Raw genomic sequence first — 57,671 nt, 5'->3', positions numbered from 1 at the left:
ACATCCGCCTCTGGTGCTTTGCCCAATAAGCTCACGACAACGATACTGATCGCAGAGAAAATAAAGCCTGGAATGATTTCGTATAAACCAAGGTGGCCTAAGTAGTTTTTCCACACGATGACAGTCACAGCACCTACGATCATGCCAATGATTGCTCCGTTAAGCGTCATACGTTTCCACAGCAATGAAAGAATAATCAGCGGGCCAAATGCAGCACCGAAACCTGCCCATGCATAAGCCACTAAGCCTAAAACTTTACTTGCAGGGTTCATTGCAAAGGTGATTGCAAATACGGCAATTGCCAAAACCATCGCACGTCCAATCCAAACCAATTCTTTTTGCGATGCGTTTTTACGAATAAATCCTTTGTACAAATCTTCCGTCAAGGTGGTTGAACACACCAATAACTGACAGCTAAGTGTGCTCATCACCGCAGCTAAAATTGCCGCTAAAATAATCCCTGCAATCCACGGATTGAATAGAATTTTAGTCAATTCCATAAATACCGTTTCAGGGTTGGCATTAACGACGCTTGCCAGTTCTGGGTGAACTTGGAAGTAAGCAATACCGATATAACCGGCTGCTACAGCACCGCCTAGACACAGAATCATCCATGTCATACCAATGCGTCGTGCATTCGGAATGGATTTAACAGAATCGGCTGCCATAAAGCGAACCAAAATATGCGGCTGACCAAAATAGCCTAAGCCCCACGCCATGCTGGATAAAATCGCAACTGTACTTAAACCTTCAAATAAATTAGAAGCTTGTGGGCGAGCTGTTTCCAAAACAGCAGCAAGATTTTGACTGTTATCACCTAAAGCAAGGTAAGCGATGATCGGTGTGATCAGTAGTGCAAAGATCATCAGACCCGCTTGGAAAGTATCGGTCCAACTGATCGCTAAGAATCCACCAATACAGACATAGCTGATGGTTGCAATTGCACCAATCCACAGTGCTGTTGTGTAGTTCCAACCGAATAAACTTTCGAAAAGTCGTGCGCCAGCCACCATGCCAGAAGCACAGTAAATCGCAAAGAAAACTAAAATCACTACAGCTGAAATGATACGTAAAATCTTTTTACGGTCTGCAAAACGGCTTGTGAAATAATCGGGCAGGGTCAGGGCATTATTTTGATATTCGGTATGAACACGCAAGCGTCCGGCAACGATCAGCCAGTTCAACCAAGCACCGATAATTAAGCCGATTGCAATCCAAGCTTCAGAAAGACCAGATAGATAAATTGCACCAGGGAGACCCATGAGTAGCCAACCACTCATGTCGGATGCACCTGCTGAAAGTGCAGTCACAACACTTCCTAAACTTCGTCCACCTAAAATGTATTCGTCAAAGTTATGCGTAGCTTTGTAGGCATACAAACCAATGGCAAGCATTGCAAGAATATAAAAAATAAAGGTGACTAATGTCGGGTTTAAATGGCTCATAGGCGGTTCGTCCTTAATGAAAGCAAATCATCTCTGTCCTAGATGAAAATTTGTACTTCTGTCGTAAGTCGCAGATTCAAGCACGATTTAAAAATTACACTCTGTAACCTTTAAGCATATTTTATGTATATTTTGTGTAAATGATATTTTTTCTTATTACAAATCGAATTTTTTATTGTGCTGCTGAAATGTTGTCCAGAAGGTAATTTAAATTTTGAAATGTAAATCTACTGAAGACTTTTCATCACAAAAAGAGAACTAATGAAAATAGGTAAAAATTACACAATGTTACATATTGAACAAGAAATGTGCATTTGAAATATTTGGTTGCAAATGTGCATCACATCATCTGTAGTGAGATGATTTGAACAGATCGAATATGAGGTATGCACAGTCTTGGTGCGTAATTAGAGGGAATGCGCAGTGACAACGGTTCAGATGGAAAAAACGAGAATAGAGCATGATTTATTGGGGGATAAAGCAGTCCCGCAGTCATGTTATTACGGCATACACACATTGCGTGCCATCGAAAACTTTCAAATATCAAAGCAGCATGTCGGACAAAATTTAAACTTTGTACGCGCTATTGCTCAGGTAAAAAAAGCGTCAGCAGAAACCAATTATCAATTTAACTTAATACAAGATGATATTCGCCAAGCGATTCAGCAGGCGTGTGATGCATTGATAGATCATCCAGAACAATGGTCGGATTCATTTCCAATTGATATTTATCAAGGTGGAGCAGGCACTTCTATTAATATGAATGCCAATGAAGTCATTGCCAATATTGCCCTTGAGTCGCTCGGAGATGCTAAAGGCAGTTATCAACGGATTCATCCAAACGATCATGTTAATAAGTCACAATCCACCAATGATGTCTATCCAACAGCGCTGCGTCTAGCAACATTTAGCGCTTTTGATGCTTTATTTGTGGTTTTAAATCAGCTAATTGGAAGCTTACATATTAAAGCCGATGAGTTTAAACATGTCATCAAAATGGGGCGTACACAGTTACAAGATGCTGTTCCGATGACTTTGGGGCAAGAATTCCGTGCATTTGCAACATTATTAAAAGAAGATTTGAAGTTGATTGAGCAAAATCGACAGCTTCTATTGGAAATTAATTTAGGTGCGACGGCAATTGGTACTGGCGTGAATTCTCCTGCGGGTTATGCAGCGAAGGCCGTTGAAAATCTAGCTCATTTGACCGGTCTAAAATTGCAAGGTGCAGAAGACTATGTCGAAGCAACCAGCGATTGTGGCGTATTTATTTTATTATCAAGTTGCTTAAAACGTTTAGCTGTCAAACTTTCTAAAATCTGTAATGACTTACGTCTTTTAAGTTCGGGGCCACGAACAGGTTTAGCGGAAATTCGTTTACCTGAGTTACAAGCAGGTTCGTCCATTATGCCTGCAAAGGTTAATCCAGTGATCCCAGAAGTGGTCAACCAAATTGCATTTCGAGTGATGGGCAATGATTTAACCATAACTTTGGCCGCAGAAGCGGGGCAATTACAATTAAATGTCATGGAGCCGGTGATTGCATTGTCCATGAATGAATCAATTGAGCTTTTGGTGAATGCCGTAAAAACATTAGACAGCAAATGTATTCAAGGGATTCAGGCAAATGAGCAAGCATGTTTTGATGCTGTGATGCGTAGTGTAGGAATCGTGACCTTACTCGATCCATATTTAGGTCATGCAAAATGTGATGAAATCGGTAAGCAATGTATTGCCGAAAATAAAACCATTCGCCAAGTGGTTTTAGAGCAAGAGCTGTTAACTGAAAGTCAATTGGATGAAATTTTCTCGATTGAAAATTTAGTTTCTGAAGTGACACCATTTAGTATGCCACTCGCTCAAGTGAGTTAAATGCATATTTAAGAATTCTAAATAGTAAATGAAGAGTAAATGACGAAGGTTAATCCTTCGTTTTTTATTTGAAAATGATCAGTAGTAAATTTTGAAAACTAATCTGATGGCAGTGATGTATTAAGTATCTATTAGATACTTAAATTCTAAAAGTAAGTATTAGTTGAGAATAGGACGCTATATTTGCTTAGGATCGTAATTATAGTTCTATATATAGTCATGATGGTTTGGATGAAAAATTTAGTGCATAGATAAATTCAGAAAAGCTTTAACTTGCCCCAAAAAGACGTAATCGAAGTACAATAGGTTTTTATCATGTTGTAGATAGTCAGATGTTTAATAAGTTAGTCGATTTATTCAAAGGCGCTAAAGAGTCGCCTGAGAAACTTTACTTAGAACAACACCACATTCAATATGATGAAACTCAGGGCTATATCATTGAAGGCGTAGTTTTAAATACTTTGTCTGAACGTATGGAATACTTGTCAAATAGAAAAATGACAAATTTCGATGATTTAAAACAGCTCTATGCAACTGCAATAATTATCAATGAAAAAATAGACTTGGAAATTGCAAGTCAACGCTTTGTTGCACGATTAGGCAATACTGAAGAAAATCTGTTGCAGTTTAAACTCTATGTCAAACTATTGAATGATTATTATCGTCAATTCATCCGTGATCGTAAGTAAGTGAATGGACTGCAGTGTTTGAGTTTGATGTGTACGTTAAGGGTACTCATCAATAGAAAATTCAAACGCAAATCCACATTGGTTAAAACACTGTATATAGTTGCTTAAATCTCGGAATGTAAAAAGCATCGTGTTAATATGATCACTAAGTGATTAAAACATTAAAAGCTATTTACATCATGTTCCAGCAAGAAATTTCACAACTCAATCTTAAACAGCTCAAAGCTGGCGAAAAGCGGTGGGTCGGAAACTTACAAGGCTCATCTGCTGCATTATTATTTAAAGAAATTAGCAAACAATCCAAACAGTTGTTTGTAATTGTAGCACGTAATAATCAGCATCTCGGGCAGTTAGAAAGTGAGCTGGAATTTTACGGAATTAAGCCGACTATTTTCCCTGATTGGGAAATTTTACCTTATGACCGCCTATCGCCACATCAAGACATCGTTTCTGAGCGCTTAGCGATTTTGTCCAATATGCCACAGCAAGGCGTGTTGTTGGTTTCAGCAACAACTTTAGCGCAGCGAGTTGCGCCTGCATCTTGGGTATTAGGTGAACACTTTGATATTAAAGTAGGTCAAAAATTTGATATAGAACAACAAAAATTAAGATTAGTACAAGCGGGCTATCACTTGGTGGATACCGTTTATGATCATGGTGAATTTGCAGTGCGCGGCAGCATCATGGATATTTACGCTTCGGGGCAAAGTTCACCAATTCGTATTGACTTATTTGATGATGAAATCGATACCCTCAAATTCTTTGATCCTGAAACTCAGCGAACCACCCAAAACTTAGATCATTTTACGGTTTTACCTGCAAAAGAATTTCCATTAAAAGAAGCGCGTTCACTGTTTCGTGATCGATATGCGGAAATTTTCCGACGGCAAATCCAAAGAAAAATCCAATTTATCAGGATGTACAAGATGGCATAGCTTCACCGGGTATTGAGTTTTATTTTCCGTTGTTCTTCTCTGAACAAGCCATGAGAGAGCAAAGTACGCTATTTTCGTACTTACCAGAGAATGGCATTGTCATTACAGATAAAGCTATTGATGACACATTGATTCAGTTTTGGTCAGACATTATGCGTCGTTATGAAGACCGTCGTCATAATGTCGACCAACCGATTTTGCCGCCAGAGCAGATTTTCCTACAACCAAATCAAGTGTTAGAACAATTAAATCTCTGCCGTCGTATCGTGGCTTCGCCTGAGGCTTTTGATGAACGCAATGGCGTGATCAATCTTGCAGCGGAGATTCCACCTCGTTTACCGGTCGATCCTAAACGTGAAAAGCCATTTTCTGCGGTTAAGCAATATATCGATGTGGCAAATTTTCCAGTGCTTTTGGTGGCTGAAAGCGCAGGCCGACGTGAAACCTTAAAAGATGCGTTGCGTCCGAGTTTGGGTGATATCCCGACGGTCGAAAGTTTTGATGATTTTATGCATTCTATGCATGCGATTGCGATCACCAATGCGCCCTTAGATCGTGGTTTATTGCTAACTGACAAGCTCAGTGTAATTTCTGAAAATCAGCTTTATGAACACCGTGTGGTTCAACGTCGTCGTAAACGCCAACAGGAAGTATCAGAAGAGTTTCTTGTTCGTAGTTTAACCGAGCTAAGTATTGGCGCACCTGTGGTTCATATTGATTATGGTGTGGGGCGATATGCAGGTTTAATTACCTTGAGTATCGATGACCAAGACCATGAGTTTTTGCAGTTAGACTATGCCGATGCAGCTAAGGTATATGTCCCTGTAACAAACCTGCATTTAATTAGCCGATACAGTGGTGGTGACCCAGATCTAGCACCATTACATAAATTGGGCACAGATGCATGGTCTAAAGCCAAACGCAAGGCTTTAGAGCAGATCCATGATGTGGCGGCAGAACTTTTACATATTCAAGCCCGTCGTCACTCGAAGCCGGGTTATGGATTTGAACTGGATCAAAGTCTCTATATGCAGTTTGCCAGTGGCTTCGCCTATGAAGAAACGTTAGACCAAGCCAATGCTATTGAAGCGACACTGTATGACATGCAACAAGCGAAGCCGATGGATCGCTTGGTTTGTGGTGATGTCGGTTTTGGTAAAACAGAAGTGGCCATGCGTGCTGCATTTGTGGCAGTACAAAATAACAAACAAGTGGCTGTACTTGTGCCAACCACGTTGTTGGCGCAGCAGCACTACGAGTCTTTCAAAGACCGTTTTGCGGACTGGCCTGTACGTATTGAAGTCCTTTCACGTTTTGGTTCATCAAAATCACATACCAAAACCATTGAAGACCTCGCAGAAGGCAAAGTGGATATTGTGATTGGCACACATAAAATCTTGCAGGAAAGTGTGCAATTTAAAAATCTCGGCCTCATGATCGTGGATGAAGAGCACCGTTTTGGTGTACGTGATAAAGAGCGAATTAAAGCCTTACGTGCCGATGTTGATATGCTAACGCTAACTGCAACGCCTATTCCACGTACGCTGAATATGGCTTTTAGTGGCATGCGTGATCTATCTATTATTGCAACGCCGCCTGCACGTCGACTTGCTGTGAAAACCTTTGTACAAGAGCATACTGGAGATTCGATTAAAGAAGCGATCTTGCGTGAATTGCTACGTGGTGGACAAGTGTATTTCTTACACAACGAAGTCGAGACCATTGAACGTACGGCAGAGACTTTACGTGAATTGGTTCCTGAAGCACGAGTCGCGGTTGCTCATGGTCAAATGCGTGAGCGTGAACTAGAGCAAATCATGCAACAGTTCTATCACAAAGAATATAACGTACTGGTGTGTTCAACCATTATTGAAACTGGGATTGACGTGCCAAACGCCAATACCATTTTGATTGAGCGTGCAGATAAACTTGGACTAGCGCAGTTGCACCAACTACGTGGTCGTGTTGGTCGATCGCACCATCAAGCCTATGCTTATTTACTAGTGCCTTCGCTCAAAGGTCTAAAAGGTGATGCTGAAAAACGCCTAGATGCCATTTCGCGTGCATCGACTTTGGGTGCGGGTTTCATGTTGGCAACAGAAGACTTGGAAATTCGTGGCGCAGGTGAGTTGCTAGGTGAACAGCAAAGTGGCTCAATGCAAACCATCGGTTATAGCCTGTATATGGAAATGCTTGAAAAAGCCACCAAAGCCATTCAAAAAGGCAAAACACCTAATTTTGACTCACCATTATCATTAACGGCTGAAATTAGCATGCATATGCCAGCCTTAATTCCAGATGATTATTTAGGTGATGTACATCAACGGTTATTGTTCTACAAACGCATTAGTAATACGGATACTCAAGAGAAACTCGATAACATTCGTATGGAGTTAATTGATCGTTTTGGCTTACCACCACAAGCAGTTAAGCAGTTATTCTCGGTCCATCAGTTGCGTTTAAAAGCGGAACAATTGGGTATTACTAAAATTGATATCAGCTCACATGGCGGCAGTATTGAGTTCTCGCCAGATACACCAGTTCAAGCCATATCCATCATCCAAATGATGCAAAAGCATCCGACTTTCTTCCGAATGGAAGGTGGACAACGTCTAAAAGTGATGGTCATGCTCGAAGAATATGACAAACGCATTCAATTTATAAATGACTTATTAGACAGTTTACTGAAGGAATTAGCGCCAAATCACTAGATTTGGCGTATAAATTGCTTGTTTAGAATGAGTAGATTTTATGCGTGTTTTTTATATAGAAGAAACGCTTGATTTTTTTGAAAAATTTATTAGAGTCATAAGCAAGCAACGTTTTATTCAAATGCGGTTTATTTGTAATGAAACGTTCTGTACAGAATATTCACACCCATAAGGATGTGATAGTATTAGCCATCATTCTAATTTTGCATCATTTATAAAGATATGTTTAGTTTACATCCACAACTTGCTCAAGATACGTTTTATGTAGGCGACTTTCCTCTGTCAACATGTCGTTTGATGAATGATATGCAATTCCCGTGGCTTATTTTGATTCCACGTGTTCCGGGAATTACAGAGCTTTATGAATTAAGTCAGGCAGACCAAGAGCAGTTTTTACGTGAATCAAGCTGGTTATCAAGCCAATTGTCACGTGTATTCCGTGCAGACAAAATGAATGTAGCTGCATTGGGTAATATGGTTCCACAATTACATTTTCATCATGTTGTTCGTTATCAAAATGATGTGGCTTGGCCGAAACCAGTTTGGGGTACGCCAGCAGTTCCTTATAATAATGATGTCTTGGCACACATGCGCCAAACACTGATGCTTGCACTACGTGGTCAAGGTGATATGCCTTTTGATTGGCGTATGGACTAATCCCGATTTACGGACAATATCAGGATAGTAGAAGAATGAGTGTCCGTATGGGGGCGATCGAGTGCCGTTAGACAATTTAATCAGCAAAGAGCCTAAACAGTTTGAATATTTTCATCGTTTGATGGGATATATCATGCTGTCTTTGGTGATTGTTGTCTATCATTACACTCAGCCAGATACGCAATATCAAATCTATATTCCTGCATTTTTATTTTTTCTGATTTTAGTCGTTCCTAAGTTTTCTCATTGGTTAATTTATCGATATAGCAATCAAGTTAAGCGTAATGTGCTTTTTCTGATCGATATCATCGTTATTGCTGTACTGATGTCTGCAGTACATTTAAGCCTTGTTTTAACTTTTCTTGCGGTCTTTGCGCTGCTATATACAACCATTTATAACAAAATTAATTTCTTAATGATGTCCTTGGCAGGAATTGTAGGCGTCACTGTATTTTATTTGTGTAATATTTATGTCTTTGGTTTTCAAGAATATTTTGAGTCAACCAGCAGTGAGTTAACCGTTCTAGGTTTTTTGTGCCTTATTACGTATTTCAGTGTGGGGACTTTTTATCAACATACCCAAGTCCAATCATTGAGCAATAAAAAGAACCATTATTATGATCAGATGAATCGTTATATGGAATTCGCTAATCAACTCAGTCGTTATGCGCCTATGCAACTTTGGCAATCGATTATGAAAGGTGAGTCTGAAGCTAAAATCGAATATAAACGTAAAAAACTCACGATTTTCTTTTCAGATATCCAAGGGTTCACAGAACTTTCTGAAACATTAATCCCAGACGATTTAGCATTTCTACTCAATGACTATTTGAGTCATATGACTGAGATTGCCAAACAGTATGAAGCGACTGTCGATAAATTTATGGGTGATGCAATTCTAATTTTCTTTGGTGATCCACATAGCCAAGGTGTAGAGCAAGATGCAAAAACTTGTTTAGAGATGGCAATGGTTATGCGTCAGCAAATGAAGTTACTGCGTGAACGCTGGATTAAAATGGGTTATCCGCCGCTACACATTCGTATGGGTATTTCTACAGGGTATTGTCACGTTGGGAACTATGGTGCGGCTCACCGTATGGCTTATACCATCGTTGGACGTGATGCAAACTTGGCTGCAAGATTACAAAGTGCGGCCGAAGTCGATGAAATTTTGATTTCAGACGATACGCATCATTTAGTGAAAAATGACTATTTATGTGCGCCCAAAGCACCGATCTTCTTAAAAGGCATCAAAGGCCCAGTACGTACTTGGCAAGTGATGGAAAAATACACCTCACAGAAAACAGATTATCAACGTTGGTTCGATTACGAATATAAAGGCTTTAATCTATTATTGAACTTAGATGAAGTACAAAACTTTGAATATCCTGAACTAATACATGTTTTAGAACGTATGATTCAACGCTTACAAACTCAGCAAAAAATGACCAACTCTGCTGGTATCGTAAAACTGAATTTAGAAGACGAAGTGATCGAAGAAGTCAAAAAAACTGAATCACACTCTTAATTTCACATATACATTATAAAGATTAGATCTAATCGTATTGCCTTAAATTGTAAAAATAACTCAATTCATGCTTTTATCAAAATGTCTTCTTTTTTTGAATTGTTGAATAGTTTTATGCATAAAAAAGCCAGTTACGATGAACTGGCTTTTGATTATAGAAAATTATCTATAAATTAATGATTTTCTGAAGCATGGTTGATGGTGTATTTAGGAATTTCAATTTCCAAATCTTCATCTTCAATTTTTACTTGGCATGACAGACGAGAGTCTGGTTCTAACCCCCAAGCACGATCGAGAAGATCTGCTTCGACATCATCCATTTCATCTAGACCATCAAAACCTTTACGTACAACCACATGGCAAGTGGTGCATGCTTTAGACATGTCGCATGCATGTTCAATTTTGATGCCGTTTTTTAACATGCTTTCGCAAAGGTTAGCATTTGCTTCGACTTCAAACTCAGCGCCGTTTGGGCAGATTGTTGCGTGAGGCAGTACTTTAATACGTGGCATAATCTTGACCTATAAATTAATTTGAGTTTGACCAGTCATCGAGTTTTGTGCCTTTCAGTGCGGCATCAATGTGCTGATTCATACGAGCTGCAGCAAATGCATCGCTATGTATTTTAAGCTGTTCTACAGCATGTTCAATAGCTTTGATATCTGTCGTTTCCAGTGCAGCATCTAAAACAGTGCGTGCAGCAGTGAGGGAACTATGTTGCTCTTGGCTGAGGAGTTGAGCATCTACTTTAAGTGCTTGATCAAGTGCTTCAAGTTCACGTTTTGCTTCAACTTTGGTTTCTTGAAGATGACGTAAGTTTTTGTCTTCTTCAGCAAACTTATAACCATCAATTAGTAAGCGTTCGGTGTCGGCATCAGATAAACCATAAGATGGTTTGATGTCAATTTGAGCATGTACTCCAGAAGTGGTTTCTTTGGCTGACACAGTTAGTAAACCATCAGCATCGACCTGAAAAGTCACTTCAATGCGTGCTTGACCCGCAGTCATCGGTGGAATTCCACGAAGAACGAAACGACCTAGACTACGGCAATGTTCAACCAGATCACGTTCACCTTGTACAACATGAATCAACATCGCTGTTTGACCATCTTGATAGGTTGTGAATTCTTGGCGACGAGCCACTGGAATAGCTGTATTACGCGAAATAAGGCGCTCAACCAAACCGCCCATGGTTTCTAAACCTAAAGAAAGCGGTGTGACGTCTAAAAGCAATGAACCATCTTTAGAGTTACCAATAAGCTGGTTCGCTGTAATCGACGCGCCAATCGCCACAACTTCATCAGGGTTAATAGTGCAGAGCGGTTCTTGATTGAAGACATCTTGAACAGCTTTTTGTACAGCATACGAACGGGTAGAACCACCGACCAATACCACATTTTGAATATCGCTGAGTTCAAGCTTGGCATCACGCATGACACGTTTACAAACGCTGATGGTTTTATCTAAAGCAACTTTGATGATGGATTCAAAAGTAGGGCGGTCTAAAGTCAATGATTGATCAAGAACTTTAAGCTCTACAGATTCAGCCTCGGTTAGAGCTTCTTTTGCTTTACGAGCAGAAACGATGAAATGTGCATATTCAGCATCATCTAAAGTTTCAATATTCAGTTGTTTTTTTGCCCATTTTACAATCAGACGGTCTAAGTCATCACCACCAAGCGCCGTGTGGCCACCCGTTGCTAGAACTTCAAAAACGCCTTGAGAGAAACGTAAAATTGAAACGTCAAAAGTACCACCACCCAGATCATAGATCACATAGTTTTGATCATGTGCCAGATTGGTGTCTTGGTCTAAGCCATAAGCCACTGCAGCAGCAGTCGGTTCATTTAAAAGACGCAGTACATTTAAGCCTGCAAGCTGAGCTGCATCACGCGTTGCTTGACGCTGTGCTTCATCAAAATAGGCAGGCACAGTAATGACAGCACCATTTACTGGATTATTTAAGCTGCTTTCTGCACGGTCTTTGAGTTGTTTTAAAATTTCAGCAGAAATTTCAACGGGTGTTTTACGACCTTGTGCAGTTTCAAAAGCAGGCATTTCATTCCCTTCACCGACTAAGTTGTACGGGTGTTGGAATTTAATATCTGCTTTAGAGCGCCCCATAAAACGTTTTACAGAAACGATGGTGTTTTTAGGATCAGTCGTTAAGAATGCCTTTGCGTCGTCACCATATTGCGTAGTGGATTCGCCATAGTGTGCAATAGAAGGGAGTAACACACGACCATGTTCATCGTTAAGCACTTTCGCTTTACCAGAAAGTACCGTGGCTACTAAAGAGTGTGTAGTCCCAAGATCGATACCAATTGCGATGCGGTGTTCATGCGGCGCACTTGATTGACCAGGTTCTGCAATTTGCAAGAGAGCCATGTGTGTTACATCCTTTGAACGTCAAATATAAAAAATAAATTAAAAATCATCGTCTAAATCAAAGCTATCGTCGTCTAAGAAGCGATCTTCAGCTTTATCGATGTCAGCCATTACTTTTTGAAAGAAGCGTAATTTACGTACGGTATCACGTGCTTCAGCCCAGTCTTCGTCGTCATAATCAATCTTGAATTCACGAACCAAACCGTCAATCCATTGCTGAACTTCAGTTTTAAGTGAAGTGAGGTCATCAGCAGAGCCTGCCTCATCTAACTGTTCACGAATTTCTAAGGCATCTTGTAGGAACTCAAAATCACTAATCGATTGATCAAGGTGATAATCTTGTTTTTGAGACTTAAAAGATATGCAGCGCGGCTATCAACATTGGATAAAGCTTTAAATGCTTGATTAATCTCACTAGATTTTATCAGGGCTAGATCTTTGTCTTCGGCTTTATCTGGATGATATTGTTGCTGCAACTTTAAAAATTCAGCTTTTAAAACTGCTAAATCAATATCGAGTGCTACAGGTAAGTTAAACAACTCAAAATGATTCATGGGAGATGGTGTCCGCAATAGAGGTGCAAAAAGTGTTGCTTTAAATGCAATTAAAACAGTGAATTTTACACTGTTTTAATGCGAAAAGGAGCGTGGAAATGGCTTAAACCGTAAACGATTCGCCGCAGCCACATTCGCCTTTTTTATTTGGGTTATTAAATTCAAAACCTTCGTTTAAACCATTTTTCACATAGTCCATCTCCATACCTTCAAGATAAACTAAGCTTTTTGGATCAACGAATACTTTTACGCCAAACTGATCGAATACTTGGTCATGCGTGTCAATATCATCGACAAACTCAAGTACATAAGCTAAACCAGAACAGCCAGAAGTTTTCACGCCAACGCGAATACCTTCACCCTTACCGCGATTCTTGATGTAATTGCTGATATGAGTTGCAGCATTTTCAGTTAAATGAATCATGAAAACTCCGTTAATCTTTTTTAAAACACGTAAACAATTAAGCTTTTACTTTCTTGCTACGGTAGTCTTCTACAGCAGCTTTGATTGCATCTTCAGCAAGTACAGAGCAGTGTACTTTTACTGGTGGAAGTGCAAGTTCAGTTGCAATATCAATGTTCTTAATTGCTTGAGCTTCATCAAGAGTTTTGCCTTTTAGCCACTCTGTTACTAATGAGCTAGATGCAATTGCTGAACCACAACCGTAAGTTTTGAAGCGAGCTTCTTCAATTACGCCGTTGTCATCAACTTGGATCTGTAGACGCATAACATCGCCACAAGCCGGTGCACCGACCATACCTGTACCAACGTTTTCTGCATTTTTGTCTAAAACACCAACATTACGAGGGTTTTCGTAATGATCAATTACTTTTTCGCTATAAGCCATGATGCTTCTCCAAACCTCGGGGTCAGCCTTAAGATTAATATGGGGGTGAAATTACGTTAATCAATGAGATAGCCTTAAAATAAAAGCTATCTCACCGGGATGAATTAGTGTTCAGCCCATTCTACAGAATTAAGGTCGATACCTTCTTTGTACATGTCCCAAAGCGGTGAAAGATCACGTAGTTTTTCAACTGCTGCTTTGGTAATTTCAAGTACGTGGTCAATATCGGCTTCAGTGGTGTATTTACCAAAGCTGAAACGAATCGAGCTGTGAGCCAATTCGTCTGAAAGACCCAATGCACGAAGTACATAAGATGGTTCTAAAGTTGCTGATGTACATGCAGAACCAGAAGATACTGCGCAATCTTTAAGTGCCATCATTAACGATTCACCTTCAACAAAGTTAAAGCTGACGTTTAGATAATTTGCAACGTTGTATTCTGGGTGACCGTTGAGGAAGACTTGTTCAAGATCTTGCAAGCCATTCCAAAGTTTGTCACGAAGTACACGAATACGAGTTTGTTCAGCATGCAGGTTTTGCCGGCAAGTTCGAACGCTTCGCCCATACCCACGATTTGGTGAGTCGCTAACGTACCTGAACGCATGCCACGTTCATGACCGCCACCGTGCATTTGCGCTTTAATACGTACACGTGGTTGACGACGTACATAAAGAGCACCAATACCTTTAGGACCATAGATTTTGTGGCCAGAGAAACTCATCAAATCAACTTTCATTGTTGAAAGATCAATTTCTACTTTACCAGCAGCTTGCGCAGCATCTACATGGAAATAAGTTTTGTTTGCACGAGTCAATTCACCGATTGCAGCTACATCTGTAGTTGTACCGATTTCATTGTTCACCATCATCAAAGATACAAGAATTGTATCTGGACGAAGGGCAGCTTGAACCATTTCAGGTGTAATTAAACCAGTTTTTGCTTCTGGCTCAAGATAAGTAATTTCGAAGCCTTCTTCTTCAAGCTCGCGGCAAGTATCAAGAATTGCTTTATGTTCAATTTTACTTGTAATAATGTGCTTGCCTTTAGATGCATAGAACTGAGCAATACCTTTAAGCGCAAGGTTGTCAGATTCAGTAGCACCAGAAGTCCAAACGATTTCGCGTGGATCAGCTTTTACTAGATTAGCAACTTGTTCACGTGCATATTCTACTTTTTCTTCTGCCTGCCAGCCGTAAGCATGAGAACGAGAAGCTGCATTACCAAAAGTACCGTCAAACGTTAGACATTCCATCATACGTTTTGCGACTTGAGGGTCTACAGGTGTAGTTGCTGCATAGTCAAGATAAATAGGACGCTTCATGTCAAATACCTGTAACCGATAAAAGGGCTGAATCAAAGTTTGCTGAATTTTGACGAATTGATACGGTTTGAACGTTATCGCGTGCTACAAGGTCAGCAAGGGTGATTTTTGCAAGATAATCGGCAATGTGGTGGGAGAGTTCCTGCCATAAATCGTGAGTCAAGCACATTGCACCATTTTGGCAGTTGCCTTTGTGGTCACAACGGGTTGCATCAACTGTTTCATTTACAGCTTCAATAATTTCCAAAACAGTGATGTCTTCAGCACTACGAGCAAGGTGGTAACCACCGTTTGCTCCACGGATGCTGGAAACTAAGCCGTGACGCTTTAATTTTGCAAATAACTGCTCAAGATAGGCCACTGAAATGGTTTGACGAGCTGCAATTTCTGCAAGAGTGATCGTTTGTTCAGTTGGCTGCAAAGCTAGATCAAGTAGAGCAGTCACTGCGTAGCGACCGCGAGTTGTTAAGCGCATGATTCGATACACATGTTAAGTCTAGATGTGCAGATTTTATGAATCCTGACTAAAATAGTCAAGTTTTTTTGAGATTGTTTATTTGTTTTATTTTGTCTGAAAAATTATGTATTTATTTGAACCACACATTATACACTAATAACGTTATTAAAAGAACAGATATTAGACTAAAAGCGATATTAATCCGCTTTTGACGACGTTCGATACGCTTAATACGGTTTTTGTATTGTTTAACTTCAACTTGTAGCGTGTTTATTTTAGAGCGTTGCTGTTCAATTTTTTCTAAAAGTGGGGCAATACGTTTTTTAGACGCAACGATATCGTTTTCTTCGACAGGTTCAGACAGCCAGTGTTTCCAGTCAGATAAAATTTTCGGCACACTAAATAAAGAAACCAAATCACGAAATTCATCTTTTAAAACCACATCGCCATCGATACGCATGGTTTTGATGCTCTTACGATTACCAAATACAAAAATTTTCACCAAATCCATTAGTGTCGTGCGGACATCAAGGTCGATGGCTTTATCTGGAGATTTAGTGTCGAACAGAATGCCGTGCTCAGTAAACTGAACATAAAAGTCAAAATAAGGGATGTAGCTATTTATTTTTAGTGCGACTTTTTGATCAACAAATTTTTTAGCTTGTAATGCTACAACGCGGTCATGTTTTAAAATGAAGGTAAAAATCGTTTCTAAAACAATCAGGGTCATAGTAAGCAACAAATGTGGTTGAGCTTGTGTTTGTTGCGTATCGCTCATAAAAAAATGTCCTTGTTAAAATCTGAAAGCACTGGAAACTGAGCGTCCTGCTCTAGAGGAACTTAGAATATACCAAAAATTTGGTAATTCACTAGCTTTGTAGAACAGTTTAATCAATCTATCAAGTTATATGTTTGCTATTATGTTGTTAAAATGAAGAATCACATGTTGATGTGCACATAAAATAATCAGGAGAAGTGCGGATTATGGAAAATACAGAAAGCATAATTGATGATGCACAGGAAACATCAGAAAAGCTGGCTAAACCTCGGGTACGTAGTCATTCTGATCGTCGCTCTAAAATGGATTTTCGTAAATATACCAAACAGATTTGGTTGGCTGGATTAGGTGCTTTTTCACGTGCTGAGGGAGAGGGAAATAAGCTTTTTGACTCTTTAGTCAAAGTTGGAGAGGAGCTTGAGTCCAAAACGATTGATATTGCAGATCAAACTGTCGAAAAAGTTTCAGAAAAAGCCAAGGAATCTGTAACCGATACGAAAGATAAGGTAGAAAAAATTTTAGATAATGGTGTTAATCATTCTTTAAACCGTTTAGGATTGGTGACTGTAAAGGATTTACAGCACTTAGAAAGGCTTATACTTCAATTACATACTAAAGTTGACCAATTGGCCGAAGAAAATGCCCAACTGAGGGCCGAAATATTAAAAAAACACTAACTTTTTTAATATTATCGAATTTTCAAGGTTTTTTTCGTCAAAAAATTCTATAAAAAGAGGTTGAGGAGTATTGCGTTTAACCCTAAAGCATTGCTATAAAGGCGTTATGGCGTTTTATACAAATTCTTGAACCTTAAATAAACGATATTAAGAGGACGTAATTTTCATGAATAAATCAGAATTAATTGATGCAATTGCCGAAAATGGGGGATTATCTAAGGCCGATGCCGGTAAAGCTTTAGATGCTACAATTGCTGCAGTTACCAATGCATTAAAAGCTGGTGATACAGTTACTTTAGTTGGTTTCGGTACTTTCAGCGTAAAAGAACGCGCTGCACGTACTGGTCGTAACCCACAAACTGGTGCGACTTTAGAAATCAAAGCAAGCAAAGTTCCTAGCTTCAAAGCGGGTAAAGGCTTGAAAGATTCTGTAGCTTAATCTTATTAAGCACATGAGACGCGCCATAAATTGGCGCGTTTTTTATTGGTAAATGTGATTAATTGATATATCGCATTCATTCATCTCGGGTTTTCGGTTAAAATTCACCGCAAATAAAATATTGGAATACTTATGGAATCGTTTCGTAAAGTCATTAAGGGTTGGCTGGGCAAGGTCTTGCTCGTTTTGTTTTTGACCCCTTTAGCACTTGTAGGTATTGAAGGATATTTTAGTGGTGGATCTAAAGATGCAGCAAAGACTGTAAACGGTACTGAAATTTCTCAAAAAGAACTCGAAGCACTGACGAACTCATTAAAAGAACAATATCTTGCATATGCTCAGGGTGATGAAACATTATTGAATCAAAATTTCATTAGCAATAAAGCGATGGATACTTTGGTTTCACGCCAATTGCTATTGCAACAAGCTGATAAATTAGGCATTAGCTTGAGTGATGCACAAATTGTGCAAATGATTCATCAGCAGCCAAGCTTTCAAGTCAATGGTCAATTTTCTGATGAAGCGTTTGCGCGATACCTCGAATCGATTGGTATGACGAATCGCACATTCATTGATAATTTACGTAAAGACCATGCTTTAAAAATGTTGTCTACAACATTTATGGAATATGCATTGGTGAGTAAGCTTGATATCTTGCAAATTGCGAACTTACAAACGGAACAACGTAGTATTCAGTTGGCAAGCATTAATCTTGAAAATTACAAGAAAAATGTAAAAGTATCTGATGCTGAAATTGCCGCTTATTATGAGCAGCATAAAAACAAATTTAAGCAAGCAACTAGTGTTGATGCAGATTTTGTCGTATTAACACCTGCCAATATTACTGCACCTGTAGAAGCTGCAACTGATGCTGAACTGAAAGAAGCGTATAACAGCTTTGTTGAGAATGCACAGAAGTCAGTTAAACCTATCGTTAAGCACATCATGATCACTGCGGACAATCGTTCAGATGCCGAAGCTAAAAAACTGGCTGAAAGTGTTCAAGCTAAAATTAAAGCGGGTTTAAGCTTTAACCAAGCTGCTGCGCAATTCTCTGAAGATCCTGAATCTAAAGCAAAAGGTGGTGAACTGGTTGCTTATGAAAAAGGTGTGTTTGGTGATGCATTTGATGCAGCAGTTGAAGGTGCTCAAGCTGGTCAAGTGACTGCTCCAGTGAAAACAGACAGTGGTTATCACTTGATCGAAAAAGTGGCGCCAGCTGTAAAAGTGGCTTCATTTGAGCAAGAAAAAGCACGTCTGCAAGCAGAAGTCGCTGCTTCGAAAAAAGCCAATGTTTTTTCTGACACTGTAAACAGCCTCAATGATATGGTGGTGAGTAGTGATGCCCTCGATGTCGTGGGTCAAGAAGTGAAAGGCGTAAAAGTACAATCATTGAATGGCTTAACATTAGCATCGCAACATCCTGTTCTAAGTGATGCAAACGTCAAAGTTAAATTGTTTAACGATGATGTTAAAAATGGTGAACGTAATGTTTCATCGAGCATTCAGTTGAAAAATGGTGATGTAGTTTGGGTGAAAGTGCGTAACTATCATGCTGCAGGTGTTCAAACTTTAGCTGAAGCGAAAGCGCATGTGAAAACTCAGCTGATTGAAAAGAAAGCGTTTGATGCTGCAAAAGCTCAGATTCAAGCGACATTGAAAGAGTTTGCTGCAAAACCTGCTGCTTCAGTCGCGAAAGGCAATTTAAACTTTGAAAATGCGGGTACCTTCACTCGTGCGGATGGTTTGTTGAAACGTGAAATTCAACGTGCTGCATTTAGCGTAAAAGCGCCGAAAGCAGGTCATTGGTCTGTTACTACAACCAATCTACCAAATGAGTTGGTTGTAGTTGCTGTGACTGCAGTGAATAAACAATCTGATGCGGCATTAACGGGTGAGCAGTTAGATGAGTTAAAAAAACTTTATCAACAGCTTCGTGGTCAGCAAGAATTTGATGACTACACACGTTATCTAAAAGATCATGCCAAAATTAAATAATTAAGGTAGCTTTAAAAAAACAGCTTTCGAGCTGGTTTTTTTGGCTTAAATTGACAGATATAATTTTTATTTAAAAGATTTGGCAAATGAAATATCGACTCTAGCATCGTAGATTGGTGTTTTCAAAAAAATAATATGAAGACGAAATAACTCATCACGACAAAGGATTAAGCGGATGATATCTCTGTATATGCCTCAATGTAAACCTTTAAAGAATCCGTTATCGCGATGGATCATTTTTTAAACACATGATACAGATGCTACTAACGATTTGCGTTGCCAGTAGTATTCAAGCTGCAGAACTAAACATTCAAAATGTTCTAGAGCAGGAAAGAGCTTGGGCGGGCTTGACCAGCAAAAAAGTCAAAAATAATGAAATCGAATGGACATATAGTGAAGGGGGAAATCCACAAAAACCGACGCTGTTGTTGCTGCATGGTTTGTCAGGCACGCGTGATAATTGGAACCGCGTTGCCCGTTATTTAACGCCCAATTATCATGTCATTATTCCAGATCTGCCAGCACATGGAGAAACTATTGTCGCAGATCAATTTGATCTATCGATTCCAAATTTAACTGAAAAATTACGACGTTTTATTGATGCTGCAAAGTTAGATCCAAATTTACATATCGCAGGGCATTCGATGGGTGGTGCAATTGCCATGCTCTATAGCGCTCAGTATCCCTTAGAAGTGAAATCTTTATTGTTGGTGGATTCGGCAGGTGTCTTTAAGTCAAGCAATACAGCGTATCTAAAAGATACGGCAAAGCTTGCAGAGCTAGTGGTCAGAAAAACTGGTGATTTTGATCGCGTGATGAAGATCGTGATGCAATCCCCGCCTTTTATTCCACAAGAATTAAAAATTGGGCAAGAAAAGTTGATGATAGTTCAGTCTAAACAAACCAATAAAATGGTGGAGCAACTGCAAAAAATGGCGACCTTGTATACGCCAGAGTCCTTTGCTTTGGCTGCACGAGGCATTGATGCACCTGTGTTTATTATCTGGGGGAAGCAAGATCAGATTATCAATGTTGAAGTGGCAGAAGAACTGAGACGCTTTTTTAAAAAAAGCCGAAAAGCCTCTGATTTTAGACCATGTTGGTCATATGCCTATCTTAGAAGCGGAGCAGTTAATGGCGTTGCCATATTTAAAGTTTCTTTCAACTGTTCAATGAATCAAATCGGTAAAGTGTGTGAAAAAAAGCGAGAAATATCTCGCTTTTTTAAACTTAATTAGACACGTTAAGTCGATTTAAGTACGTACTTTAATTTCATAGCCCGTGTATTTTCGAATATTAATCACACCGGTATCCAAAATCAGATACTGACCTTTAATCCCTTGTAATTTTCCTCGAATAATCGGTGTTTTGTCCAAATTATGCGATTTGATTTTTTCAGGATATTCATCTACCGGGTAGATAAATTGGCGTGGTAACTCATCTTCTAACAGTTCGACGGTTTCATTAAACTCTAAATTTTGGCTAAATTCTTCGCGAATGGTCTGAATTTTAGGTGCGAATTCTTCTACCAATTGGTCGCGAATTTCGATCAGGTTGATGGGTTCTGCTTCACCTTTGAGCAATTTACGCCAATCAGTTTTATCGGCCACTTGCGTTCCAAACATGACTTCAAGCTGACCAGATAGACGACGTGAACCAACTTTCATAATAGGCAAAGCTTGCGTCGCACCTTGGTCCAGCCAACGTGTAGGCATTTGACCAAGTCGAGTAATCCCCACTTTTAAGGCACTCGAATTGGCTAAATAGACAATATGCGGTTGAAAGCAAACTTCATGGGCAAAATCATCTTCACGGCAAGTCCCGAGATGATAATGACAGGTTTCAGGCTTCATAATGCACATATCACAAGAAGCCTTAGTCTTCATGCATTTGAAGCAATGACCTTGTGAATACGATTTAGGCGTTTTTGCGCCGCAAGAAATGCAGTAGATATTTCCAGTGGCTTCAATTTCAATTTCTTGGCCAAGGCTAAACGGTAGATCAACTTCTGAGCGATCTATAATAAATTTATACTCAACATTTGCCTTGTGTGTATGTTGATCAGTTACACTAAGGTCTTTAAGACCTGCATGCATTTTATGGCAAATGCCTTGTAGTTCCATACGAATACTCACTTCATTATTAAGGATGCGGTCAATGGCTGAACAAAATGTCATCACTTCTATGCTAGACGATTTGTCAAAAGAGCAGCCCATTTCAACCGCAATCAGTATTGGTCAGGATCTTGAGCAATACAATCAATTTCATCCAATTCAATGGCAACATTTTAACGTAACTGAGTTTTTAAATCTGCCTTTTACCCAGCGTTTTGACCTTGGATTTGTGATTCTTGATACTGAAACGATGTTGAGTTTGGATCAGCAGCAGAAAACTCAGATGTTGGTAAAATTGCGTGACCTATTTGCCAAACGCATCGTGGTGGTGAGTAAGTTACACGATGAACAATTATTACGTGCTTTAGGCTTTACTCAGCTCATTGATAAAACCACGCATGAAAGTGATTTTGCTTTATGGCAGTTTAATATTTTGACTTATAAACATATTCCAGATTGGTTTAACTCTAAATTTTGGGCAAATCCTGAAAACTGGGATAAATTCCGTTGGTAACAAATACTTAGCCTGCGAGAAATTGCAAAAATTAACAAACATTTATGATAAATCTGTGTTTTCCCACGTATGCTGTAATGAATTTATCTAGGTTTCACTGGGAAAAATAAAATGACAAATTTAAATAATATTGTTGAGATTTTAGCAAAGCAGGCCCTTGGTGGTGCAAACAATCAAAATCAACAAGGTGGTCTGGGTGGTATTTTAGGTTCGGTGCTGGGTCAATTGGGCGCAAATGCAGGCACTCAAAATAACCAAACCAATGCTCAAAACCAAGCGGGTGGTTTGGGTGGAATTTTAGGCTCTGTGTTGGGCCAACTGGGTGGTGCAGCGCAGCCGCAGCAACGTAGTAGCGGTGGTAATGCATCAACCATTTTAGTAGCAGTGTTACCTCTGGTGCTGGCTTGGATTCAAAAACAAGGTGGCCTACAAGGTGCTTTGGATAAATTACGTGGACAGGGCTTGAGCAGTCAGGTTGATGATTGGGTATCTACAGGCCCTGGTGATAATGCTGCTGTGACTAATCAACAAGTACAAAATTTATTTGATGATGCCGAAGTGGAGCAAGTTGCACAAGAAACACAAACTCAGAAACAAGATGTATATAGCGCAATTTCAAGGGTATTGCCGCAAATTATTGACTCATTGACGCCACAAGCTGGACAAACCAATCAGCAAGAAGCGAATGCTGATATTCAACAAGTGATGAATTTGGTCTCAGGTTTCCTGAAGCGTTAATCAAAATATCGATTTAGGTATTTGATTGAATACAAGCCAGTGAACACTGGCTTTTTTATGATTTGAAAAATGATAACAATGTGACGCTTAGATTGTCACTAGGATGGATTAAATAAACGGTTCGACATACTGATTTGTTTGCCAATATAGTGTGATTTTTTTGATGAATCAAAATGATTTTCGACTGAAACTCTAACTCACCAAATTCTGGCTCAACTTGCACATAATGTAGTTGACCAAACTCATCACGCACCCGCGCTTGAGCTGAAAAGCCGGGACGGGCATTTCCACTTGAAATGGTGGCTAGACGACCCAGTAGGTTAACGGTTTGTTTTTTATATTTGGGTGGGATAACCTGATCCAAACAATGAATCATAAATACCGTAAAGAATATGGCAATAATCAACGCAGGTAAAATCAGATAATAAGCGGGAACGAATTGACCTTCTTTGGCATGGATGCAAAACTGAAGTACATAGCCTGCAAAGCTAAAATTCATCAGTAAAAAGAACAAAATCAGAGACTTGGAAAATTTGACATTCAATAATGCCAACTCTTGTATGCGCTGAGGGGCAATTCTTTTTAAAACTTGGCTAGGACTAATATTGATATAGTAGCCAATGGTTTCAACCATGCCCAATAACAGTACGGCTAATAAACTTAAATGAAAGGGTATTAAGTTATAGTCTGTTAAAAATGCGGACATGATTGTATTCCAGTGTTTATTCTTCTGTGAGGTAGATTCCACCATCAGAATGCACGTTAATGTTCACTTTTTCAAGGGCTTGACCTTGGCATGGACCAGAAATACATTCCCCAGATTCGACCATAAACAGGGCGCCATGTGTTGAGCACTCAATAAATTCTTGGTCACGATCTAGAAACTGATTTTCTAGAAACTCAAGTTCTACGTGCAAGTGTGGGCAGTTATTTTGATAAGCGTAAAACATGCCATCACGTTGGGTGATAAAAATCGTTTCACCTTCAGGCGTTTCGAATGATCGTGCTTCACGTTCTGGCACATCATCCGTCATGCAAATTTTAAACATTAAGCACATTCCTTTTGAAATGATTGTAAAAGCTGAGCATAGTCTTCAACTGCTAGGCGTGGACCAAACTGAGCCACAACTTCACTTGAAATCAAGATGGCAAGTTCAGCAGCCGTTTGATAGTCATGACCTGCATTCAGTGCATATAGGAAAGCACCAGCAAATGCATCACCTGCACCATTGGTATCTACTGCGGTAACTTTACGACCTGGCACGGTAAATGTTGCTGCTTCATTATGGATTAAGGCGCCTTTGGCACTTAATGTAATGACAATGTGTTTGCTTAGTGATTGCAATTTAGCAAGTGCAGCATCTAAATGATCTGTTTCTGTGTACATCAGCGCTTCTTGTTCATTACAGAACAATAAGTCCACGCCATCATCGAGTAACTCATCTAGACCTTGACGTGCATATTGCACCATTGCTGGATCAGATAAGGTCAATGCAATTTGTACACCATTGGCTTTGGCGATTTGACGTGCTTGTTTTACCGCAAGACACGCGCTATCTGATGTTGAAAGATAACCTTCGATATATAACCATTTCGCAGTATTTAAGCTGCCAAAATCAATTTGGCTATCAGTTAATTCAGCAGTAATACCGAGGTAAGTATGCATCGTACGTTCAGAATCAGGGCTGACCAATACCATACATGTGCCGGTTACACCTTCACTGATTGATTGAGTTGCAGTTTGGATACCTGCGTCGTTTAAACCATTTAGGTAAATTTGACCTAAGTCATCATTGCCGACACGACAACCATAAAATGCAGTTCCGCCTAAAGCACTAAAAGCAACCGTAGTATTTGCTGCAGAACCACCAGAAGCTTGACCTTTATATTCTTGAGTCGCTTTTAGATTGTTATAAAGGGCTGTTTGAGTATCACCATCAGTCAGTTGCATCGTACCTTTTTGCAGATTGTGTTGAATTAGGAATTCGTCAGAGACTTTAAATTCTTGGTCAATAAGTGCATTACCAATTGCAAAAAGGTCAACAGTTGCCATGTTGTATGTTCACATCAAAAAAATGAAAGTGCTAAGTTTACACGAATGCTCAGGAATGCTGTAGTTTGTTGAAGAAAATTCAATTAAAGGACAGGTGTGTATAAAAATCGGGCAAATCCATTATATTTTTACATTTTTTTTGAATTAGTTGCCGTTTTAATCAGCTTTGCTATTGTGCAAATCGAAAATTTTTACTTTTATAGAGCTATAGGGTGTTCAGACTGAATCAAGATGATTTGGTCATCATAAATAGATAACAGATTAAAAGTGTGAATATATGGAAATTACGATTCGTCCAGCAGAGCAACTTCCTGCTCAAATCGAAAATATTGCTGCTTTGGCGCAGCATGAAGGCTATACATTTATACACCGTTTAATTGAAGAATATCAAAGTGGTAAAAATCGTTTTGACCAAACGGGTGAGCAATTATTGCTTGCTTATGATGGCGATAAATTGATTGCTTGTGGCGGTTTAAATCAGCAATGGGGTGATACTGGTGTAGAAGAACGGATTGGACGAGTTCGCCGTTTCTATGTGCATCCGCAGTACCGTCAGCATGGCGTGGGTAAGCAGCTGTTGGTGGAATTGGAAAAGGGTGCAAAAAAACACTTTTCTGCACTGTGCTTAAATACTGAGCTTAAAAATGCTGCAAAATTCTATCAAAAACAGAATTATGTCTATGTTGAAAGCCATCCAAATTATAATTATTTCAAATATCTGGTTTAGTTTTCAATCCAAAAATAGACAGTAAACACTTTAAATGAAGCATCCGATATCGGGTGCTTTTTTCTTGTGATAATTCTAAAAAAGAGCGCCTTATTTTAAGCAAATTTTTAAGCAAAAATTCATTTTAGTTATCGAAGATATAAGCATCAAAATAACTGCATAGAGTGATGCATATGCAAGTGTCTGAGCTACAAGACTACGTTAAAAAAGTCCCTGAGATTACCGCACTGTTTTGGTTGACCAAAATTTTTGCGACCACCTTTGGTGAAACCAGTGGTGATGCATTGTCCATGTCCTTAAATTTGGGCTATCTACTCAGTACCTTTATTTCCGCAGGCATATTTATCAGTTTGGTGTATTTTCAAATAAAGTCCAAAGCCTATAAACCTTATTTATATTGGGCCACGATTATTGCCAGTACCACGGTCGGTACGACTTTAGCGGATTTTGTAGATCGTTCTTTAGGTATTGGCTACTTGGGTGGTAGTTTGCTGTTACTGAGTTTGGTGCTCATATCGCTTTTCAGCTGGTATCAGGTCGAAGGGTCAATTAATCCGAGTGTAGAGAATTTGCCACAAACACAGATCTTTTATTGGCTGACGATTACATTTTCTCAAACGCTAGGTACAGCTTTGGGGGACTGGACTTCCGATAGTGCAGGATTAGGCTATAGCGGTGGCATTTGGTTATTTGGTTGTTTAATTCTATCGATGGCGTTGTTGTACTTTTTTAGTCGGGTCTCAAAGACGATTTTATTTTGGGCTACTTTTGTTTTGACACGTCCATTGGGCGCAGTTGTCGGCGATTTTCTAAATAAGCCAATCAGTTCAGGTGGATTGGATATAAGTCGCTTTATGGCTTCCTTTGTATTGTTATTGGCGATTGTGATTTGTGTCTATTGGTCAACACGAAATGATAGGCAATCCATAAAACCAGTCTAAATGTTTTAGTGCGAAAACAAGTGATTTTTAAAATTAAAGTTCAAGTTGATTAAAACAGTTGGAAATGTTGTTTCGGTGAATCTAGTTGTGATTTTTTAAGGTATACTTTGCCTAATTTAAATGAATAGATTAGGAGCACACATGACTGTAGATGTCACTGAAACCATTTCTCAAACTGTACATCCCGCGTTTCAGTTGATTCGTCAACATCATGTTGAAGCTTTAGACATTTTAGTGTCTGAATATAAACACAAAGTGACTGGCGCGGTGCATTATCACTTAGCCACAAACCATGACGAAAACGTATTTTTAGTTGCCTTCCGTACGCAGCCTATGGATTCAAAAGGTGAGGCGCATATTCTTGAGCATACGGCACTGTGTGGCTCAGAAAAGTTCCCTGTACGTGACCCATTCTTTTTAATGATTCGTCGTTCACTCAATACGTTTATGAACGCGTTTACCGCAGCGGATTGGACAGCATATCCATTTGCAACGCAAAACAAAAAAGATTTCCAAAACTTGTTAGAAGTTTATATGGATGCTGCTTTTGCTGCGAATTTGAACCCGCTTGATTTTGCGCAAGAAGGGATTCGTATTGAGCTAGAAAATGGCGAAGCGGTATATAAAGGCGTGGTATTTAATGAAATGAAAGGTGCAATGAGTTCACCTTCAGATCAGTTGTATCACCAACTTGCCCATCATTTATTCCCAGAAACAACTTATCATTACAACTCAGGCGGTGATCCGAAAGACATTCCTGACTTAAGCTATGAAGAGTTAGTAAGTTTCTACAAATCACATTATCACCCAAGTAATGCCGTGTTCATGACCTTTGGTAATGAGCCTGCATATAACTTACAAGAACAGTTTGAAACGCTTGCTTTGTCAAAATTTGAAAAAGGTCAAACGCTGTATTCAAAACCTGAGCGTCGTTTAACTGCGCCTGTAACTGTAACTGAAACGTATGCAGTTGATGCTGAAGACCTCAAAGACAAAACCTATCATGTGCTTTCTTGGTTATTGCCTGAAGCAAGTAATATCAAATTACGTTTAGGGATGCGTTTGGTTGAGGGGGTATTGCTTGAAGATTCTGCTTCGCCATTACGTCATTACTTAGAAACCTGTGGTTATGCACAGTCTACTGGTCCATTCATGGGCGTAGATGACTCAAACTATGAAATGACGTTCTACTGTGCAATTCAAGGTTCCAACCCTGAGCATGCAGAACAATTTAAAAATGGCGTGTTTAAAGTATTAGAAGACGTTGCGGCTAAGCCTGTTGACCCGGCTTTAGTTGAGGCGATTTTGCATCAAATTGAATTGCATCAGCGTGAAATCAATGGTGATGGTACACCATATGGCCTAAGCTTAATTCTGAATGGTTTAAGCAGTGCGATTCACCATTCAGACCCTGTGGATGTTTGGGATGTGGATACGGCCATTGAACAAGTGAAGGAAGAGTTGAAAGACCCAATGTGGTTATCTAACTTAATCAAAACTTACTTGCTTGACAATCAACATCGTGTGCAATTAACTTTGGTTCCAGATGCTGAAAAAAATGCGTTGGAAGCGGCAGCAGAAAAAGCACGTTTAAAAGAAATTGTTGCGAATTTAACTGAAGCGCAAAAAGCAGAGATTATTGCGCAGACTGAAGCACTGAACATTCGTCAAGATACCCCAGATGATTTGAACCTATTGCCTAAAGTAGGTTTAGAAGACGTTCCTGCACAATTACAGATTGTACAAGGTCAATTACGCGAAATTATCAGTAATGGCTTGGATACGCCGTTAAATCTTTACCATGCAGGCACCAATGGTCTTTATTACCAACAAGTTTTGATTCAGATTCCTGATGAAGTGGTGCAATCGCCGTATTTCAACCTCTTGTCGATTTTGATGGGTGAAGTTGGTGCAGGTGAATACGACTACTTAGAGCTACAACAGTTGCAAACAGCTGTGAGTGGCGGTTTAGGTATGGGCGCATCGCTGCGTTCAAAAGTGGACGATAAAGGTCAAATTAGTGCTTGGCTAACGTTGACCACTAAATCATTGGTGAATAATCTTGAAGCCATTCGCTTATTGAAATTGGCTTTTGAACAGCTACGTTTTGATGAGAAAAACCGTATCGTAGAGTTATTGCAACAACGTAAAGCACGTTGGCATTCACGTGTTTCTGGCTCTGGTCATAGCTATGCAATGCAAATTGCAGGTCGTCAACATAGTGCATTGGCGTTACGTGATTATCATAATACAGGCCTAGGCGCGCTGAACTGGTTGTCAGAACTTGTCAGCAAAATTGAGCAAGACGACACGGCTTATAATGCCTTGATTGATGAGCTTAAGTTAATTCATAACCGTTTGCTTAAAGCACCAAAACAATTCTTGGTGGTGTGTGAAGAACATCATTCAGACCGATTGGTTGAGGAAGTTCAAACCATTTGGGATAAAGTGGCGATTGACGATAACCCACATGATTTAACTCAAGTGAATTTTGCAGATAGCAACAATGACGAAGCTTGGCTCATTCAAGCCAATGTTCAGTTCTGCGCTTCAGCATATCCTGCGGTGGAAGTGTCGCATCCTGATGCAGCACCTTTAATGATTTTGGCGGCTTATTTGCGTAATGGCTTCTTGCATAGCGCGATTCGTGAAAAAGGTGGTGCTTATGGTGGCGGAGCAAGCTATGACGGTAATGCATGTTCATTCCGTTTCTATAGCTACCGTGACCCACGTTTAGCTGAAACGTTTAAAGATTTTGACGCAAGTGTGCAGTGGCTACTGAATGCTGAACAACAACCTCATCAGCTAGAAGAAGCGATTTTGGGTCTAATTGCTAGCATGGATAAACCGGGATCACCAGCGGGTGAAGCTATTACAGCTTGTTATGCTTTATTGCATAAACGCACGCCAGCTTTCCGTCAAATGTTACGTGAACGTCTTTTGAATGTGACTTTGGAAGATCTAAAACGTGTTGCTGTGGCGTACTTGGTTGAACAACAACCGACGAAAGCTGTGGTTGCACCGGTGGCTAAGCGAGATGCTTTGGTTGAGCTTGGTTTCGAAATAAAACAAGTGAATTAAAACAAAAAAAGGGGTTTTTATGGCGTTCAAATCTCTTGAGCGTACGACATTGCAACTGAGCCTCATTGCGCTCAGTTCAATGTATGTCAATACTGTAAATGCACAAAATGCGGAAGTGGCTGTTAAACCAGCTACCGCTGAAGCATGTGTGGCACTTGAGTCAAATGCAGAGCGATTATCGTGTTATGACGCTTTGTTTAAAGTGCAACCTGGTGAAAAAGAAATGTTGGTTTCTGAGCGCCAAGCCGCCCAAGAAATTAAACCTGAGCCGACTGAAAAGCTGACTTTGAAAGAAAAAGTCAGTCATGCGTTTACGGACCGTTTATTTGCTGTAGAAGCACCGAACCTCAATCCAAATCTTTCATTATTGGATAGTCGTTGGGAGCTTTCTCCAGAAAGTAAATTGGGAACATGGAATATTCGCGGCTATCAGCCTGTGTATTTAATGCCGGGATATTGGACATCGGATAAAAATGAACGTCCATCTAGCCCGAATGAAAATAACACGGTACAAGCCGATCAGGAACAAAACCTGAAATCGATGGAAGCCAAGTTCCAATTGTCATTAAAAACCAAAGCTGTTGAAAACTTATTTGGTGATAATGGTGATATCTGGTTGGGCTATACCCAGTCTTCTCGTTGGCAAGTCTACAACGAAGATGAATCTCGACCATTCCGTGAAACCAACTATGAGCCTGAAGCCAGTCTGGTTTTTCGTACCAACTATGAACTCTTGGGTTTGAACTGGCGTATGCTGGGCTTAACTTTTAACCATCAGTCTAATGGGCGTTCTGATCCCTTATCGCGGAGTTGGAACCGTGTCATGTTAAATCTAGGATTTGAACGTGACAATTTTGCACTGATGTTACGTCCTTGGTATCGTTTCGAAGAAGATACCAAAGATGATAACAACCCTGACATTACCGATTATATAGGACGTGGGGATTTAACAGCGTTTTATCGTCATAAAGATCATGACTTTAGTTTGATGTTACGTCATTCATTGAAAGGTGGTGATGATTCACATGGTGCGGTGCAGTTCGATTGGACTTTCCCAATCAATGGTAAATTACGCGGCACAGTTCAATTGTTTGATGGCTATGGTGAAAGCCTGATTGACTATAACCATCGTGCAACCTATGTCGGTGTCGGTGTGTCATTAATGAATTGGTTCTAATGCTTCGCAAATAAAAAACCACGCTACGGCGTGGTTTTTTTATGGCTGAGTGAAAATGTACAAATCAACCGATTTGGATCTCAGAAGGCGGGTGTTTTAAACGACTCTTCTTCGGTGTAGCAATCAGATAAGCCAGTGTTAAGGGTCCAAGGCGGCCTGCGAACATTAATAATATCAGGGCGACTAAACTGGCGGGTTGTAAGTCACTGGTGATGCCACGAGATAGGCCTACTGTACAGGCAGCGGACACTGCTTCAAAGAGTAAGTCTAAAAAGCGTTTGTCAGGTTCGAGTAGCAATAGACTGAAAAAACCAATGAAAATCAACGTTACTGTAATGAAAATCACCGCTAATGCTTTAAAGGTAGTTTTTTCTGAAACAGAATGGTTAAACACACGCAGTTCGTCTTCACGTCTTAAAAAACTGACCACACTGAGTACAACAATAATAAACGTCCCGACTTTGATGCCACCAGCTGTACTGAGAGAACCACCTCCAATAAACATTAGTAACATCGTGACGAGTGATGATGCATCGCTCATGCTTTCCATGGGTAAGCTGTTAAAACCGGATGAACGTGGAACCGTTGCATGGAACCAAGCATTTAGGGCTTGATCACCTAGTGACATCGTGGCTAAGGTTGCAGCATTATTGGCTTCTAATAACCAAATGGTGATGAAGGCAAAGACATTTAAGCCTGCAATGGTCGATAAAATCAGCTTGCTATTGGTGCTGAGTTTTTTCCAACTTTTATTGCGCTTAATGTCCATCAGTACCAAAAAGCCGATACCCCCAATAATGTAAAGCATACTGATGGTAAACGTAATGAAATAACGGTCAGCAAAGCTCATTAAACTATTGGGAAATAATGAAAATCCACCATTATTAAATGCTGAAACACTATAAAAGGCAGCATAGAACAGGGCCTGGTTAAAATTGTATTCTTGCATCCAAGCGATGGTCAAAATAACCGTTCCCACCATTTCAAAAAATAGCGAATACAGCAGTACGCCTTTGATGGTCATGGTCACTTTGGCAAGGCTGGTTTGTCCAATGGTTTCTTGAGCCATAATTTGTTGTTTTAGCCCAATTTTAGGGGACAAACTCATAGCGGCCAATATCGCAAAGGTCATAAAACCGAGACCACCGCATTGTAGTAACCCCATAATCACGACTTTACCAAACACCGTATAGGCTTCGCCGACATTCACAACTGAAAGTCCTGTAATGGTCACGGCAGAGGTCGCTGTAAAGAGGGCATTGATCCAACTTAAATCCCCATGATGTGAATAAGGGAGTTTTAACAGCAAGGTGCCAATGATAATGAGCCCAAGAAAACCCAATGCCAAAATACTGGGTGGGCTGAGATTAATGGTATTACGCTGTTTATTGTGAAGTTTCATGTTTTTTTACTGTCATCTTGCGTGATTATGTGCAAAAGGAGCTCGACGCTGATTACAAAGTTGCTTTAAAGTGTTTAGCCAGTCGACGTAAATGTTCGAGTAAACCTTCAACCACTAAAATATCGCCTGTTTGTAAAATCAGGTTCGGATCTAAACTATATTGAAGCTCGGTGCCACGTTTATGCAATATTGTCTTCACTTCAGGGACATGATCCATTATTTGATTTAAACGCGTGCCTTGTTGTGATTCTTTAATTTCAACTTTCACCAAATAATGATCATCTTCGAGCACCATGTAGCGGCTCACCATTGGATAACTCAGTGACTGGGCAACACGGACACCCATATCTTCTTCAGGATGGATGATTTTGCTGATGCCTAAATGGGTTAAAATCATGTGATGCGCTTTGGACTTGGCTTTGGCCCAAATTTTGTTGATCCCCATGTTTTTAAGATGGAGCACACATAAGATGCTGGCTTCAATATCTTCACCAATTGCGACAACGACGGCTTCACAATTTTGAATATTGAGTTCTTGTAAAACGTGCTCATCTGTTGCATCAGCAATCACTGCATGGGTCAGTTGGTCCGAAATACTTTCAACAAACTTTTTGTTGCTATCGATTCCAATGACATCGTGTTTTAAACCCATGAGTTCTGTGGCTACAGTTGCGCCAAAACTTCCTAAGCCAATCACAGCGAATTGAGCCATGCCGTATTCCTAAATTATTCTAAAGTTATTGAATATGTTGATGTTAGCTTGTTCAGCCTAGAGCGGCTATGAAAATTTACATAATCCATCTAAACCGAAAAGCTCTAATTTTTAATTTCTTCAGTGTTTTGATAGGCATAAAGTTCAGCAATGTTGGGGTAATTATACATAAATTGTTGATATTTAAAAATTTAATAGCCTAATTTATTTTTTAGAATGTATTGAAATTGATGCTGATCTTCTTTAATGACATTTAGAGTGGCTTTACGAACAAGCTCAGAATTGTTCTTTAAACGGTTTAAGCCATCGCATGAAAATTCACGGAGGATGGCTTGAACAGGTTCGGGAGCGGTTTGATCACTTAGCTCATCAAAGCGAATATAAACAATGTAATTTGGATATTGATTCAGCATTTCAGCCTGCGCGGTATAACCGTAAATATTTTCTAGATTTTGCGTACGGGATTGATTTGGAATTTATTTCATATTTTAACGAATCTTATCTTCCTCTTGCTTAAGTTGATAAGCCGGATATACATAAAAATGTCCACCTATACCCACAATAACGATCATAAATAAGGCATAAATATTCAACTTTAATTATCCATTTTGTTTTATTTTCAATGGATTATAGTGTGTGATGAATTTAACAACAATGATAGCGTTGATGAATTAAATTGATAAATATATTTATTTTGATGTAGAAAAGAATTGATACAAATAAAAAAGTGGAATCTAGATTCCAGCTTTTTTATAGAAGTCTCATTTATTTCAAGAAACGTTGATAACCGAGATTATTTGTAATCTCAACATATGGGTAGGTAATATTTTCCAATGTTTCAATCAAACCATCAGGGTTTTGTTTGGCATCTGTTGCTTCCATACCCACCAATACACGACCTTCCGCAGCACCGTGGTTACGGTAGTGGAATAGGGTGATGTTATGGGTCGGACCAAGACGTTCTAAGAAAGTCAGTAGTGCGCCCGGACGTTCTGGGAATTCCACGCGGAATAGGCGTTCATTCTCGATATCTGCATGACCGCCAATTAAATAACGGATATGAAGCTTAGCGACTTCATCATCAGAAAGATCATCTACATCGTATTGGAATTTTAAAGTTTCAAAAATTTCCTGACGTTCTTTCTCGCCATTTTTGAGACTGATTCCCACAAAGACTTGAGCAGCAGAAGAATTACTAGCGCGGTAGTTAAATTCAGTGATGTTACGGCCTTGTAGTGCGCGGCAGAATTGAAGGAATGAACCTTTTTCTTCTGGAATGGTCACAGCAAAGATCGCTTCTTTACGTTCACCCAGTTCGGTACGTTCTGCAATGTAGCGCAGACGGTCAAAGTTCATGTTTGCACCGCAAACAATCGACACCATATTTTTATTTTCTAGGCCATGCTCAGCAACATATTTTTTAATACCTGCAAGTGCCATTGCACCTGACGGTTCTACAATGCTGCGGCATTCATCAAAGGTATCTTTAATCGCTGCACAGATTTCATCGGTATTTACCAGTACAACTTCACGCTCAACAATAGGGCCTGAGTTATCTGATTTTTGTAGCTGAATCACTTCAAATGGTTTTTCACCAATTTGTGCAACCGCCGTACCGTCAGCAAATAAGCCAACAGAAGGCAGTATCACACGTTCGCCAGATTCAAATGCGGCTTTTAAACATGCTGATTCGTCATATTCAACAGGAATGACTTTAACATGCGGTGCCACATCACCAAGATAAGCAGCTACACCGGCAATAAGACCGCCACCGCCTACAGCAACAAATACATAGTCCACATCACGCCATTGACGAAGAATTTCATTGGCAATGGTTCCTTGACCGGCCATAACGAGTTCGTCGTCATAAGGTGGAATAAAGGTCATACCTTCATCTTTTGCACATTGGATTGCGTATTTATTGGCTACATCAAAAGAATCGCCATGCAGAACCACTTCACCGCCTAAGCGTTTAACCGCTTGTACTTTAATGTCTGGTGTGGTTTTAGGCATAACAATAATGGCGCGAATACCCAACTTTTTACCAGATAATGCCACGCCTTGAGCATGGTTACCTGCAGAAGCAGTAATAACGCCACGTTCCAACTGAGATTTCGGTAATTGACTAATACGGTTGTAGGCACCGCGTAGCTTGAAAGAAAAGACAGGTTGTAAATCTTCGCGTTTAAAGCGAATGTTATTGTTTAGTTTTTCACTAATTCGTGGCGCTGCTTCGAGTGGGGTTTCGATTGCAACGTCATAGACCGTTGCCTGTAATATTTGTCGAACCAAACGAGACAGCATGTTAATTTTCCATCTAACAGTTTAAAATAGGGGTTTATTGTAACAAACCCCTGTACATTTGGGCTGAAAAATCAGCGTCTAATGTCAAAAAATAGTTGAGCCAAGTTATGAGTCTGTATGCAACCCAAGATGAAAAGAAACAAGCTGCTGCAAAAGCTGCGTTAAAGCATTTGCCAAAGGGCGGTATTTTGGGTGTTGGTACAGGAAGTACTGTGAACTTCCTCATCGAATTATTGCCAGAGCTTCAACTCGAAGCTGCTGTTGCAAGTTCTGAAGCAACTGCACAACGTTTGAAAAAATTAGGCATTGAAGTGGTTGATATGAACCACGTTGGAGGTTTAGATGCCTATGTAGATGGCGCGGATGAAATCGACCGTCATATGCACATGATTAAAGGCGGCGGCGCAGCGTTGACTCGTGAAAAAATCGTGGCGTCTATTGCGAAAAAATTCGTTTGTATCGTAGATGATTCTAAATGGGTTGATCAGTTGGCACGTGAATTTCCGCTTCCTGTAGAAGTGATTCCAATGGCACGTTCTGCTGTGGCACGTAAAATCGTTTCTTTGGGCGGTGACCCTGTATACCGTGAAGGCGTAGTAACAGATAACGGTAATGTAATTTTAGACGTACACAACTTAAATATCCTAAATGCATTGGAACTTGAAAAGACTTTGAATGACATTCCAGGTGTAGTGTGTAACGGTATCTTTGCATTAAACAAAGCGGATATTGCTGTTGTTGCGACCGATAACGGTATTGAAGAGCGTACTGCGGTTTAATCTGTTCTATTAGAATCCCCCCTAAAGTTCCCCTTTGATTAAAGGGGGACTTTTCACCTGAATTTATTTAGGTGATTTTCCCTCCTTTGTAAAAGGAGGGTTAGGGAGGATTTAAAATTAATAAAAAATATGATCCCAAACCTTCCTGAAATTCAAATCACCCGAAAATTACATGCCACACGCTTAAGGCTGCGTGTAGAACCAACTCAAATTAAATTAACGGTTCCCCAGTTTTGTACACAGCGCCAAGTTCAAGATTTTCTGAAACAATCAGAACAATGGATGATTGAGACATGGCAGAAGCAGCAGGAAAAAGCAGGGCAGATTGATAAAACGCTACCAGTAGAATTAAAACTATTCAATTTAGAACAGCCTTTAAGTATTGTTTATAAAGTTCAAAAACATTCATTCATCTTAGATGAAGAAAATCATCAGCTATTCATCAGTGATCGGCAGCCTGAGCAATATTTAAAAAGCTTTGTGATTGCTTATGCCAAAGAGTATTTACCAATTTATTTAAAGCAAGTGAGCAGTGAAACAGGCTTGAAATATGGTGATTGCTCAATTCGTCAGCCCAAAACTCGCTGGGGGAGCTGTTCTGCAAAGCATGACATTATGTTGAATAGTGGGCTGGTACTTTTTCCGTTGGAAATCACGCGTTATGTGGCTGTACATGAGTTAGCGCATACTAAGCACTTTGACCATAGCCCAAACTTTTGGGCTGAAGTGCAAAAGCATGATATAAATTTTCAGCAGCATCGAAAAATACTAAAAATGACGGCAATGCCTTGGTGGTGGGTGCTCTGAATTAAAGGCACTAAGTTGTAAACACTAAAGCATTTCTTAATATATTATTTCAATTAAATCAAATCCTTCTTGGTATGTAGGCGGTTCTAATGCGTAATAAACATTGGTTAATGCCATCAGATCGACTATTTCATCTGAAGGGCGTTGAGCGTTTCTTTTTATGCATAACTCGAGCGGGATTTGAAACCATACAGCAACGCATTTTTTACCCAATTATTTAGCTTGCTCAATTATCGGTAGACGTTCAGATTGCTTTACTAAAATAGCATCAAAAATAATATTTTCAGGTTCGCGGGATATTTGGTTTTTGGCCCAAGTTGATTTCCCAGCCCCTTGGCATCCGATCAATATATAAATGATTTTAACCTTTGGGTTAGTTTTTAATTCATGCTTAAAAGCGTCAAAACAGCATTGCCATGCTGGAATATTTCTTTCTTTAGTGAAGACACGACCTTGAGCTGTGGATAGGTAATGATCAGGATTTATATGCATGATCTGACTTAATAGGATTCAGAAGATAAGCTAACATTATAAAGTGAAGCTTTATATGTCAAAACAGTTCAGAAAACCGTAACTTCCTGTCATACTACGCAGTCATCAAATGGATACTTTGAATAGAGGTAATGAGCGTGATTTCAGTAGGTATTGTCGGCGGTACAGGTTACACAGGTGTTGAATTACTGCGTATTTTACTGCGACACCCAAATGCAGAAGTGAAAGTTTTAACTTCGCGTACTGAAAATGGCCGCCGTGTGGATGATATGTTCCCAAGCTTGCGTGGACATACAGACCTTTGCTATTCAGATCTAAATATTGAAGAACTAAAACAATGTGACGTTGTATTCTTTGCGACGCCGCACGGTGTTGCAATGAAATACGCAGAAGAGTTAGTTGCTGCAAATACTAAAGTGATTGACCTTGCTGCTGACTTCCGCTTGCAAGACTTAGCTCAATTTGAGAAATGGTATGGTTTAGACCATGCCTGTCCAGAGCTATTAAAAGATTCAGTTTATGGTTTGTCTGAATTAAACCGTGAAAAAATTCAAAAGGCTTCAGTGATTGGTAACCCAGGTTGTTACCCAACAACTGTTCAACTCGGTTTAGCACCAGTTTTAAAAGCTGAAGGATTAGTGAAACCTGAAAGCATTATTATTGATGCAAAATCAGGTGTGTCTGGTGCAGGTCGTAAAGCCAGCCTGGGTATGATCTATTCTGAAAATGCAGATAACTTTAAAGCTTATGGTGTAGCGGGTCACCGTCATCATCCCGAAATAGTAGAAGCCTTAGAAAATATTTCAGGTCAAAAAGGTGTGTTTAACGAAATTTTATTCGTACCGCATTTAGTACCGATGATTCGTGGCATGCTCAGCACTATCTATATTGATTTGACAGACGCAGGTGCTTCTGCGGATTTACAAAGCATATATGAACAGTTCTATGCTAATGAGCAGTTTGTAGATGTTATGCCTGCAGGTAGCTCGCCTGAAACACGTACTGTGCGTGGTGCGAACCAATTACGTATTGCGATTTGCAAACCTCAACCGAAAAAATTAGTGATTTTGGTGGCTCAAGACAACTTGGTGAAAGGTGCAGCAGGTCAAGCCGTACAAAATATGAACTTGATGTTTAGTTTTGCTGAAAATGCAGGACTTCAAGGCATTGGTTTATTACCATAAGAAACGATTTAAAACTTCACACACATTTAAAACTGGATTTAAATGTGTGCCTTGAGTGAATTAAAAATAAGAGATGACGATGTCGAATACAGAATCTAATTTCAAGTCAGAACCTGAAAACAGTGAAAAAACGCCTTTTATGAAGACGAATATGCCACTGGCGATTGGTGCAGTTGTACTTGCATTGAGCAGCGGTTTTCTCGGATATAGTATTGGTCATCGTCAGGGCTTAACTGTGGTCGGATATGATGCAGATGCAGAGCAACTTGTTGATGTGGTGCAAAAGCAAAAAACTGAATTAGCAGGCCTGAATAAAAGTTTGAATGCGGCAATCCAAGAGCGTGATGTCGCTGTAAGTAATTCAAATGATTTATATTTGGCTGTTAAAAAAGCACGTGATGATCAAGAGTTAACCGGTAATTTGGGTGTTTTGTATCGTGAAGTATTGCGCCAACGTGGTGGTATGCCGCTTGCAGTACAACATTTAGCGATTAAACCATTACCTGAAAATGCGTATGAATACCAACTTGATCTCGTTCAAGTAAGTCCGTCAAAAAGTAATGTATCTGGAAGTGTTGAGCTGCGTCTAATTAAGGGTACAGAAGTACTTGTAGTGCCTTTAGAAGACAAAAACTTTAACTTTAGCGAAAGTGAGCGACTCACTGGACGTTGGACCATGCCAAAAGGCTTTAGTCCAGACTTTATTGAAGTGCGTTTAAGCGGTTCTAAACCCGTTATTCGCCGTTTTAGCTGGTCGAAAGGTCAGCCTGTTGAAAATCAATCTGCCTTCCTTTCAGAAATTCCTCAAACTGAAGCAAGTGCAAACTAAGTGTGAAACCTAAATCCTATGCGAACCAATAAGCGTCAAACGTGTTTATCTGACATTAAAAATTCATTTTACCAATCTGGTTTAGTGGACTGGCATCTAAACCCGACTCTCAGCCAAGGTATGCAGATGATGGTGATTCAGACATTCAAGTATTGACTGCGCCACCTGAGTTAAAGCGTCCTCCTATGTATGCTGTCGTTTTAATGAACGATGATTACACCCCAATGGACTTTGTAATTGAAATTTTACAACAATACTTTGCTTTGAATCTTGACCAAGCCACTCAAGTAATGCTAACTGTACATTATGAAGGAAAGGGTGTTGCAGGGGTTTATCCGCGAGATATCGCAGAGACTAAAGCAAATCAGGTCAATAATTACGCTCGGTCGCAAAGTCATCCATTACTTTGTCAGATTGAGCCAAAAGATTAATAAGGGGATTACATGCTCAGTCGTCAATTAGAAGTATCACTACGTTTGGCTGTCAGCATGGCTCGTCAAAAGAGACATGAATTTTTGACGGTAGAACATTTATTATTGGCTTTACTGGATAATGATTCCGCTGTTAATGCATTGAAAGCATGTGGCGCAGACATTATTGTGCTTCGCAAAGAACTTGAAGAATACGTAGAACAACATACCCCAAAGCTTGGCGAAAATAGCGATCAAGCACCACATCCTACAGAAAGTTTTGATCGTATTTTGCAGCGTGCAATTTTCCATGTGCAATCGAGTGGAAATGACCGCACTGTAGAAGGTGCAGACATTTTAGTTGCGATGTATTCAGAGCGTGATTCATTTGCGGTGTATTTACTTAAACGCCATCAAATCAACCGTTTGACATTAACGCAGTATTTGTCACATGGCACACGTAAAGATGAAGTTCAAGCTGAAGAAGAAATCGAAGAGCTCGATGGTGAAAGCACCACGTCTTCAAATTCTGGCCCATTAGAGCTATATACGACCAATCTTAATGTTGAAGCTCAAAAAGGCAAAACAGATCCACTAATTGGTCGTGAAAAAGAGATTGAACGTACAGCTCAAATTCTATGCCGCCGTCGTAAAAACAACCCGCTTTTGGTAGGTGACCCAGGTGTAGGTAAAACTTCGATTGCTGAAGGTTTGGCTTGGCTCATTGTAAATGGTAAAGCACCTAAACCGCTTGAAAATGCAGAAGTATTTAGTTTAGACATTGGTGCTTTAGTTGCTGGAACTAAATACCGTGGTGATTTTGAAAAGCGTTTAAAACAACTGCTAAATGCCTTGAAGAAAAAGCCCGAAGCTATTTTATTTATTGATGAAATTCACATGATCATCGGTGCAGGCTCAAGTATGGGCAGCACGATGGATGCATCGAATCTCATCAAACCAGCTTTGGCGAATGGTACTTTGCGTTGTATCGGTTCAACGACTTTCCAAGAATATCGCCAAGTCTTTGAAAAAGATCATGCATTATCTCGTCGTTTCCAAAAAATTGATGTCAATGAACCATCTATTTCAGAAACGATTGATATTCTGCGTGGCTTAAAAGGCAAATTTGAAGAATTCCATCATGTGAAATACGAAGATCAAGCGTTGGTTTCTGCTGTTGAACTATCAGCGAAATTTATCAATGATCGTTTCTTGCCTGATAAAGCCATTGATGTGATTGATGAAGCTGGTGCGCAGCGTCGTTTAAAAGCTGAGCAAGATGATACAGTCATTTCAGTTGAAAACATTGAGGATATCGTTTCGAAAATTGCGCGTATTCCACCGAAAACTGTCTCTAAAGATGACAAGAGCGTTCTTGAAAATCTTGAGCGTGATCTGAAACGTGTGGTGTTTGGTCAGGATGAAGCGATTGAAGCGCTTGCATCTGCGATTAAATTATCTCGTGCAGGTCTTAAAGCGCCAGATAAGCCAGTGGGTAATTTTGTCTTTGCAGGTCCTACAGGTGTGGGTAAAACTGAAGTCACTAAGCAATTGGCGAAATTGTTAGGTGTTGAACTTGTACGTTTCGATATGTCGGAATACATGGAACGTCATGCCGTATCTCGTTTAATTGGTGCGCCTCCGGGTTATGTAGGTTTTGATCAAGGTGGTTTGTTGACCGATGCGATTCATAAAAATCCGCATTGCGTACTTTTACTAGACGAAATTGAGAAAGCACATCCAGATGTCTTTAATTTGTTATTACAAATTATGGATCATGGTTCATTAACGGATAACAATGGTCGTAAGTCTGACTTCCGTAACGTCGTGTTAGTGCTGACTACCAATATTGGTGCAGAATCAATTTCACGTGTGAGCATTGGTTTCATGGATCAAGATAATAGTAATGATAACCAAGACGCGATGAAAAAAGCCTTCTCTCCGGAGTTCCGTAACCGCTTAGATGGTGTTATTCAATTTAAAGCATTGCCAACAACTGTCATTGAAAGTGTGGTTGATAAGTTTTTAACAGAGCTTCAGGCACAGTTAGATGACAAAAAAGTGGTTCTTGAGGTTGACCAAGATGCACGCGAATGGATGGCAGAGCAAGGATACGATCGCTTGATGGGCGCTCGTCCAATGCAGCGTTTAATTCAAGAGCATTTGAAGAAACCGCTTGCTGAAATGATTTTGTTTGGCGAGCTTGCGGAACATGGCGGTAATGTTGGTGTTTCAGTGAAGAAAGAAAATGGTAAAGCTGTGGGCTTAAAACTCGAAGTGTTTGAAGACCAAACCGCTGAACCTGCTTAAGTAATTTAATTAACGAAAAACCCGTGCTTGCACGGGTTTTTTATATTTATTCGACGCTAGATTTGGGTTTCTCAATGATGGACATACCATTAACAAAAGTGCTGACCACATTTGGTTTATTTGCACTGACAGCACTGATGGAAATTTTAGGCTGTTACTTCCCATATTTGATTTTAAATCAGCAAAAATCGCAGTGGTTATGGATTCCAACAGCGCTTGCATTGGCTGCATTTGTTTGGTTATTGACGTTGCATCCAGCAGCTTCGGGTCGTATCTATGCAGCCTATGGCGGAATCTACATTTTCTCTGCATTGCTGTGGTTGCGTTTTGTCGATCACGTAGTTCTAACACGTTGGGATATGCTAGGTGGCGTCATTGTGTTGGTGGGCGCAGCTGTGATTGTATTACAGCCTCAAGGTTTAATTCGTTAAGTTAAACAATGCAAAAGTTAAACCAAGAGCTGTAAGAAATTAGATATTTATTTAAATTTGCACTCTGTATTTTTAATGATAATTTCGTATTGATTGCTACCCGAGCTTAGATCCATTTCAATTTTATATGGATTAACACGTTGAAATTGATGCTCGAATAGTAATTCACAGTTTTGGAGTGAATTATGCTTGATGAGTTGCTTCACCTTATGTTCACCGACTGATTGTTCAAATTGCGCAAAATCAGGGATGGTGATAATACCATCAATTTCAATCTTATCCGCTTCAATTTCCATTTTTTCCATCAACATATTCTGATCAACTTGATAGGGAAGAGTGCGTGAATCTTCATCACTAATGGCAGCCAGTATTTCGTTTAAACCTGTTTTATTTTTAATTTTAAAATTGCTATCTAAAATCTGATTTTTCACCAAGTATTGATCTAATTCACTTGGTTCACCAGCAAAGCTAAAAGTAGATAAGCTCAATCCAAGAGCCAATAAGCAAATATTTTTTAAACGCATAATCTTAATCACTTATAAAAGTTATGGTTTTATTAAAGCATGCAAAAACAAAAAAAGCACCCGAAGGTGCTTTTTTATCTAAGTAAAACCTTAGTCTTTTTTAAGATTTTCGTTAATTAAGAATTCAACAAGTGCTTTTTGTGCATGTAAGCGATTTTCAGCTTCATCCCAAACCACAGCATTTTTGTGGTCAAGCATATTTTCAGAAATTTCTTCGCCACGATGCGCAGGTAAGCAGTGCATAAATAGGCAGTCAGCGTGAGCAAGATCCATCAGGCGTTCATTCACTTGATAATCAGCAAACGCTTTTTCACGAATTTTTTGCTCTTCTTCTTGGCCCATACTTGCCCAAACATCTGTAACGATTAAATCTGCATTAACTGCAGCATCTTCGGCAGAATCAACAAGTTCCACACAGTGTGCAAATTCAGATAGAAATTCTGCTTTAGGTTCATAGCCCTTAGGTGCAGCGATTTTTAATTTAAAGCCCCACATATGAGCAGCTTCAATATATGAGTTACACATATTGTTGCCATCACCAATCCAAGCAACCGTTTTACCTTCAATAGAACCACGGTGTTCAACAAATGTTTGAACATCGGCAAGTAATTGGCAAGGGTGGTGATCATCTGTTAATGCATTGATGACAGGAACTTTTGAATAAGAAGCAAAGCGTTCAACAATGTCATGACCAAAAGTACGAATCATCACAATATCAAGCATGCTTGAAATCACACGTGCAGAATCTTCCACTGGCTCACCACGACCTAATTGAGAGTCGCGAGATGAAAGGAAAATTGCACTACCACCAAATTGGCTCATTCCTGCTTCAAACGATACACGTGTACGGGTGCTCGATTTCTCAAAAATCATGCCCATGACTTTACCAACGAAAGGTTGGAAAACTTCATTGTTATGCTGTTTGCGCTTGAGTTCGATACCGCGCTGTACAATTTGGTTAAGTTCTAAAGTCGATAAATCGCGTAAAGTTAGAAAGTGACGTAGAGCCATTGTTACTCCACAATAATTGCTGAATCAAAAAACAAAACAACAATTAGTTGTTGGTTGGTTAGAGAAAAAGGAATCGATTAATATACTATAAGAGAGGTAAATTGCAAAAAATCTAGCGCTTTTGGTGACCGTCTAGGAAACGATCGACGCAATAACTGATGTAATTGATGGTTTCTTGATCATTTTCATCAATGGTGATGCCCATGAGAACGCGCCATTCTAAATTTCGCAAAATTCCAAAATAAAATTGAGCCGAAAACAGCGGGTTTTCACAATACAGCAAACCGTGTTGATGTGCTTGATATAAAATTTCCGCAACGGTGTTCTGAATTTGTTTCGGACCTTGCTCATGAATATAACGTGCTATTTCCGGATTACGTCCAGTTTGTTCTAAAACTAAACGCATAAATGCCGCATTTTCAGGCATCACAATATGCTGATGAAAGTCACTTAAAGTATTGATGAGATAAGCACGAATATCGGTGTCAGGGCTGACTGTAAATGGTAGGCAAATATCTTTGAAAAATAAGCAGCGACGATAGTCACAAATGGCCTTAAATAATCCGTCTTTATTACCAAAATATTTATAGATTGACGCTTTTGAACCACCTGCATGATTCACGATGTCATCTAATGAAACTGCATCAAACCCACGTTTTAAAAAAAGCTCCGTAGCACTTTCTAAAAGCGCAACACATCGTTCATGTCCGCGCCGTGTTTGTGGCTGGTCATGCGTTAAAGGTTCAATGTGTATTAAATCTTGCATAAAGTGATAATATTTAACAAAAAAAGAGCTGATTTGACGATAATTATAGCAAAAAAATCAGTACTTTTCTGCTTTGCTCATAAATAAGAGATCTTTGACTAAAGAATAACAACAGATAGGTGACAAGTGAAATATTTGACTAAAGTTTTAGAGTTAATATTCTACAAAGCCATAGAGTTGGAAAAAAATATGGATATACTCAAACTTCGAAAATTAAAGTAAATGCCGTGGAAAGGAATATGACACAACAAACGTCTGCAGGCTTAAGATTTAGACAAGCATTGGAAATCGAAAAACCATTACAAATCATTGGCACAGTAAATGCCTATGCAGCAATGATGGCAAAAGAAGTTGGCTATAAAGCCATATATTTATCTGGTGCAGGTGTTGCGAACTATTCATATGGTTTACCTGACTTAGGCATGACCAGTTTAGACAATGTTTTGGAAGATGTTCGTCGTATTACTGAACGTGTAGATACGCCATTACTTGTCGATATCGATACAGGTTGGGGCGGTGCATTTAACATTGCTCGTACTGTGAAACAAATGATTGCTGCGGGTGCAGCAGCGGTTCATATCGAAGACCAAGTCGCGCAAAAACGCTGTGGACACCGTCCGAACAAAGAAATTGTGACGCAGCAGGAAATGGTTGACCGTATTAAAGCGGCTGTCGATGCAAAAACTGATTCAAACTTTGTAGTGATGGCACGTACAGATGCTTTGCAGAAAGAAGGTCTGCAAGCAGTGATTGACCGTGCATGTGCATGTGTAGAAGCCGGTGCTGATGCGATCTTTGCTGAAGCAATGACTGATATTACCATGTACAAAACTGTCTGCGATGCAGTCGGTGTCCCTGTACTGGCAAACATTACAGAGTTTGGTGATACCCCTTACTACACCAAAGAAGAACTAGGCGAGCAGGGTATTGCAATGGTGCTTTACCCATTATCACCAACACGTGCAATGCAAAAAGCGGCACTCGAAGTAATGCATGCGATCCGCAATGACGGTACACAAGTCAATGTACTAGATAAAATGCAGCAACGAAAAGAACTCTATCAATTCCTCGATTATCACACTTTTGAAAACACCTTAGATAAATTGTTCACTGAAGGAAAATAAAAAATGGCTGAAGGAAAAGTACTCACGGGCGCAGGACTGCGCGGACAAGTAGCTGGTAAAACTGCATTGTCAACTGTAGGCAAAAGTGGTGCGGGCTTAACCTATCGTGGTTATGACGTTCAAGACTTGGCAGAAAACTGTCAGTTTGAAGAAGTCGCGTACCTGATTTTCTTTGGTGAATTACCAACAACAGAACAGCTTGCAGCATACAAAGCCAAACTCAAATCATTGCGTCAATTACCGCAGGCGTTGAAAGAGGTGTTAGAACGCATTCCTGCTGACTCGCACCCAATGGATGTGATGCGTACAGGCGTTTCAATGCTTGGAAATTTAGAAACTGAAAAATCGTTTGAAGAGCAACAAGATGTTGCAGACCGTATTTTGGCAACACTACCGGCAATCATCTGCTATTGGTACCGTTTCAGCCATGATGGCGTACGTGTAGAAGAAAACACTGATGATGATTCAATCGGCGCTCAATTCCTACATTTACTGCGTGGCGAAAAACCAAATGAATTGCATGAGCAAGTGATGAACGTATCACTGATTCTGTATGCAGAGCATGAATTTAACGCCTCTACATTCACAGCGCGTGTATGTGCATCAACATTATCAGATATGCATTCATGCATCACAGGTGCAATTGGTTCACTTCGTGGTCCATTACATGGCGGTGCAAACGAAGCTGCAATGGAAATGATTGAAAACTGGACGTCTCCAGAAGAAGCTGAGCGAGAAATGCTAGGCAAACTTGAGCGTAAAGAAAAGATCATGGGCTTTGGTCATGCGATTTACAAAGATAACGATCCACGTAATGGCATTATCAAGAAATGGTCTGAACGCCTAGCAAAAGACGTCGGTGATACTGTACTTTATCCTGTATCAGTGCGCTGTGAAGAAGTGATGTGGCGTGAGAAGAAATTATTCTGTAATGCTGATTTCTTCCATGCATCTGCATATCATTTCATGGATATTGCAACCAAACTATTCACGCCAATCTTTGTAATGTCACGTGTAACAGGCTGGGCAGCGCATGTGATGGAACAGCGTGCAGACAACCGTATTATTCGCCCAAGTGCTGATTATACAGGTCCTGAACTACGTAAAGTTGTGCCGATTGCAGAACGTTCAGCGGCATAATTTTGAAGTGTAATAAAAAAGCCTCAAAAGAGGCTTTTTTATTATTTGGTATTTGAGTTAACAATCTATTTGGTTAGTAAAACCGGATCTTCAACGCTATATCCTGTTTCAAATGGAATCCCTAGATATTTAACAGTCACTAAATAAAAGGGCTTTTGCATTACACGATAAGTTTTAGAGATTTTTAAACCTTCTTTATAGGTCTCAGCCTTTTGTACAGCGCTTTTATACTGCAAATTTTTAACACGATATTGATAGGTCCATTTATCAATGGTTTCATTCGGGTCATACCATGATTTTGCAGTGCCATTCATGGTTGTTAATAACTGTATTCGAGCATTATTGTTATTTACTGGTGTTAATTTGACTACACGTTTTTTTATTTTCGCGATTTCTTTATCAAACTGGGTGCTGTCTTGATCGTAATCAATCCGTTTTGTCTTTGGATTAATATACAAAGACTTCACTGTAATTAATTGCGTCGGTTTTTTGCTATCTAATTGATAATAATATAATTGTGGTAAACGACCACGACCATCTTCAAAATGACGCATTAAATAGATTTTTTGGTCTTTTTTATCAAAACCAAAAACCTCAATGGTTTGAGGGCCGCCTACCGTCGCGAAAGCAGAGCAGGACAGTAGGGTGCTAATTGCGAATGCATTGAAATGACGTAGCTGCATTTTCTTGTCCTGATAAGTAAATTCCTCAATACAGTATGCGATGCAAAATGATATTTAAATATGAAGATTATGTATGTTTTATTCTGCATTTAAGATGTCTAATACACTGTGAGCAACATTTTCAGTTAACTGATCTAAGCGTTCTAAAGCCGTACCCAAAATAAAATAATGATAATTATAAATACGACTATCATGTAAAATTGAAATATAAAATGTTCCTTCGGGTTTTTCTACGGTTGCACTGCCACCGGGTTTGAGTAATCCAGTGCAGGCCACCACGAAGTCCGCATGTAAAAATAGTTGTTGTCCTTGCTCAGCCATCGCTTGAGTCACTTCTGCGGATTCGGCCGTAAATTTTTCTATTAGTAGAGGATCTACTTTTAAAATTTCACGCTTGATCGATGGATCATAGCTGACCAGACCACCTAACAAGATATCTGCACCACTATTCTTATAAATAGAAAATTGACTACACAAATAACCAGAGCTTGCGCTCTCGATAAACGCGATGGTCATGGATTTTTGTTCTAAAGCATCGCAGCACTGTTTAAGCATGTGCTTACCCCAAAGTAGAATGGTGAATGGTCATTAGTATTCTTAAAATTTTAGCATTGATTTCGCTCGTCTGTAATTTCACTAAAAGTCTAAGTTGGTACTGTGTGTGTTGTGGAATTCACGAAAATAGCGTGATTGTTTAGAAGCTGTACGAAAATATGAAATAAAGGTTTCTTCGGAAGGAAAACGATGTTAAAACTTAAAATAAAGAGCGTAACAAAAGTAGGTTTATTTCAATGAAAACGACTGTTAAATATGTAGTATTAAAAAGCCTAGACTATCAATTGGGCACGCCACTTTTTCAAGAAGAATTAGACGCAGATAGCCTGTATTTTGATCAAATTCCGGCTGTAATTCAGTATCAAAATCATCAATTCAAAGTGAAAAGCAAAGAGTTAAAGCGTGTTTATTTGGCGGAAGAAAATGAAGACATGCAAACCATTATTGTGAAAGTACTTGCTGTTTAATTTCGATCAATTTGTAGTATTAAAAATACAGTTCTCATTGAGTTGGTAGCTGTTTTTTTTGTATTTGACAGACTCAAATTTATATATAAATCTAGATTTAAATGAGATGTGTATTTTTAATGACCACTTGATCGTGTCGTCTTCGCTATTCGACTAACAGCTATTTAATCCCCCAGATATTATTTAGTATAATTTATCTGTTTTTTCATGGGGGAAGAAATGATGGACTTATTTAAATTTCTAAAAAGCTTTAATACAACGGGCACTTATCTTTTAATTTCAACGATTTCTCTAGTATGCTTAGTTGTGTATTTCTATTTTATTAATCCAAACTGATCTAAGTTGGTTACCCACATCTTTGGCTTTAAATAAAAAGCTTAGTAAATAAAACTATATAATTAAATTTTTATCAAAAATATTGATATAAATTTTTGAATAAATTTAAAATAGAGCTAATGGTTTTAATTCATTTGTGTATGGGTAAAGCCAAAACGATAGCAAGGTTTTTCTATGCAAGATGTTATGAAAGAAGAAGCGCCACGTACGAAAGATTTTGGACGTAGGTTTGTTCATCTAGGAATTATATTGCGGAATAAGACCTTACCGGTAGGTTTGTGCAACAAAGCCTCTAAGGATATAAAAACTTTAATTTTTTAAAATTGTAACAAAAATAACTTTTAAGACTTTCAGGTTATGTATTTTAATTAAACTTAACAATGGTTTAGCTAGATGTTTAAAATGGATAAAATTAATATCTTTAATTTACATAAATTTTTTATTTTTTGAACTATTTCGCACTTTTTAAATTTATACAATTTAGTTAGATTTATAAAACAACAATTCTAAATCGAGCAATCAAAACGCCCAATCTATATGATCATCATGTTTTAAGGCAGATCTATGATTTTATAGTCGAACGGGAAGGATTCGAAAAATTAACACCCTATAACCAAGCTATGGAGTTTTTCAAAGAACTTTCTCAAGGAGATCAATCGGACGTCATACAAACGGAGCCAAATATCCTTTATGGAAAATTTGGGAGCATATCTAAAATCAATCTTAAATTAGTACCCTTATTTCGAGAAAAGGATAAGTTCTTAAAATGGGCTTATGAGCAACTAAACTAACTAAATAACTTACTAAGTATTACTAAAGAGTATGAAATAACAAACTCAAACATTAGGAATAAAAAATGACTAACAATGCCAGTGGTATAGTGAAATGGTTCAATGAAGGTAAGGGATTTGGATTTATACAATCTGATAGTAGTGAAGATTTATTTGCACACTACAGTGAAATAAACATGAGCGGCTATAAAGCACTTAAAGAAGGCCAGCGTGTACAATTTGAAATTACTCAAGGAAAAAAAGGCCGACAAGCTAGCAATATCACAGTTATGTAAGGCAACTGTGTTGGGTTGCTAACCGCAGTTAATAAACATAAAAATTTATCCGTAAAAATTTTTTTGAGCTTTGTGCACATGGGTACAAGCTTCAAAATACTTATTACAATATTTTTCTTTAGTTTAATCGTTATTTGCTTTGCAGTTCATACGGAAAACAAGGAAATAAGGTTAAGTGAAATGAAACGATTGGTTAGATAATATTTATGTTATTAAATTTAAATAATTAATTTAATATATCAAGGGCCATTAAAATGTTACAACTTATAAAATGTATGATTAGTATACATAGTGAGATGGTTACACGAAAGTGCTTTGATGGAAATTTAATTTTTTTGTCAGAGTTGTTTAAAAGTAAAGAAATAACGACTCAAAATAATTTAAAGTTTCAGAAAATCCCGCTAGGAAGTAGCGGGATTTTTTTGGTGACTATATGACAGACAAAGTACAGGCGAAACTAGACTTAGAAATTTGTATGAAGTGTTGTAATCCTAATGCCCCGAATATGCCTAGCTAACAAAAAGTTAATTTATAAGTTATGAAATATAAATAAAATTGAAATAACATTAGGTTTATATTAAAATATTTGATATAGTGTGTTTGATCGAATCCGTAAGCGGAACGGTAGTGTTTGAGTTGTTAACGGAATTGCGTATTCCCTCCATTCTGATGTTCAAGCATCAAATTCAAACAGTTAACGCATAGCATGAATTCGCATCATGCCGATCAAGGGAAGCCTGCAGCTATCCGTGGGTTTTCCTTAAATTCTATTTTTAAGATATTAATTTAATTTTTTTTATCTTTCTTAAATTTCATTGCTACTGTAAATATCATAAGTTTAAATTTTTCTTAAGTGAACAATCTCCAAAATTAAAGTTGGTTTTATTTTTAATACTATTCTGTTTACAAAAGCTCATTATATGAGTCAATAAATGAACATATCTAACGGCTGGACTACTGCTTCAGCAACTAACGGCGATGAAATTCGTGTGAATATTATTCCGTTAAAAAAAATTCAAAGCAATTTGAATGGTAAAACCTTAGTTGAAGTTGCTAAACAAGTTGTCTTGGAATCAGGACAAAAGTTAACTTTAAATATTGATGGTAAATCTTTTTATACTGAACTAAATAAACTATATAAATTGTATTTTTAAACATTCAATCTCAAACCTAAACAGTTTAGAGCTAAATTTTTTAATTAAATTATTTATAGATTAACTATTTATTTTCTTAATTTTTGAAGAACTCTAAATTAAATATTATTAAAGGAAATTATTATGTTAAATTTAACTACAGGTACTGTTAAGTGGTTTAACGATGCTAAAGGCTTCGGTTTCATTGCAGCTGATAATGGCGAAGAGGTCTTTGCTCATTTTTCTCAAATTATGTCAAATGGGTTTAAAAGCCTAGCTGAAGGTCAACGTGTACAATTTAGCGTATCAAAAGGTCAACGTGGTTTCCAAGCGAGTGAAATCGTTGGGATTGATGGCTAATACATGGAAACTTTATTAAACAAAGTAATGTTAGATGTGGTTGATCAACATGGCGCTGTCTATACACTAGAAGCTATGTGCGAAAAGTCATCTGATGAGCCAAATAGTTTTGGGGATTGCGTCCGTTATCTAAATATAGATGATGAAATAATTAAGCCTAGCTTTGATATGCATTTCTACAGTGATAAAACTGGAAAAATATTTAAGCTATTTTAATTTTTACATGCAATTAAATTAACCTCCTCCGGGAGGTTTTTTATTGGGTGAAATATGGAGCCTGATGTATATGAAGCGCTAACCAAAAAGATACGTCCCAAAAAGAAACCACGCACCAGGCCTTTACCTAAAGCCAGTGAAAAATACTTAGAAGCATACGAGCGACTAAAAGAAATATTAGACCAAATGGAAATGAAATTTGAGGAATACTTTCATTTCAAAAGTACCAAACATTGGCTTTTTGATCTTCACCTTATTGAATACCGAGTGTTTATTGAAATTGCTGGTGGTCCGTGGTCGGGTGGTCGCAAGGGTAAACTAGCAACAAAGGCTTGGAGTATGGATCGTTACGATCATGCTGAAGAATTGGGGTATCGATTTCACAGATTTGAACTTGCAGATATCAATATGGGGCGGGCAAAGGCCTGGCTAAAAGCTTAAAAAAAACATGAGTTATCTTAAATTAGATATTTCAAAGCATATTGTTTCAGGATGTTAGATTACTTTAATTTTCTCATAATAACCGTTAGTTTGGGATTTCAACCTTAACAATTATGAGAAGAAAGTCATGAATAAAAATTTTGAATTACATGTTTTAAGCCAGATTTATGATTTTCTGATAGAGCGAACTGAACATTCACAGCAAGGTTTGCATAACAAGGTTCTGGAGTTTTTCAAAGAACTTAATTTAGGTAATGACAATGATTTTGAAATTGTTATCCTAAAAAGATTGCGGGTAAATTTGGAGCAGTGAGTTTTATTCACTTAATCAATGTACCAAACTTTCATGATAAAGATAAATTTTTAAAATGGGCATACACGCAGTTGAATCGATAGTTTATATTAATTAGCTTTAAAGATATATTTTGAATACATATTTTGATTAAAGTGCTTTATAATTTACTGGCTCATATCAGCGCAAATGAATTGGGTGAAGCCCCACATGTATATGTGGGGCTTTTTTCATCAATTTATGGAAAGTGTGAATGATCGAATATTACAATCTATATCTGATTATTACCTTAATATGAGAGAAATTTATCACTTTTGTGTGTAATTGCAAAATAAAACAAGAACTTGATTCACATAGATCTAACAGTTGTATCCTCATATTTAAGGATTATTGGTTATATTGAATATGCTTGTTAATTAATCAATATTTACAGCAATTTCTAAACTGATAATTACTTAAAGGGAATATGAATGTCTAATTTAACAAACGGTACAGTGAAGTGGTTCAACGGTACAAAAGGTTTTGGATTTATTGCTTCCGATACTGGTGAAGAATTATTTGCACACTATAGTGAAGTACGAATCGATGGCTATAAAGTACTAGAGGAAGGTCAGCGTGTAATGTTTGAAATTACGAATGGTAAGAAAGGCAAGCAAGCCAGCAATATCCAAATTCTCTAAAAAATATTTACTCAACATATTATGTATTGACCCGTCTTTCAAAGGCGGGTTTTTGTCATTAATTGCCATTAAGTTTTAATATTTAAATGCTTAATTAAAATGAAAACTTCATGATAAGAGCAATAAAAATGATCTTTACAAGACTACAAGTACTGATTGGCGGACTAATTATAAGTGTGTTGATTTCTTCTGTGTGGATTTACCATGAAAAGAAGAAACAGACGGGAAGAAATTCAAAAAATCATCGTCGAAGCTAGAGCAGGATTAAGTCACGCTCAATAATAGGAGCTAAACTTGGAATACTTTAGACCATTCCCTCCTTCAGATCTAATTGATCAGGCCGAGGAAGAAGACGCCATACGTCTTGCAGCAGCACAAGAATTATTGGCCTGGGTGAAAGATAATTATTTGAATGTAGGGATAACTTCATAATCTAGACAATCATTAATATATGAAAAACTTTATTTAAAGACTTTCTTATTATTTATCTCATAAATGATATTTCATAAATTTACACAGTAACCGTCATACTTTGTTAGTGTAGAGGTTTAGCAAATATATAGGCCTAAGTATGAAAGCGTTAGCAATTATAAGCGTAGTACTAGTAATTGGGCTGGTAGGTTGCCAGCAAAAAGACAGTAATGAAAATGAAGAGACGACAACACCTCACACATTAGATAAAGACTAACTTACTCGAATGATTTCACCAGATATAAAAAAACCCTCACTAAGAGGGTTTTTTTATAGAATAGAGGTTTTAAGCTTCAACCCAAGTATCTTTAACTTCTTGAGAGTCTTTAGTCAGTACAATTTTATTGTCTGTAATTTCACCAACCCATGAAACTGGAATTAAGTGGTGATGGCCGTCACCATGTTTAGTCAGTTTAATTTGATCTGAACCTTGCAAGTGGTCTACTTCACCAACTTTAGTCCCACATGAAGCAATTACATCTGCATGGCTCTTAATATTTTCAACATTAATAGTAGTCATTAGAATATTTTCCTATTTCAATGTGAGTGAGCATTCAGCCTATCGTAAATAGACGCTGATATCAGGGATTGAAATAGAAGGGATACAAAGGGTCTTATGTTCTTACGTTCTTGGCCAGATAAATTACATTGTATTATTTAGAAATAAGTTTTGATTTGGGCGTTTTACGACCTTTTTATAGTTTTTTTGGATACTTTTTATCTCTTGGAAATACGAAAACTTGCAAATATTATCTTAATTTGTAATCCTTTCGGCCAAGGGTGTCTAGCTATGCTAAGGCAGGTATTTGTTGTAGTCGGGCCGCTATAACGCGGATAACGAGTGCCTGTATGTTTAACTTAAAGATTTTTAACAAAGTCTCTACGGAAGTATTGACTATAAAAAATGATCTCCAGCTTAATTCAGAGCTGCAACTTATTAATAAATATAAATCTTCTGATTCTGATGTGTATAAGCAAGCAATTGTTTTAATTTTCAAAGATCGTGGATATTCAAATTTAGAAATTGGTCAATTATTAGAAAGATAAATTTATTTGTAATCAGTTTAGGAAAAGAGCCTTTGCCTAGCGCAGAAAGCATATATTGTTCTAAGCACTTATTTTTAAATTTAATACAAATAATGGATCATTAAATTAAAAAGCCCTCAATAAGAGGGCTTTTAAAGCTTATTTATGTTTAGTCTTAATTAGATCTGATAAATCAAAACCGATGGATTTTGCATAATCTAAGTATTCATCAACTGTGGCCTGGTCAGGGTTAGCAGTTCTGCTGAGTACCCAAAGGTATTTTTTATTTGGTGACCCAACTAGCGCAGTTTGATAGTCATCATCAATTTTTAGAACCCAATAATCACCACGGCCTACTGGCAACCAACGAATTGCTTTTGGTAAAAAGCTCACTTTAAGTTTCGAGTTTGCTGGCGCGTTCTGAACATATGCTTCACCTATTGATTGGTTGAGTTTACCATCTGCGCTATAACAACTGTTATCAACTTTGACGTTACCATTTTCATTTAAAGAATATTTAGCTGTGACGTTATAATCACATTTATTTTGGAAATAAAGTGGCTTACGTGCAATCTCATGCCAAGTACCAAGATATTTATTTAAATCTACTTTTGGTACCGCTTGAACTTCCGTAGTATTTGCATTTGCCGTTGAGAGCAATGAGCCTGCAATAAGTACTGCACCACCAGCTAAAAGGAGCTTACGGGTTTTTGAATTCATGTTATAAGCCTGCTTTAATTTGAAAGTGAATTAATTACTATAAATTGCTTTTCAGCTCATTTTGTTTTTTTATGTATTAAGTATTTGATCTTTAATCATTGTTTCAGCTTTAAAATTTATTAAGTGTGTTTAATACTCATTTTATAAGATCAACAAAATTTTTACGTAATCATATAAACTCTAGAAAAGAATAAATGTTTAATCTCAGCAAAGCGATGAGTATTTTCTACATTAGCAAATCAATTCCCTAGAGAATAAACGGGGCGTCAAATAAGAAAAAAATTGAAAACTTTGATTGTGGATCGTTTTCTTAATTTGCTTTACTACTTAATATTGGATTATATATCTAAAAATATGATAACATGCTCAAACTCTAAACAACAGCTTTGAACGAGTCAGCTTTAAATTTTCAAACGAAAATGAAAATGCCAGCACTTTTCAATACAAGCCTGTTTCTTTCGCAAGTAGCGGATATCTCTTTGATCAATTTAGATCTGTCTTACAAATAAAACGGAATAGGGAAGGTATGTCTTCATTGAAACCGTCATGGTATTCCAATGTGAATCCAAATGTGTTTATTAGCACAGTTGTTATTATCGGCATTTTTATTGCCATTGTATTTTTAGCTCCCAATGCTTTTGATTTAATAACTAAACAACTGAATCAATGGGTTACAAACTCATTCAGTTGGTTCTATGTGCTATCTGTAGCCATTTTTCTAATAGTGCTTATTTATATTGCCTGTTCAAATATGGGTAAAATTAAACTTGGTTTAGATCATAGTCAGCCAAAATATAGTAATAGCTCCTGGTTCGCCATGCTATTTACAGCTGGTATGGGCATTGGCTTAATGTTCTTCGGTGTCGCGGAACCAGTGATGCACTATGTTTCACCTCCAACTGGTGAGCCTGAAACAATTCAATCAGCGCAGCAAGCCATGCGTGTAACATTCTTTCATTGGGGACTTCATGCTTGGGCAATTTACACAATTGTGGGCTTAGCTTTAGCTTACTTTGCATATAGACATAATCTACCTCTTAAGATTCGCTCTGCTTTATATCCTCTTATTGGAAAGAAAATTTATGGTCCAATTGGTGATGGTGTGGATACTTTTGCGACCATCGGTACAGTATTTGGTGTCGCAACAACATTAGGTTTTGGTGTAACCCAAATTAACTCTGGCTTAAATTATTTATTCGGAATTGAATATTCAACGACGACGCAGCTTATTTTAATTGTCATTGTTACAGCTATGGCATCTTTATCTGTATTTATAGGCTTAGACAAGGGTATTAAACGATTATCAGAGATTAATCTGGGCTTAGCTTTAGTGCTGTTGCTATTTGTATTTTTTGCTAGTTCAAGCATTTTTATATTGCAAACGACTATCCAAAACACGGGGCAATACATTTCAAATTTGTTCAATATGACCTTTAATTTATATGCCTACCAGTCTGATGGTTGGATCGGTGGTTGGACAATTATGTACTGGGCATGGTGGATTTCATGGTCACCATTTGTAGGTATGTTTATTGCGCGTGTGTCTGAAGGACGTACTATTCGTGAGTTTATTGTAGGTGTTTTACTTATTCCAACAGGCTTTACGCTGATTTGGATGGGAGTCATGGGGAATGCTGCACTCTATAGTATTTTAAACGAAGCGAACACCTCGCTGATTTCTGCAGTGCAACGAGATTCATCCGTTGCATTATTTGAATATTTAGGGACTTGCCATTCTCAGGCTTGATGAGTTTTGTGGCGACTATACTGGTTATGCTATTTTTTGTGACTTCAGCTGACTCTGGTGCACTTGTTACAGACTATTTAACAGCAAAATCGGAAAATTCTCCGACCTGGCAACGATTGTTTTGGACAACAATAATGGCAGTGCTTGCGATTGTTTTGTTGTTCGCTGGAGGTTTAGGAGCTTTGCAATCTGCAACAATGTTGAGTGCATTACCATTCACCTTCGTAATGCTTTTAATTTGCTGGGGCTTAGTCAAGGCTCTACATTTAGATGCAACCAAGATGCAAGCATTACAGGATGCGCGTATTACACCTAGAGCAATTCATAATCCAAGAAGTTGGCAGCAACGTTTAGGATTGATTATGCATTATCCGCATACACGTGAAGAAGTTGAAGATTATATTGAAAAAACGGTAAGCCAGGCATTTTCAAATCTACAGAAAGAGTTTAAGCGTCGTCATTTAGATGTGACAGTAAACACGATAGATGATGGCTTGCAGCTACGTGTAAACCATCAAGATGAGATTAACTTTATTTACCAAGTGGTTGTTCAAGAAAAAAATACACCAAGTTTTATGACTGATTCAGCAGAAATTACGCAAGATTATCAA

Annotated in this window: 52 protein-coding genes and 7 pseudogenes (1 of these 59 running past the window's edge); 34 read left to right on the top strand and 25 right to left on the bottom strand. The window is 38.5% G+C overall.

The window, feature by feature from the left end; translation table 11 throughout:
* Positions 1–1,445: the 5' portion of a sodium/proline symporter PutP gene (putP, locus tag AVJ20_RS00305; RefSeq protein ID WP_111883722.1), read on the bottom strand. Its footprint begins 58 nt before the window's first position; 1,445 of the gene's 1,503 nt are visible here — the first part of the coding sequence; the start codon lies at positions 1,443–1,445; the stop codon falls past the left edge of the window.
* A 423-nt stretch (positions 1,446–1,868) separates the two neighbouring features.
* Here putP and aspA point away from each other — a divergent pair, with 423 nt between their 5' ends.
* The 5 genes and pseudogenes from aspA (at position 1,869) to AVJ20_RS00280 (ending at position 9,837) form a co-directional block, all read left to right on the top strand.
* Positions 1,869–3,317 (top strand): aspartate ammonia-lyase, encoded by a 1,449-nt coding sequence (gene aspA / locus AVJ20_RS00300; protein ID WP_171319157.1) that lies wholly within the window; start codon positions 1,869–1,871, stop codon positions 3,315–3,317.
* Positions 3,318–3,649: 332 nt separating this feature from the next.
* Positions 3,650–4,006, top strand: coding sequence for a hypothetical protein (locus tag AVJ20_RS00295; protein ID WP_111883720.1), 357 nt, complete (start codon positions 3,650–3,652; stop codon positions 4,004–4,006).
* 179 nt (positions 4,007–4,185) lie between these two features.
* Positions 4,186–7,652, top strand: a pseudogene (mfd, locus tag AVJ20_RS00290) (transcription-repair coupling factor).
* Between the two features lie 222 nt (positions 7,653–7,874).
* Positions 7,875–8,309 carry an HIT domain-containing protein gene (locus AVJ20_RS00285; protein WP_067762788.1) on the top strand — a complete coding sequence of 145 codons (435 nt, stop codon included), beginning with the start codon at positions 7,875–7,877 and terminating at the stop codon, positions 8,307–8,309.
* 61 nt (positions 8,310–8,370) lie between these two features.
* Entirely contained in the window at positions 8,371–9,837 is a 1,467-nt protein-coding gene (locus AVJ20_RS00280; RefSeq protein ID WP_078193484.1) for an adenylate/guanylate cyclase domain-containing protein, read from the top strand.
* Positions 9,838–10,010: 173 nt separating this feature from the next.
* On the opposite strand, the gene fdx is transcribed toward AVJ20_RS00280, so the two are convergent.
* The 8 genes and pseudogenes from fdx to AVJ20_RS00240 all read right to left on the bottom strand — a co-directional run bounded on the left by fdx (position 10,011) and on the right by AVJ20_RS00240 (position 16,183).
* On the bottom strand, positions 10,011–10,349 hold the full coding sequence (gene fdx / locus AVJ20_RS00275; protein WP_078188671.1) for an ISC system 2Fe-2S type ferredoxin: 339 nt from the start codon (positions 10,347–10,349) through the stop codon (positions 10,011–10,013).
* Positions 10,350–10,365: 16 nt separating this feature from the next.
* Positions 10,366–12,225, bottom strand: coding sequence for a Fe-S protein assembly chaperone HscA (hscA, locus tag AVJ20_RS00270; RefSeq protein ID WP_111883719.1), 1,860 nt, complete (start codon positions 12,223–12,225; stop codon positions 10,366–10,368).
* A gap of 39 nt (positions 12,226–12,264) precedes the next feature.
* A pseudogene (gene hscB, locus AVJ20_RS00265) lies at positions 12,265–12,779 on the bottom strand (Fe-S protein assembly co-chaperone HscB).
* A 103-nt stretch (positions 12,780–12,882) separates the two neighbouring features.
* A complete protein-coding gene (gene iscA / locus AVJ20_RS00260; RefSeq protein WP_078188668.1) occupies positions 12,883–13,203 on the bottom strand; it encodes an iron-sulfur cluster assembly protein IscA in 321 nt (106 codons plus the stop codon).
* A 37-nt stretch (positions 13,204–13,240) separates the two neighbouring features.
* The gene (gene iscU, locus AVJ20_RS00255; protein ID WP_078188667.1) at positions 13,241–13,627 is read right to left on the bottom strand and encodes a Fe-S cluster assembly scaffold IscU; all 387 of its coding nucleotides are present in this window, start codon (positions 13,625–13,627) and stop codon (positions 13,241–13,243) included.
* Positions 13,628–13,731: 104 nt separating this feature from the next.
* A pseudogene (locus AVJ20_RS00250) lies at positions 13,732–14,948 on the bottom strand (IscS subfamily cysteine desulfurase).
* Between the two features lies 1 nt (position 14,949).
* A complete protein-coding gene (locus AVJ20_RS00245) occupies positions 14,950–15,423 on the bottom strand; it encodes an Rrf2 family transcriptional regulator (RefSeq protein ID WP_078188665.1) in 474 nt (157 codons plus the stop codon).
* Between the two features lie 112 nt (positions 15,424–15,535).
* The gene (locus tag AVJ20_RS00240; protein ID WP_078188664.1) at positions 15,536–16,183 is read right to left on the bottom strand and encodes a hypothetical protein; all 648 of its coding nucleotides are present in this window, start codon (positions 16,181–16,183) and stop codon (positions 15,536–15,538) included.
* Between the two features lie 206 nt (positions 16,184–16,389).
* Here AVJ20_RS00240 and AVJ20_RS00235 point away from each other — a divergent pair, with 206 nt between their 5' ends.
* From AVJ20_RS00235 to AVJ20_RS00220, 4 genes and pseudogenes are all read left to right on the top strand, one after another.
* On the top strand, positions 16,390–16,860 hold the full coding sequence (locus AVJ20_RS00235; RefSeq protein ID WP_111883718.1) for a phasin family protein: 471 nt from the start codon (positions 16,390–16,392) through the stop codon (positions 16,858–16,860).
* A gap of 166 nt (positions 16,861–17,026) precedes the next feature.
* Positions 17,027–17,299 (top strand): HU family DNA-binding protein, encoded by a 273-nt coding sequence (locus tag AVJ20_RS00230; protein ID WP_078188662.1) that lies wholly within the window; start codon positions 17,027–17,029, stop codon positions 17,297–17,299.
* Positions 17,300–17,431: 132 nt separating this feature from the next.
* Positions 17,432–19,297 carry a SurA N-terminal domain-containing protein gene (locus AVJ20_RS00225; RefSeq protein ID WP_111883717.1) on the top strand — a complete coding sequence of 622 codons (1,866 nt, stop codon included), beginning with the start codon at positions 17,432–17,434 and terminating at the stop codon, positions 19,295–19,297.
* Positions 19,298–19,545: 248 nt separating this feature from the next.
* A pseudogene (locus tag AVJ20_RS00220) lies at positions 19,546–20,473 on the top strand (alpha/beta fold hydrolase).
* A 77-nt stretch (positions 20,474–20,550) separates the two neighbouring features.
* On the opposite strand, the gene AVJ20_RS00215 reads toward AVJ20_RS00220, so the two are convergent.
* Positions 20,551–21,420, bottom strand: a complete 870-nt coding sequence (locus AVJ20_RS00215; RefSeq protein WP_111883870.1) for a DUF2797 domain-containing protein — start codon at positions 21,418–21,420, stop codon at positions 20,551–20,553.
* Between the two features lie 34 nt (positions 21,421–21,454).
* On the opposite strand from AVJ20_RS00215, the gene AVJ20_RS00210 reads away from it, so the two are divergent.
* Both AVJ20_RS00210 and AVJ20_RS00205 read left to right on the top strand, forming a co-directional pair.
* Positions 21,455–21,925: a DUF6231 family protein gene (locus AVJ20_RS00210; RefSeq protein WP_111883716.1), complete on the top strand. Its 471-nt coding sequence runs from the start codon at positions 21,455–21,457 to the stop codon at positions 21,923–21,925.
* Positions 21,926–22,036: 111 nt separating this feature from the next.
* A complete protein-coding gene (locus AVJ20_RS00205) occupies positions 22,037–22,663 on the top strand; it encodes a YidB family protein (protein WP_111883715.1) in 627 nt (208 codons plus the stop codon).
* Positions 22,664–22,761: 98 nt separating this feature from the next.
* On the opposite strand, the pseudogene AVJ20_RS00200 reads toward AVJ20_RS00205, so the two are convergent.
* From AVJ20_RS00200 to AVJ20_RS00190, 3 genes and pseudogenes are all read right to left on the bottom strand, one after another.
* Positions 22,762–23,369, bottom strand: a pseudogene (locus AVJ20_RS00200) (OB-fold-containig protein).
* A gap of 16 nt (positions 23,370–23,385) precedes the next feature.
* Positions 23,386–23,712, bottom strand: a complete 327-nt coding sequence (locus AVJ20_RS00195) for a Rieske (2Fe-2S) protein (protein ID WP_078188656.1) — start codon at positions 23,710–23,712, stop codon at positions 23,386–23,388.
* The gene (locus AVJ20_RS00190) at positions 23,712–24,716 is read right to left on the bottom strand and encodes an adenosine kinase (protein ID WP_111883714.1); all 1,005 of its coding nucleotides are present in this window, start codon (positions 24,714–24,716) and stop codon (positions 23,712–23,714) included. The genes AVJ20_RS00195 and AVJ20_RS00190 overlap by 1 nt, the downstream gene beginning before the upstream one ends.
* Positions 24,717–24,993: 277 nt before the next feature.
* Between AVJ20_RS00190 and AVJ20_RS00185 the strand changes: the two genes are divergently transcribed.
* The 4 genes from AVJ20_RS00185 (at position 24,994) to AVJ20_RS00170 (ending at position 30,642) form a co-directional block, all read left to right on the top strand.
* A complete protein-coding gene (locus tag AVJ20_RS00185; protein WP_078188654.1) occupies positions 24,994–25,443 on the top strand; it encodes a GNAT family N-acetyltransferase in 450 nt (149 codons plus the stop codon).
* Between the two features lie 167 nt (positions 25,444–25,610).
* A complete protein-coding gene (locus AVJ20_RS00180) occupies positions 25,611–26,384 on the top strand; it encodes a hypothetical protein (RefSeq protein WP_416240526.1) in 774 nt (257 codons plus the stop codon).
* Positions 26,385–26,525: 141 nt separating this feature from the next.
* Positions 26,526–29,465 carry an insulinase family protein gene (locus AVJ20_RS00175; protein WP_111883713.1) on the top strand — a complete coding sequence of 980 codons (2,940 nt, stop codon included), beginning with the start codon at positions 26,526–26,528 and terminating at the stop codon, positions 29,463–29,465.
* A 19-nt stretch (positions 29,466–29,484) separates the two neighbouring features.
* On the top strand, positions 29,485–30,642 hold the full coding sequence (locus tag AVJ20_RS00170; RefSeq protein WP_111883712.1) for a phospholipase A: 1,158 nt from the start codon (positions 29,485–29,487) through the stop codon (positions 30,640–30,642).
* Positions 30,643–30,706: 64 nt separating this feature from the next.
* Here the strand turns inward: AVJ20_RS00170 and AVJ20_RS00165 are convergent, their stop codons facing one another.
* From AVJ20_RS00165 to ilvA, 4 genes are all read right to left on the bottom strand, one after another.
* On the bottom strand, positions 30,707–32,044 hold the full coding sequence (locus AVJ20_RS00165; protein ID WP_078193471.1) for a TrkH family potassium uptake protein: 1,338 nt from the start codon (positions 32,042–32,044) through the stop codon (positions 30,707–30,709).
* Positions 32,045–32,096: 52 nt separating this feature from the next.
* Positions 32,097–32,756, bottom strand: a complete 660-nt coding sequence (locus tag AVJ20_RS00160) for a potassium channel family protein (protein ID WP_078188649.1) — start codon at positions 32,754–32,756, stop codon at positions 32,097–32,099.
* A 191-nt stretch (positions 32,757–32,947) separates the two neighbouring features.
* Entirely contained in the window at positions 32,948–33,169 is a 222-nt protein-coding gene (locus AVJ20_RS00155; protein ID WP_111883711.1) for a hypothetical protein, read from the bottom strand.
* 352 nt (positions 33,170–33,521) lie between these two features.
* On the bottom strand, positions 33,522–35,060 hold the full coding sequence (gene ilvA / locus AVJ20_RS00150) for a threonine ammonia-lyase, biosynthetic (protein ID WP_111883710.1): 1,539 nt from the start codon (positions 35,058–35,060) through the stop codon (positions 33,522–33,524).
* Positions 35,061–35,167: 107 nt separating this feature from the next.
* Here ilvA and rpiA point away from each other — a divergent pair, with 107 nt between their 5' ends.
* Together rpiA and AVJ20_RS00140 are read left to right on the top strand one after the other, a co-directional pair.
* Positions 35,168–35,839: a ribose-5-phosphate isomerase RpiA gene (gene rpiA, locus AVJ20_RS00145; RefSeq protein WP_078188646.1), complete on the top strand. Its 672-nt coding sequence runs from the start codon at positions 35,168–35,170 to the stop codon at positions 35,837–35,839.
* Positions 35,840–35,968: 129 nt separating this feature from the next.
* Positions 35,969–36,646 (top strand): SprT family zinc-dependent metalloprotease, encoded by a 678-nt coding sequence (locus AVJ20_RS00140; RefSeq protein WP_111883708.1) that lies wholly within the window; start codon positions 35,969–35,971, stop codon positions 36,644–36,646.
* Positions 36,647–36,859: 213 nt separating this feature from the next.
* On the opposite strand, the gene AVJ20_RS18540 is transcribed toward AVJ20_RS00140, so the two are convergent.
* On the bottom strand, positions 36,860–37,138 hold the full coding sequence (locus AVJ20_RS18540) for a hypothetical protein (RefSeq protein ID WP_228157131.1): 279 nt from the start codon (positions 37,136–37,138) through the stop codon (positions 36,860–36,862).
* Between the two features lie 131 nt (positions 37,139–37,269).
* On the opposite strand from AVJ20_RS18540, the gene argC reads away from it, so the two are divergent.
* The 5 genes and pseudogenes from argC to AVJ20_RS00110 all read left to right on the top strand — a co-directional run bounded on the left by argC (position 37,270) and on the right by AVJ20_RS00110 (position 42,302).
* Positions 37,270–38,322, top strand: coding sequence for an N-acetyl-gamma-glutamyl-phosphate reductase (gene argC, locus AVJ20_RS00130; protein WP_171319154.1), 1,053 nt, complete (start codon positions 37,270–37,272; stop codon positions 38,320–38,322).
* Positions 38,323–38,401: 79 nt separating this feature from the next.
* Positions 38,402–39,151 carry a hypothetical protein gene (locus tag AVJ20_RS00125; protein WP_111883706.1) on the top strand — a complete coding sequence of 250 codons (750 nt, stop codon included), beginning with the start codon at positions 38,402–38,404 and terminating at the stop codon, positions 39,149–39,151.
* An 18-nt stretch (positions 39,152–39,169) separates the two neighbouring features.
* Positions 39,170–39,582: pseudogene (gene clpS, locus AVJ20_RS00120) on the top strand (ATP-dependent Clp protease adapter ClpS).
* Between the two features lie 12 nt (positions 39,583–39,594).
* A complete protein-coding gene (clpA, locus tag AVJ20_RS00115; RefSeq protein ID WP_078193466.1) occupies positions 39,595–41,871 on the top strand; it encodes an ATP-dependent Clp protease ATP-binding subunit ClpA in 2,277 nt (758 codons plus the stop codon).
* 77 nt (positions 41,872–41,948) lie between these two features.
* Entirely contained in the window at positions 41,949–42,302 is a 354-nt protein-coding gene (locus tag AVJ20_RS00110; RefSeq protein WP_111883867.1) for a YnfA family protein, read from the top strand.
* 47 nt (positions 42,303–42,349) lie between these two features.
* On the opposite strand, the gene AVJ20_RS00105 is transcribed toward AVJ20_RS00110, so the two are convergent.
* The 3 genes from AVJ20_RS00105 to AVJ20_RS00095 form a co-directional block, all read right to left on the bottom strand.
* Complete coding sequence (locus AVJ20_RS00105) at positions 42,350–42,826, bottom strand: hypothetical protein (RefSeq protein ID WP_111883704.1); 477 nt, start codon at positions 42,824–42,826, stop codon at positions 42,350–42,352.
* A 90-nt stretch (positions 42,827–42,916) separates the two neighbouring features.
* Complete coding sequence (gene argF, locus AVJ20_RS00100; RefSeq protein WP_078193464.1) at positions 42,917–43,837, bottom strand: ornithine carbamoyltransferase; 921 nt, start codon at positions 43,835–43,837, stop codon at positions 42,917–42,919.
* A 112-nt stretch (positions 43,838–43,949) separates the two neighbouring features.
* Complete coding sequence (locus AVJ20_RS00095; RefSeq protein WP_111883702.1) at positions 43,950–44,603, bottom strand: TetR/AcrR family transcriptional regulator; 654 nt, start codon at positions 44,601–44,603, stop codon at positions 43,950–43,952.
* 239 nt (positions 44,604–44,842) lie between these two features.
* On the opposite strand from AVJ20_RS00095, the gene prpB reads away from it, so the two are divergent.
* Positions 44,843–45,727, top strand: a complete 885-nt coding sequence (gene prpB / locus AVJ20_RS00090) for a methylisocitrate lyase (protein WP_111883701.1) — start codon at positions 44,843–44,845, stop codon at positions 45,725–45,727.
* A gap of 3 nt (positions 45,728–45,730) precedes the next feature.
* A complete protein-coding gene (gene prpC, locus AVJ20_RS00085; RefSeq protein ID WP_111883699.1) occupies positions 45,731–46,867 on the top strand; it encodes a 2-methylcitrate synthase in 1,137 nt (378 codons plus the stop codon).
* Positions 46,868–46,932: 65 nt separating this feature from the next.
* On the opposite strand, the gene AVJ20_RS00080 is transcribed toward prpC, so the two are convergent.
* Together AVJ20_RS00080 and AVJ20_RS00075 are read right to left on the bottom strand one after the other, a co-directional pair.
* On the bottom strand, positions 46,933–47,550 hold the full coding sequence (locus AVJ20_RS00080) for an aminotransferase (protein WP_111883697.1): 618 nt from the start codon (positions 47,548–47,550) through the stop codon (positions 46,933–46,935).
* Between the two features lie 78 nt (positions 47,551–47,628).
* Positions 47,629–48,105, bottom strand: coding sequence for a CinA family protein (locus tag AVJ20_RS00075; protein ID WP_111883695.1), 477 nt, complete (start codon positions 48,103–48,105; stop codon positions 47,629–47,631).
* Positions 48,106–48,341: 236 nt separating this feature from the next.
* Between AVJ20_RS00075 and AVJ20_RS00070 the strand changes: the two genes are divergently transcribed.
* The 8 genes from AVJ20_RS00070 to AVJ20_RS00025 all read left to right on the top strand — a co-directional run bounded on the left by AVJ20_RS00070 (position 48,342) and on the right by AVJ20_RS00025 (position 53,096).
* Positions 48,342–48,572 (top strand): hypothetical protein, encoded by a 231-nt coding sequence (locus AVJ20_RS00070; protein WP_078190858.1) that lies wholly within the window; start codon positions 48,342–48,344, stop codon positions 48,570–48,572.
* A 1,192-nt stretch (positions 48,573–49,764) separates the two neighbouring features.
* On the top strand, positions 49,765–49,974 hold the full coding sequence (locus AVJ20_RS00060) for a cold-shock protein (RefSeq protein WP_111883693.1): 210 nt from the start codon (positions 49,765–49,767) through the stop codon (positions 49,972–49,974).
* Between the two features lie 932 nt (positions 49,975–50,906).
* Positions 50,907–51,128 carry a transposase gene (locus AVJ20_RS00050; protein ID WP_067766975.1) on the top strand — a complete coding sequence of 74 codons (222 nt, stop codon included), beginning with the start codon at positions 50,907–50,909 and terminating at the stop codon, positions 51,126–51,128.
* 123 nt (positions 51,129–51,251) lie between these two features.
* On the top strand, positions 51,252–51,467 hold the full coding sequence (locus AVJ20_RS00045; protein WP_111883690.1) for a cold-shock protein: 216 nt from the start codon (positions 51,252–51,254) through the stop codon (positions 51,465–51,467).
* Positions 51,468–51,470: 3 nt separating this feature from the next.
* Positions 51,471–51,683, top strand: coding sequence for a hypothetical protein (locus AVJ20_RS00040; protein WP_078193454.1), 213 nt, complete (start codon positions 51,471–51,473; stop codon positions 51,681–51,683).
* Positions 51,684–51,737: 54 nt separating this feature from the next.
* Complete coding sequence (locus tag AVJ20_RS00035; protein ID WP_111883688.1) at positions 51,738–52,124, top strand: hypothetical protein; 387 nt, start codon at positions 51,738–51,740, stop codon at positions 52,122–52,124.
* 127 nt (positions 52,125–52,251) lie between these two features.
* A complete protein-coding gene (locus tag AVJ20_RS00030) occupies positions 52,252–52,437 on the top strand; it encodes a hypothetical protein (protein WP_228157130.1) in 186 nt (61 codons plus the stop codon).
* Positions 52,438–52,886: 449 nt separating this feature from the next.
* Positions 52,887–53,096, top strand: a complete 210-nt coding sequence (locus AVJ20_RS00025; RefSeq protein ID WP_111883687.1) for a cold-shock protein — start codon at positions 52,887–52,889, stop codon at positions 53,094–53,096.
* A gap of 757 nt (positions 53,097–53,853) precedes the next feature.
* Here AVJ20_RS00025 and AVJ20_RS00020 read toward each other — a convergent pair.
* Positions 53,854–54,087, bottom strand: coding sequence for a DUF2171 domain-containing protein (locus tag AVJ20_RS00020; protein ID WP_078190806.1), 234 nt, complete (start codon positions 54,085–54,087; stop codon positions 53,854–53,856).
* A gap of 329 nt (positions 54,088–54,416) precedes the next feature.
* Here AVJ20_RS00020 and AVJ20_RS00015 point away from each other — a divergent pair, with 329 nt between their 5' ends.
* Positions 54,417–54,614 (top strand): hypothetical protein, encoded by a 198-nt coding sequence (locus tag AVJ20_RS00015; RefSeq protein ID WP_111883685.1) that lies wholly within the window; start codon positions 54,417–54,419, stop codon positions 54,612–54,614.
* Positions 54,615–54,752: 138 nt separating this feature from the next.
* Here AVJ20_RS00015 and AVJ20_RS00010 read toward each other — a convergent pair whose 3' ends face one another.
* On the bottom strand, positions 54,753–55,313 hold the full coding sequence (locus tag AVJ20_RS00010; RefSeq protein WP_111883684.1) for a lipocalin family protein: 561 nt from the start codon (positions 55,311–55,313) through the stop codon (positions 54,753–54,755).
* 526 nt (positions 55,314–55,839) lie between these two features.
* Between AVJ20_RS00010 and AVJ20_RS00005 the strand changes: the two are divergent.
* A pseudogene (locus tag AVJ20_RS00005) lies at positions 55,840–57,671 on the top strand (BCCT family transporter); the annotation flags it as partial.

It is taken from the genome of Acinetobacter sp. CFCC 11171, from assembly GCF_003268405.1.
GTDB classification, from domain to species: domain Bacteria; phylum Pseudomonadota; class Gammaproteobacteria; order Pseudomonadales; family Moraxellaceae; genus Acinetobacter; species Acinetobacter amyesii.
The sequence above is the reverse complement of the archived record's forward strand: the minus strand, read 5'-3'. Positions and strand labels throughout refer to the sequence as shown.

Excerpts from the sequence above, each read along its gene's own strand:
- AVJ20_RS00125 (WP_111883706.1), top strand. The coding sequence starts at position 38,402 with ATGTCGAATACAGAATCTAATTTCAAGTCAGAACCTGAAAACAGTGAA.
- iscA (WP_078188668.1), bottom strand. The coding sequence starts at position 13,203 with ATGATTCATTTAACTGAAAATGCTGCAACTCATATCAGCAATTACATC.
- AVJ20_RS00020 (WP_078190806.1), bottom strand. The coding sequence starts at position 54,087 with ATGACTACTATTAATGTTGAAAATATTAAGAGCCATGCAGATGTAATT.
- AVJ20_RS00040 (WP_078193454.1), top strand. The coding sequence starts at position 51,471 with ATGGAAACTTTATTAAACAAAGTAATGTTAGATGTGGTTGATCAACAT.
- AVJ20_RS00210 (WP_111883716.1), top strand. The coding sequence starts at position 21,455 with ATGGCTGAACAAAATGTCATCACTTCTATGCTAGACGATTTGTCAAAA.
- ilvA (WP_111883710.1), bottom strand. The coding sequence starts at position 35,060 with ATGCTGTCTCGTTTGGTTCGACAAATATTACAGGCAACGGTCTATGAC.
- argC (WP_171319154.1), top strand. The coding sequence starts at position 37,270 with ATGAGCGTGATTTCAGTAGGTATTGTCGGCGGTACAGGTTACACAGGT.
- AVJ20_RS00155 (WP_111883711.1), bottom strand. The coding sequence starts at position 33,169 with ATGCTGAATCAATATCCAAATTACATTGTTTATATTCGCTTTGATGAG.
- AVJ20_RS00180 (WP_416240526.1), top strand. The coding sequence starts at position 25,611 with ATGCATATGCAAGTGTCTGAGCTACAAGACTACGTTAAAAAAGTCCCT.
- AVJ20_RS00245 (WP_078188665.1), bottom strand. The coding sequence starts at position 15,423 with ATGCGCTTAACAACTCGCGGTCGCTACGCAGTGACTGCTCTACTTGAT.
- AVJ20_RS00060 (WP_111883693.1), top strand. The coding sequence starts at position 49,765 with ATGACTAACAATGCCAGTGGTATAGTGAAATGGTTCAATGAAGGTAAG.
- AVJ20_RS00045 (WP_111883690.1), top strand. The coding sequence starts at position 51,252 with ATGTTAAATTTAACTACAGGTACTGTTAAGTGGTTTAACGATGCTAAA.
- AVJ20_RS00050 (WP_067766975.1), top strand. The coding sequence starts at position 50,907 with ATGAACATATCTAACGGCTGGACTACTGCTTCAGCAACTAACGGCGAT.
- AVJ20_RS00185 (WP_078188654.1), top strand. The coding sequence starts at position 24,994 with ATGGAAATTACGATTCGTCCAGCAGAGCAACTTCCTGCTCAAATCGAA.
- hscA (WP_111883719.1), bottom strand. The coding sequence starts at position 12,225 with ATGGCTCTCTTGCAAATTGCAGAACCTGGTCAATCAAGTGCGCCGCAT.
- argF (WP_078193464.1), bottom strand. The coding sequence starts at position 43,837 with ATGGCTCTACGTCACTTTCTAACTTTACGCGATTTATCGACTTTAGAA.
- AVJ20_RS00010 (WP_111883684.1), bottom strand. The coding sequence starts at position 55,313 with ATGAATTCAAAAACCCGTAAGCTCCTTTTAGCTGGTGGTGCAGTACTT.
- AVJ20_RS00230 (WP_078188662.1), top strand. The coding sequence starts at position 17,027 with ATGAATAAATCAGAATTAATTGATGCAATTGCCGAAAATGGGGGATTA.
- AVJ20_RS00225 (WP_111883717.1), top strand. The coding sequence starts at position 17,432 with ATGGAATCGTTTCGTAAAGTCATTAAGGGTTGGCTGGGCAAGGTCTTG.
- AVJ20_RS00285 (WP_067762788.1), top strand. The coding sequence starts at position 7,875 with ATGTTTAGTTTACATCCACAACTTGCTCAAGATACGTTTTATGTAGGC.
- fdx (WP_078188671.1), bottom strand. The coding sequence starts at position 10,349 with ATGCCACGTATTAAAGTACTGCCTCACGCAACAATCTGCCCAAACGGC.
- AVJ20_RS00110 (WP_111883867.1), top strand. The coding sequence starts at position 41,949 with ATGGACATACCATTAACAAAAGTGCTGACCACATTTGGTTTATTTGCA.
- AVJ20_RS00190 (WP_111883714.1), bottom strand. The coding sequence starts at position 24,716 with ATGGCAACTGTTGACCTTTTTGCAATTGGTAATGCACTTATTGACCAA.
- prpB (WP_111883701.1), top strand. The coding sequence starts at position 44,843 with ATGACACAACAAACGTCTGCAGGCTTAAGATTTAGACAAGCATTGGAA.
- AVJ20_RS00095 (WP_111883702.1), bottom strand. The coding sequence starts at position 44,603 with ATGCAAGATTTAATACACATTGAACCTTTAACGCATGACCAGCCACAA.
- rpiA (WP_078188646.1), top strand. The coding sequence starts at position 35,168 with ATGAGTCTGTATGCAACCCAAGATGAAAAGAAACAAGCTGCTGCAAAA.
- AVJ20_RS00140 (WP_111883708.1), top strand. The coding sequence starts at position 35,969 with ATGATCCCAAACCTTCCTGAAATTCAAATCACCCGAAAATTACATGCC.
- AVJ20_RS00070 (WP_078190858.1), top strand. The coding sequence starts at position 48,342 with ATGAAAACGACTGTTAAATATGTAGTATTAAAAAGCCTAGACTATCAA.
- AVJ20_RS00195 (WP_078188656.1), bottom strand. The coding sequence starts at position 23,712 with ATGTTTAAAATTTGCATGACGGATGATGTGCCAGAACGTGAAGCACGA.
- AVJ20_RS00075 (WP_111883695.1), bottom strand. The coding sequence starts at position 48,105 with ATGCTTAAACAGTGCTGCGATGCTTTAGAACAAAAATCCATGACCATC.
- AVJ20_RS00240 (WP_078188664.1), bottom strand. The coding sequence starts at position 16,183 with ATGAGCGATACGCAACAAACACAAGCTCAACCACATTTGTTGCTTACT.
- AVJ20_RS00080 (WP_111883697.1), bottom strand. The coding sequence starts at position 47,550 with ATGCAGCTACGTCATTTCAATGCATTCGCAATTAGCACCCTACTGTCC.
- clpA (WP_078193466.1), top strand. The coding sequence starts at position 39,595 with ATGCTCAGTCGTCAATTAGAAGTATCACTACGTTTGGCTGTCAGCATG.
- AVJ20_RS00295 (WP_111883720.1), top strand. The coding sequence starts at position 3,650 with ATGTTTAATAAGTTAGTCGATTTATTCAAAGGCGCTAAAGAGTCGCCT.
- AVJ20_RS00175 (WP_111883713.1), top strand. The coding sequence starts at position 26,526 with ATGACTGTAGATGTCACTGAAACCATTTCTCAAACTGTACATCCCGCG.
- iscU (WP_078188667.1), bottom strand. The coding sequence starts at position 13,627 with ATGGCTTATAGCGAAAAAGTAATTGATCATTACGAAAACCCTCGTAAT.
- AVJ20_RS00035 (WP_111883688.1), top strand. The coding sequence starts at position 51,738 with ATGGAGCCTGATGTATATGAAGCGCTAACCAAAAAGATACGTCCCAAA.
- AVJ20_RS00030 (WP_228157130.1), top strand. The coding sequence starts at position 52,252 with ATGAATAAAAATTTTGAATTACATGTTTTAAGCCAGATTTATGATTTT.
- AVJ20_RS00015 (WP_111883685.1), top strand. The coding sequence starts at position 54,417 with ATGTTTAACTTAAAGATTTTTAACAAAGTCTCTACGGAAGTATTGACT.
- AVJ20_RS00235 (WP_111883718.1), top strand. The coding sequence starts at position 16,390 with ATGGAAAATACAGAAAGCATAATTGATGATGCACAGGAAACATCAGAA.
- AVJ20_RS00170 (WP_111883712.1), top strand. The coding sequence starts at position 29,485 with ATGGCGTTCAAATCTCTTGAGCGTACGACATTGCAACTGAGCCTCATT.
- AVJ20_RS00215 (WP_111883870.1), bottom strand. The coding sequence starts at position 21,420 with ATGGAACTACAAGGCATTTGCCATAAAATGCATGCAGGTCTTAAAGAC.
- AVJ20_RS18540 (WP_228157131.1), bottom strand. The coding sequence starts at position 37,138 with ATGCATATAAATCCTGATCATTACCTATCCACAGCTCAAGGTCGTGTC.
- AVJ20_RS00105 (WP_111883704.1), bottom strand. The coding sequence starts at position 42,826 with ATGCGTTTAAAAAATATTTGCTTATTGGCTCTTGGATTGAGCTTATCT.
- AVJ20_RS00205 (WP_111883715.1), top strand. The coding sequence starts at position 22,037 with ATGACAAATTTAAATAATATTGTTGAGATTTTAGCAAAGCAGGCCCTT.
- AVJ20_RS00160 (WP_078188649.1), bottom strand. The coding sequence starts at position 32,756 with ATGGCTCAATTCGCTGTGATTGGCTTAGGAAGTTTTGGCGCAACTGTA.
- AVJ20_RS00165 (WP_078193471.1), bottom strand. The coding sequence starts at position 32,044 with ATGAAACTTCACAATAAACAGCGTAATACCATTAATCTCAGCCCACCC.
- prpC (WP_111883699.1), top strand. The coding sequence starts at position 45,731 with ATGGCTGAAGGAAAAGTACTCACGGGCGCAGGACTGCGCGGACAAGTA.
- AVJ20_RS00025 (WP_111883687.1), top strand. The coding sequence starts at position 52,887 with ATGTCTAATTTAACAAACGGTACAGTGAAGTGGTTCAACGGTACAAAA.